The following is a 55,822-nucleotide window of genomic DNA, read 5'->3' as shown; positions in this document are numbered from 1 at the left end:
TTTGCATATACACATAATCATTATGCATCTCAAAATAGCGAACTGCTTCTTTAAGTGATTGAATCAACTTCAGTTTATCTGGGACTTGATAACAATTATTATAAATTTCAAAGTGGTGATCAAACTCCTCTAATCCAGTGCGGTCACCTTTTATTTCGTACCCTTTAGCTAACCAGTTTAGTATTTCTTCTATATTGTTATAATTTGAATATCCTTCAATTAACGAGACGACACTATATAACTTACTCTTTACTTCTACCTTATAATCAAAGCTTTGCATAAAGTACTCAAGAGCTGTTTCTTGATCGCCTAAAGAAGAATAGATCTCACCCATATTATTGTAAAGCATCCCGTAATAATTGTTCAGACTCGTCGCACTAATGACCTTTACCGCTCTGTGATAATGTGCCAAAGCTTCCGTAAAGCGCCTTCGGCGTTTAAAAGCTAACCCAATAATGATATGACATTCAACAATTCTCTCTAGGAAAAAATGCTCTTGAAAATAGTCGAGCGCAAATTTCACATTCTCGACTGCTTGAAGATAATCTGTAAATTTGTAATACATTCCACCCATGATATATCTCATATCTGCCATTTCCCACATAGGTAGATTTGAATTCGGAAGTTGTTCAGTCAACTCTTCAAGTAAATCTAATGATTTCTCCTTCTCATTTTGGTTAATTAACCGAATGCTTTTTATCAAAGTGTATCTCAGTTTGTCTTCTCGACTTAATTGGTCTTCAATCCAACCGATTTCAGTAAAGTATTCCCCTTTGCCATCCGGCATTATCTCAAACCTTGCTAACGCCATTAGTAAGGTGATATAAAGTTCCTTTGATTGATTAACCACCGGGTTGTTCAAATATTTATTAATCTCAATTCGCTTATCCTGATCTTTTCTTGTTAACACTGCATCTTTTAAGATTCCTTTGATTTCGGCCCGTACTTTCTCAACTTGTTCGCTAAAGTCATAATAGAGAGGTACTTCAATTCCAAGCCTCTTAAAAATCATCTCTAGTACTTCTTCACTAGCAGACGTTTGATTATTCTCGATTTTACTCAAATAAGATATTGAACAAATACCTCTAGCTAAGACCGACTGCTTCATATTCCTACGCATTCTCTCAATTTTTATAAGGTTTCCGTAGTTGTATTCCATCCTAAGCAATAGCCCCTTCGCCCTAATTATTAGCGTTTTTTGAAATAAATATAATCTAAAAACACACATAGAAGGAAATTCTTCTCCAAAAACCGAAATTTTTGTTGTTTTCTTGCTATCATTTTCCCAACCTATAGCAGTCCGTTAGACTATTCAATCATGATAAAATTTAACCAGTAAATAAAAATATTTATGTTTCTTTAGGTAAAATGATTCACTTGAAACCTAATAAAGGATTCATATTTTCGGAGGTGACTACATCAGATGGGAAAATTAAATTTTTTACTCGCGGAAGATTACATTAAACCTAAAATTTATTTCCAATCTAAGCAAGCCCCACTGTTTGATGTGTCTTATTCTTATGCTGATCGCAAACAGTTCGAAGGGCTAGAGCATCTGACCCGATTATTGCGTTCTCCTAAAGGCTTTATACTCAACGCTTTTCAGATTGACTACTATCAAACTTTGCCACAATTGATTACAAGAACACTTAAAGAAAATCGGTCATATAAAAAACTATACATTCTCGGACCTGAACTGTCTCTCTCTATTCTAAAACGCAGTTCAAAAACCGTCTATGAGAAACACTTCCAAGAATTTGGTTATATAAATGTAGAACTTGATTTCCAAGGAGTCCTTCGGCAATGTCTAGCTTTATTACAGGAAGGACATATTCTGTACATCCTTCCTGAAGCTTCTATTTGTTGGCGCCCAGAGCATTTGCAATCTTTAGAGCACACACTTAGCCCACTATGTAGTACATTGCTTAGCCAAGAAGCTAACGTCCCAATTTTATCGTCTTCTACTAAAGAAGGGTCTGATAAAGTCATCTTGCATGAACCGAATATGCCACAGCAATATATTGGCGATTTAGAATCTCGTATTTACCAACAATCAGAATCGGTATATAATTTACTAGAATCTCCAGTTTCTGACTACTAAGTACCATTACACTAGGGATTGCAGCTTTCAATACAACACTACATCGATGGAGGGATTCGCAATGAAGAAGATTACAGGACTATTATTCATCGCAGCAGCAGTATTACTATTGGGTAGCTCAATTAAACCGATGGGAGAAGACTTACCACGTCTGACGAAATTTGATGCCCCAATTCAAACGTTTGGTGAAGATCTCCCGCGTTTGACAAAGTTTGAGCCAATAATTAAACCACTCGGTGAAGATCTCCCCCGTTTGACAAAAATCGAGTCCACAATCAAGCCACTAGGTGAAGATTTACCACGCCTTACTTGATTATTAAAAAGAGACGCCTTTCGCGCGTCTCTTTTTTACTATATAAAACTTTGAAAAGATCCACGTTGAAATAAAGTCAAACAATTTACATATTAACCTCCATTTTTTTCTTGTTTCCTTATATAATAACGAAGACATGATCATCATTTCATTTCACATTACCCATTAAAGGAGCGGATCTTGATTGAACCTATCGAAACCGTCTTGGAATCTTAAACTGCTACTTAGCTCGTCTCTCGTTTTAGGGGGAATGGTTGTCGCTCCATCTGATTTGACATCAAAATATTTCGACACAAGTCAAGTTGAAGCTGCCTCTACTTATACAACTACTGCCAATTTGAACTTACGTAAGAGTGCATCCACATCTGCCACAGTGCTCGTGACCATCCCTAGTGGTAAAGCCATCACTTATCTCGGCACATATGGATCTTGGTTCAAAGTCAGTTACGGCGGCAAGACTGGATATGTTTCATCTCAATACGTAAAAGTTTCAACGACTAGCACCGTAACTACGACTTCTTCAAAAAAATACACTACGACTGTTAATTTGAATCTACGTAAGAGCGCGTCTACATCCGCTACCGTGCTCGTGACCATCCCAAGCGGTAAAGCCGTCACGTATCTCGGTACGTATGGCTCTTGGTACAAAGTTAGCTATGGTGGCAAGACTGGCTATGTTTCGTCTCAATACATAAAAGTTTCGACGACAAGCACTACGACAACAAGTCCTACAAAAACTTACATGACTACGGCCAACTTGAACTTACGTAAGAGCGCCTCCACATCCGCTACCGTGCTCGTGACCATCCCAAGTGGCAAGGCTGTGACTTATTTGGGCGCTTACGGTACATGGTTCAAGGTCAGCTATGGTGGCAAGACTGGATATGTTTCTGCCCAGTATGTAAAGGTCTCAACGACGACAACACCGACGACGTCCACGGGCACGGGCCGAACGATTGTGATTGATCCCGGACACGGTGGAAATGATCCTGGGGCCGTCTACGGCTCATCTTACGAAAAAGTAATTGCATTCGATATTGCCGCACGACTCGCGAGCACGCTTTCGAGTACATACGGTTATAACGCCCGGATGACACGAACGAACGATGTCTACTTGTCGCTCGCACAACGCGTCGAATTGACAAAGTCCTATAAAGGCAGCGCCTTTGTCAGCATCCATGCCAATTCCTCTACAAATACGTCTTATCACGGTCATGAGGTACTCGTACCGACCGGAGAAAGCTATACGACGAACCCATACATCTCGGCTAGCCGAAGTTTAGGTACGGCCATCAACCGTGAACTCGGTGTTCGCATCCCGACGATCCGTAACCGTGGCGTGAAATATCAAAACGTTTACGTTGTCGGAAAGAACAGCGTCCCTGCGACACTCGTCGAATATGGCTTCATCAGCAACTCGAACGACCGCTCGCATTTGACGAGCACGACATACCGGCAACGGATGGCAGACGCCACCGCTTCTGGGATTCATCAATTCATGAGCACTTATAAATAAGTGAGAGACCTGACCGCATTTGCGATCAGGTCTCTTTTTCCGTGGCCGTGCAGCGCCAGATTTTATGTGGTGCGCCCGGGCCCCAATAATGCTCAATCGTCATCAAAGGCGGTCCAAGTCGCTTTTCCCAATAGGTTTGAGACGTCGGAAAGCCGGCATCTAAGTAAAACGCTGTCTGTCCGTTCGCTGACAATTGTCGTTTCACCTGTTCAATTAGAAAGTGACCGACCCCTTGACGCTGGTACGTAGGTGACACATACATGCAACCGACTTCTGGCGTGTTCGGTTCGACGTCCACGTGGGCGGTGATAATATCGTTTGGAGGTAAAATCGCCGCTGTCCCCACGATGACGCCGTCTTGTACGACAACGAAAATTTGAACGGTCTCGTCCTCGAAACTATCTTGAACGGTCGTGTTCAATCGCTCAACTTCTTCATCCAACAGGTCGGCGTCCTCGAACTGTTCTCGGCGAATCAAATCACTCAGACTCTCCATAAACAACCGTTGGAGCGGTTGGACGTCTTCGCGTGCAAGCGGGCGAAAATTCAAAGTCTCCACTTCCTTTTAGTCCTGTATTGTACGTTCTAGTCTTTACCCGCGTCCCGGTTGGGTGTAACGTTCGCTTGATGTGACCCTTCGACCGCTTCGAGTTGCTCAAGATGATCATAACCGAGATGGCCGTGCGTCTGCCAGATGAGGATGATCGTAGTCGTGACGAGCAACAGCGTCAAGTGCAGAAAACCGATTGGAAACGCATCCGGCTCACTCAACGGAATGAGCGTGAACGAAACGTTGAATATCGTATGGAGCAGAAATACGGCCCATAAGTTCATTGTCGTGACGTTATACAGCCACGAAATGATGAATGTGAATGCGAGAAGTGCCGTGCCATACGCCCAAAATGGGATCAATGCTTGCCCTGTCCCTACCATGAAAAAGAGCGGAATATGCCAAACCGCCCAAATGACGCCGACAGCTAGACTTGCTTTGACCGGTGTCACCTTCAGTTGAAACGCATCGAGCAAATAGCCGCGCCACCCATACTCTTGTTGAATCGTCCCACCGAGGAACAGCATATAGATGAACGTCGGGACAACGAGCCATGGACGTGTGAACAACGATGCCCCATCGGCTTCGGACCACCAATAGGCAATCAAAAAGAGGAATGGAAGGAACAAGAGCCCGAAGGCATAGTATCTTCCAGCCATCCGCCACTCGAATCCGCGCTTCCATAACGTCATAACTCCTGACCACCCGTTCTCCCGGAGCGCCATGTAACTACCGGCCAGACTCGGACCGAACGCGCCAATCACTACGATTGACTGGATTGGTAACCGAGTCCACATATACAGTCCCCACCACGTCAGCCACGAAAATCCGAACGCGATGAGAAGAAATAAGATGATTTCTTTTTTTGTCGGAATCAACGGTTCCCCCTCCTTCTACACGTAGTTTACCCGCTTTTGGAATGACTTCCCTATTTCACCCGAAAAATATTTTCAACACGTGAAGCAAAATGATAGGTGGGCTTTTGTTTTGCGGGGTATAATTAGAATTACTATAAAATATGATTGTTAGCGAGGTACATATGGAATCAGTAGTCGAACACTCGATGAGTCATAATATTTTTCTCGTGATTCTGTCTTATATCATCGCCACGGTGTCCGCGTACGCCGCCATCGAACTGGCACGGCGTGTCAATTCAGCGAACCGAGCTGTCCAAAACGTGTGGATTTTGGCCGGAGGGGCGACGCTCGGTCTTGGAATCTGGTCGATGCATTTCATCGCCATGCTCGCGCATGAGGTGTTGCGTCCTGCCTCGTATTCGGTCTCGCTCGTCTTGTTGTCCGTCATCATCGCCATGGCCGGGTGCATAATCGGCTTCTTGATTGTCTCGCGTCGTACGACCCGTCCCGCTTTGATCGGCGCAGGGGTGATCATGGGCGGTAGTATCGCGAGCATGCATTATGTCGGTATGGCTGCCTTGCAAGGCGTGGTTACTTCGTATAACCCGTGGCTAGCGGCACTATCGATTCTGATTGCGGTTGCCGCTTCGCTCGTCGCCCTATGGATCGGCTTCTTCTCGAAGTATGCCAAACAAAACATCGATCTTGAATTGAAAGTATTCTTCTCGTTGTTGATGGGCGTCGCTATCTTTGGCATGCACTTCGTCGGGATGCTGGCCGCATCATTCACATTCATCGAGACAGACGGAACTTTCGCCAATGCGATTGAACCATCTTTACTCGCATGGCTCGTCACGGCAATCACGGTTCTCTTATTCGCAATCTTCTTTCTGTCGCTCACGCTCGATCGTCATCTTCGAAAACAAGAATTCATTCAAGCGACGATCCTCGATTCGACAACGGATGCTGTCGTCACGACGACAAAAGATGGAATGATCCAATATGCGAACACGGCGTTTTATCGCTTGTTCGATGAAGTCGAGGAACACGCCTTCTTCCAAGACTATCATCCGTCGCTCACGATCAATCAACCGTTTTACGAACCACGACGCGTGGACATCGAAGACCGGACGATCGAAGTGACGAGCTATCCGCTCAAAGGCGAAACGATGGACCAAATGCTTTGGTTCTTGCGTGATGTCTCGGAGGCGATCGCCTCACAGCGTCTCGTCGAACATATGGCGTATCATGACACGCTCACCGACTTGCCGAACCGTCACAAACTCGAACGTATTCTCGCCGAACATATTCAAATCGAAGACCCGGTCGCTTGTCTGTATATCGACGTCGATCGTTGGCGTTTCTTGAGCGATATGCTCGGACATCACGGCTCGGATGAACTGACGATGCAAATCGCCGAGCGTCTACGAATAACGATTCACCCGGACGACATCTTAACACGCGTCGGTTCATCTGAATTCATCATCTTGTTGTTCGATAAGCGGAGCACGCTCGCCAAACAAAAAGCCGAGAAGTGCATCAAAGCGATCTCGCAACCGTTCGATATCGACGGCACGACCATCGAACTGACGATGAGTGCCGGAATCAGCCATTATCCGAAAGACACGACGTCGGCCGAGGAGCTCGTTCAGTACGCCCGTCTCGCCGTCCACGAGTCGAAACAGACCGGAAAGAATCAGATTAAAGAGTTCGAAGATGAGTCGAAACATCAAATCCTTCGTACCGTTGAAATCGAAAAGGCGCTCACGCACGCGCTCGACCGGAATGAGTTTTCACTCGTCTACCAACCGAAAGTGTCATTGACACAAAACCGGCTCGAAGGCGTCGAGGCGCTCTTGCGTTGGAACAACCGTGAACTCGGTCACGTGCCGCCGAACGACTTCATTCACATCGCCGAAAACACTGGGTTAATCCATCCGATTGGGAACTGGGTCATGCGCGAGTCGTGCCGGGCATGGGTACGCTGGAAAAAATCTGGCGTGAAACCGTTCATGCTCTCGGTCAACGTCTCACCGCTCCAGTTCGCCCGTGAAGACTTCGTCGAGTCGCTCCAGGCCATCTTGGAGGAGACCGGGATGGACCCGATGTTCCTTGAACTTGAAGTGACGGAGTCGTCGATGTTGTCCTATGAAGCATCGACAAGAGAGAAATTCACCCAGCTCCAGCAGTTCGGGATTTTAATCTCACTCGATGACTTCGGGACCGGCTACTCGTCGTTCCGTCAATTACGGGAGCTTCCCGTCCAAGTGCTAAAGATCGACCAGTCGTTTATCGTCAACTTGTTCACGGACCGGAACCAGGAAGCGATTGTCCGCTCGATGATCCAACTCGGCCACAACTTGAATATGAAAGTGCTCATGGAAGGTGTCGAGACGTCAGATCAGCTCGAATGGTTGCTCAATGAACAGTGCGACTACGTCCAAGGTTATTATTTCAGCCATCCGCTTCGCGAGAAGGACGTCGTGAAGCATATCAAATCCGTCACGACGTATATCGAATTCGGAAAGACACGTGCTTGATGAGACTGCAACCCTGCGTTGCAGTCTTTTTTATATACCAAAAATCTCCCATGCCGCTCGGGCACAGGAGATTCGATTTACGAGACTTGTGCTTTTTCTTGTTCGCGAATCAGGTGGTATTGTTCGAGGATCAACTTCGTCAGCGTATCGTCCTCATGCAATTGCAAGTACTTTTCCACCGTCGACACGATGCCATCTTCTTCGATAGACACATAAAGTTCAGAAGATTCCGAATCCTCAGGGTTGTAATAGGTCAAGGCAGCCGCGATTCCGTAGGCGAGTTCATTCGGTTCGATGCCGTTATCGATGAGCTCACGGGCCGGTTTGACGAGCCGGTCACTCGGTCCAAGTTTACGGATTGGTGAGCGGGCGACGCGTGAGACCTCATCTTTCAACTTTGGATTTTCGAACCGCTTGATGATCTTTTGAATGTATTGGCTATGTTCTTTCGCCTCGAACCCGTACTTTTCAAGAAGGAGCCACCCCGTCTCATACAAAGCACCTTGCACGACTTGACGGACACGACGGTCTTTCAGCGCCTCGTCAATCGTTTCTTTCCCGAACAAGGAACCGATGTAAGAGGCAATGGCGTGACCGGTGTTGACCGTGAACAATTTCCGTTCGATGTATGGCCCAATCTCGTCGACCCACGTCACACCTTGAAGCGGGGGCCGCTCGGCCAATCCTTTCGTCTCGATGACCCATTCGTAGAACGTTTCGACTTCGACGAACAACGGGTCGGCATGTTGCTGTAACGGGACGATCCGATCGACGGCCGCGTTCGGGAACGAGACGTTCGCTGTCCCGACGCCACCTAACGACTCGATTGCTTGGTGGAGCGATGCGCTACCGCCAATCATATTTTCGCAAGCGATCACATAAACCGGGGCCTCCGTTTCACGATCACGTAGCCCTGCACTGATGAGTGGTGCGACTTTCGGCAGCAGTGTCGGTCCGACCGCAGTCGTAACGAGATCAGCCTCCGCGATGAGGGCGATGACACGCTCCGGGTCGGTCAAGCTGTTGACGCCGCGGACCCGGTCGACGACGATATTGCCGACGCCTTCTTCGGCGAATCCGACTTCATAGAACCGTTTGTCTTCTAGTGCCTGGATGACAGTATCGTTAATATCGACGAACGTGACCTCGTAGCCACTCTGGTTGAGCAACAACCCGATAAACCCACGTCCGATATTCCCTGCCCCAAAATGTACGGCTTTCATGACGCCACCTCTTCCATGAATAGCGACAAAATCTCTTCTTTCGTCTTCGCCTGGACAAGGCGCTCGACGTTATCCTCATCTGAGCAGATGACCGCGATTTGGGACAGGAGTTCCAAATGTTCGTCATCCACCCCAGCAATCCCGATGACGAGTTTCGCCGTCTGGCCACCGAAGTCGACGCCTTCCGGCACTTGGAGGATAGAAATCCCCGTCTTTTGAACGGCGGATTTCGCTTCCTCGGTCCCGTGCGGAATCGCGACGTGGTTCCCGATATAAACACTCGATAGCGCTTGACGTTCGTGCATCGCTTGGACGTAAGCCGGTGAGACGCAACCGGCTGTTTCTAACACCTCACCGGCTGCATCGATCGCTTCGGCCGACGTGTGGAATGATTGGTTGAGTCGAATCATCTCTGTCTGAATGAATGGCATTTTAGTTCCTCCTATACCTAAAACCTTGTCTCTGTCTGCTGTGTTATGAGATTTTGCTGCGCTCTGCTTTAATTTCTTCGATCAATTGATCGTAATAGTCTGCGTTCAAGAAGTTCGTGACCGAACGATGAATCGCATCCGGCACTTGTGCTTCGGCCCGGTCCGTCAAATCCTCATGGGTGATGACGAATTGGGCGTCTTTCGGCAATTGGCTGATTGACGTGTTCGTCACTTTGATTGGCAAATTCGCCTTGTTCACTTTATTGCGAAGTACCGAGGCGCCCATCGCGCTCGAACCCATACCGGCGTCACAAGCAAAGATGATGTGATCGACTTTGTCGAGACGGTCGTGAACGAGAGCTGACGCATACGACTGTTTGCCTTTCATCGCGCTAACGTTTTGCGTCGCTTCTTCAAGTGATACTTCTTCTGCCGCACTTGATTTCAAGATGACGCTCGCCACGGCGAACGTGACCGCTGCCGACAAGAGGATTCCTGTCACAAGTCCGAGGTACGAACCGCGTGACGCCATCGCGAGAATCGCGAAGATACTACCTGGTGACGCTGGTGCGACGAGGCCGACATCGAACAAGACGAATGTGAAGACGCCTGTTGCGCCCCCTGCGATCATCGCCAAAATCAAAACTGGTTTCATCAAGACGTATGGGAAGTAAATTTCGTGAATCCCACCGAGGAAGTGGATGATGGCCGCCCCTGGTGCCGTCCGTTTGGCCGCACCTTTCGCGAACACCATGTAAGCGAGCAGTAAACCAAGACCTGGTCCCGGGTTTGCTTCAAGTAAGAACAAGACCGATTTTCCGGCGTCCGCCACTTGGTCGACACCGAGCGGGCTTAAAATCCCGTGGTTGATAGCGTTGTTCAAGAACAAGATTTTTGCAGGCTCGATGAACAAACTTGCGATCGGCAACAATTTTGCGCCGACAATCCAGTCGACACCGGCTGCCATGACTTTATCGAGGCCGCTCATGATTGGACCGAACACCTCGAAGCCACCGATCATGAGAAGACCACCGATGATACCGACCGAGAAGTTGTTGACGAGCATTTCGAATCCAGCTTTGACTTTGCCTTCGATGAGACGGTCAAACTGTTTAATGACATATCCACCGAGCGGACCCATGATCATCGCGCCGAGGAACATCGGAATGTCCGTCCCGACGATGACACCCATCGTGGCGAGTACCCCGACGACTCCGCCTCGTACGTCATGAATCAACTTACCGCCGGTGAACCCGATCAAAAGCGGTAACAGATACGTGATCGTCGGACCGACGAGTTCTGCTAATTTTTCATTCGGCCACCAGCCTGTTGGAATGAAGAGGGCGGTGATAATCCCCCAAGCAATAAAGGCGCCGATGTTTGGCATGACCATTCCGCTCAGGAAACTCCCGAACCGTTGTACTTTGACTCGAACCCCGCCCGAGCCAGCTTGCGCATTCGCCATGTATAAAACCTCCAGTCGATTATTGTGAAAGGTAGATTGTTGTCGTGTAGCTAACCGGTTTGTGCTCTACACTCGTATTGTAGTCTCAGCGTAAGCGCTTTCTCAATTCAATTCAGTTCACACTTTGGCAACATTTTATGCCAAATAAAAAAATGACCACGGCGGGTCATTTCTCGTGCAACGTATCTTGAATCATTTTCTTCATACATTCATGAAGCAAGAGGCGTAGTTCTTTCTTTGAACCGTTACTGTATAAGTTCATATGGCGCTCACTCTCGATGAGCGAACCGCTGACCGCGCTCAAAAACTGGAGTTCGACGTCCTCCGCCTCTTCCGACGCGAGCAGGACGAGCAGACGCGACACCGGTTCGGTCGACTGATCCATCATGAGGAGCGGGATCGAACGGTTCAAATCGAAGGCGAACACGCTCGCCCGTTCGATTGACGTGTGACGTCCATGGAACAAGGCCAGTTTCGTTCCCGGAATCCCAAGCCCAGCTACTTCGTGACGCCGGAGCAATTGAGCTGACAATTGAATGCCGCTTTCGACGAGTCCACGTTCTTCAAGATGCGTCCCGATATCGAGCAAGATGTCTTCAAGCCGGTCGCTATTATCAAGCGTGACGAGATCGAACTGGCGATCCATTCGTTCGAACGTCTCGACGAGGGCACCGAGTTCGTTGAAGTCGAGCATCGTCGAGTGGCTCTTCTCTTTCGTCTGGAACGACTGTGGGAGCGATAACAGCAAATGGCGGACGCGTTGCACTTCCTCATTCGTCAACAGGGGGTTGACGATAAGTGTCGGCACCGACAACGGCGGCAACGGCACGGTCGACAAGATGACGTCATAGTCGTCGAGTCGATGTTGTTCGAGACCGAACAACGACGAGTTGACGACGTCCTGCATCTCCGGGAACTCTTGTTTGACCCGGTTGACGAGCATCTTCGAGGAGCCGAGACCGGCCGAGCAGACGACGAGGGCCCGATATTCCCTGCGCCGGACCGGTTTGACGAGTGCGGCGGCGAAATGCATCGCCCAAAACACCGTCTCTTCTTCTGTGAACGTGTTCGTCCCGAAGACGATATCGGCCGCCTGTTGAATGGCAGACCGTAAGTTTGGATAATCGCGGTCGATGTGCGGACGGACCGTGTCCGTATCGGGGAGCGCTTGGGTGTTCATACTCGACAAGATATGGGCGAGGAGCCCTTTCTCGAGCGCTGCGTCATCGGTGAAGGCGAACCCATGGATGAGCGAGACGTGATGAATGAGTTTATGGACTCGAATCTGCATGACCCAGCGCTCTTCCTCATCTTCTTTCATCTGTTCCTTCAACGACCGGAGCCGGTTCGCTTCCTCGGCGAACCAGACCCGCTCCGCCATCGAGAACGGCGTCCCGAGTGCCGTCTCCATATCGAGCGCGACTTTCAAGTAGTCGTCCGAACGCCCTTTCGTATACATCTCTAAGAAGAAGCCAGCGTCTAGTCGAGCTTGTTGTACACCATAAGCGAACGTCACCCGCATGATCGTCCGGTCGTCCATCCGCTCATACGGATGTTCCTTTAAATAATCGTAACCGTCACGAAGCGCTTCAAGCATGGTGTCACAAGGGACGGTCTTTAAAAAGGCTGGGATATAGTCATCCTCCCCACGCACGAAACGATAGAACGCGAGCGTGTCCCAATGAGCGAGCAGCGCATTGATCATCAGCTTCCGCTTCTCGGCTTCCAAGCCGAGCACCCGGGCCCCGACCCCTTTCTTCCGCTCGACTTCAAGGTGATACTCGTCGAACCAACGATCGAGTTTCTCAAGGTCTTGTGTGAGCGTGCTCGGTGAGACGTGCATCTGTTTCGCGACCGCCTGCAGTTTGAGCGTGTCTTTTTCAAATAAAAGCCGCCACGCGAGCTCGAAGATGCGATCCTCGGCTGTCGGGATCGCCTCGGCCGACAAAATCAAGTCTTCGCGCAACTGTTGTTTCGCATCGGAACGACCGATGAGACTGAGACCGTGCCCGCGTTGCCAAGCGAGTTCTAATTCGAACTCGCGCAAGATGCCCTCGAGCAGTTGACGCTCCCGTTGAATCGTCCGCTCAGACAAATTGACCGCTTGCGCAATCTCCGCGAGCGGTGTCGATGTCTCCGTTGCCAATAGATGTAGTAAAATCGAGCGCTCCCGGGCGCTCCACTCATGTTTCATATCCATTCACCCATTCCTCGACGAGTTGTCGATATTCCGTGAGCGATAACATGTGTCTGACCGAGCGAACGTGCGCGGTCGGATGATCAATCGTCTCTGTCCCGGCTTGATAGATAATCCAATCCACCTCTTCCGGGATGTCCTGATATGTGCCGTGTTGAATCACGCACGACACTTTTCCCGAACATGCTTCGGCAAACAGCTTCGCCGCCATCGCGCTCGTGACGAACCCGCATGGACAGGCAATATATACGTTCATGTCAGACCTTCTTTCATCGCTTATCTCTATATAACCATACGATGCAACCGCTTACGTCACCTACTATTTTGCTTGTTGGCAAAGATATCGGCAAGCAGTAAAAAGCATCTTTCCTCAATCGGAAAGATGCTTTGTCTAAAGTTAGGCGGTCTTCAGGCGATTCCGTGTATGAATCGACTTCATGACAGCGCGAGCAATCGGTTGAGCGAACAACAGCTCGACCCAGAATGCGATACCGAAGTTACGGAACCACGTCGGGAAGAAGTGTTGCAACGTATCAAAGTTGATTTCCCCCATCCCGATCCACGGCCCGATGATCGTCATGAAAAACGAGATCAGCGAGACGTTCAACACGATGTTCAGCAAGATGCGGGCGTTAAAGCCGTCCGCTTCTCCGGCAAATCGCTTGAACAGGAACCCGGCTGCAGGTTTGACGATGAAGCGAATCAAAATCATAAGCGCAATCCAGGCGAACGGGATGATTTTGAGCGTGTCGATATAATGGGCGACACTAAAGCCGCGTTCCATCCCGACGATGATTGGTGCGATCGTGTTTACGGACAAGATGGAAATAATCAGCATGAACAAGACGCCTTCTTTAGGATTTTGAGGTAATCGATTTTCTTTGTACATGGTAAATCCTCCACACTACATATAATTTCAGCTGGCAGACGTATCTTGCGACATATATTTTTGGTCTATGACCAATATCTCTACAAACTGATTGTCATAGTGTAGCAAGTTGGAGGCTTGCTTCGTAAGCATTATTTTTGGAAATTATTCAACCGTTACCGATTTCGCCAAGTTACGAGGTTTGTCGACGTCGCAGCCACGAGCGAGCGCGGCGTAATACGCCATGAGTTGGACCGGTAATACCGTGATGAGCGGAGCGAGAATCGGTTCAACGTGCGGCAAGATGAACTCGTCGTTCTCATGCTCGACGCCTTGCATCGAGATGATACACGCATTGGCACCACGGGCGACGACTTCTTTGACGTTGCCGCGGATGTTCAAGTTCGTCTTCGGTTGCGAGATGAGTGCGATGACCGGTGTGCCGTCTTCAATCAAGGCGATCGAACCGTGTTTGAGCTCCCCGCCCGGGTAGCCTTCTGCTTGGATATACGAGATCTCTTTTACTTTGAGCGCGCCTTCGAGACAGACCGACGCATCGAGGCCACGTCCGATGAAGAACGTGTTCGGCGTCGTCTTCAAGTAGCGGTCCGACAAATCTTCAAACAGTTCTTTTTGAGACATGATCGAGTCCATGATCGTCGCGACGCGCGCGAGTTCCGGCATCAACTCGAACGGCAACTCTTTCCCGTTCGCCCGGGCGATGTCGTAGGCGAGAATGGCGAGCACGGCGATTTGGGCCGTGTACGCTTTCGTCGACGCGACCGCGATCTCCGGGCCAGCATGGAGGAGCATCGTCTCGTTGGCCTCACGCGAGAGTGTCGACCCTGGCACGTTCGTCATCGTGAGCGCCTTGTAGCCGCGCTTCTTCACTTCGACGAGGACGGCCCGGCTGTCAGCCGTCTCTCCAGACTGTGACAAGAAGACGAAGAGCGGACGTGAACTTAAGAGCGGCATATTGTAGCCGAATTCCGATGAGACATGGACCTCGGTCGGGATACCGGCAATCCGCTCAAGGATGTCTTTTCCAACGAGCCCAGCGTTATAGCTCGTGCCACAGGCGACGATATAGATGCGGTCGGCTTCCGAGACGAGCGAGCGCACGCCTTCTGTGAGCTCGATGTCACCGGCTTCGTTCTGGTAGTGTTGGATGATGTTACGGATGACGGCCGGTTGCTCGTCCATCTCCTTCAACATGTAGTGCGCGTACGTGCCCTTCTCGATGTCTGACGCATCGATCTCGGCCGTGTACGGGGCACGTTCGAGGATCTCGCCGTCGAGCGTCTTGATCGTCGCCGATTCGCGCGTCAAGATGACGATCTCGCCGTCGTGGAGCTCGAGGTACTGGTCCGTCACTTGGAGCATCGCCATCGCGTCAGACGCCACGACATTGAACGTGCCGTCGCCGAGTCCGACGAGGAGCGGTGACTTGTTCTTGCCGATATAGAGGCGTTCTTTGTCCTCCGAGTCGATCATCGCGATAGCGTACGAGCCGTGAAGCTCAGACAACGTCTTACGGAACGCCGCCTCGACGTCATGTAGCGCGACAAAATTCTTCTCCATCAACTGGACGATGACTTCCGTGTCCGTCTCCGAGAGGAACGGGACGTCTAGCGTCGCCTTGATCTGCTCGTCGTTCTCGATGACACCGTTGTGGACGAGCGTGAAGCGGCCCGTCGTGCTCTGGTGCGGATGCGCGTTCGGGACGCTCGGCACGCCGTGTGTCGCCCAACGTGTGTGGCCGATGCCGATGGCGCCTTCCGCTTCGACCGGTACGATGTCACGAAGTGCGGCGATGCGACCGACTTCTTTGAACACATGCACATCGTCACCGACGAGCGCGATTCCGGCTGAGTCATAGCCTCGATACTCGAGCTTTTCCAACCCTTTCAATAAAATCTCTTTCGCTCCGACTTGACCAATCATCCCTACAATTCCACACATAACAATTCTCCTCATCGATTCAATTTCTCGAAAAAGGAAACGGGCTTTTTAGAGTGCTGTCAACGTGTTCCTCGTTGTCCGTCCGGTCACCCGAACGTTTTAGAAGACCACTTGTAGTCGTGACAGGCGACTAGAGGGCATCCGCCGAAACATCGATTACCCCCACCTCGTCAACTCCGTAGAGTTCTGGCGCTTTTCCTTCATAGCTGGCCGTTTCTCCAGATACCCTTTCATGCTAGCCGGTCTCGATCGAATCCGAAAGTGTTTATGTCACAACAGAATCCGATACTTTTTTACTGTTCATGCAAAAGTCACCACTTTCACTAAAAAGCTACTTTTTTAACAGGGTTGTCCCGTCGAGCTCGTTCGGGCATGATGGAAGTATATATAGATGAAGTGGAGGAATGGCTATGAATATCGTCTTTCTCGTCATCGGCATCATCTTATCAACAGCATCGAAATGGCTACAGATTGAAGGACAAAGTGAGATTGGAGATTTTCTCGTGTTTCCGGCCGCCTTCTTCTTGGCGCTCGCGCTCATGTTCAGCTTTCCGTTCTTTAAAGAATGGTGGGACGACCCGTCGCTCCGTCCGAAAGCATATCGCTTTGCCGGACTTGCTGCCGGCGGCGTCTTGTCATTCCAGCTCTTCGCCTGGCTCCTGTTCGGGCAAGGCGAGTGGATCGGAAGTATGTTCTTGATTCCGTTCTTCATCTGTCTCTACTTCGTCATCCGCACGTTCAAATGAAAAAGGGGAGCGCCTAGGCGTTCCTCTTTTTTAAGAGATGTCGAAGTCGAGTAGGACTCCATAGTGATCACTCGGCAGTACGTCGGTGTTCGGGTCGGGCGTCTTCCCAAACACGTCCACGTTCGAAATGGAGGGGACGCTCCTTGCATCGTGACGCAATAACACCCAATCATAGCGCTCTGGTCGTTTCAGTAAAGCATCCTGCTTCAAATACGGATTATGTACATAGTCTAACGTCGGCTCATCCCCACCACAGTCACATGTGGCGACATCGATCCAGCGATGTTCACTCAAGTAGCGATGAATCTCCGACTGCGGATCGTCATTGAAGTCCCCACACAAAATCTCGTAGCGTTCTCCCGCACCGATCCACTCGCGGACCGCTCGCACTTGCGCTTCCCGAATGTCCGGCGACCTCCAATTTAGATGGACGTTCGTCAATCCGAACGCGTGACCTCCGGCTTGAAACGTCACCCGCATCGCACAGTAGTTCACTTCTTCTACATCGTGGTGCCAAATCGCATCTTCTGTATCGAGCGGAACTTTACTTAAGATAGCGAGCCCTTCATCGGGTGAGTCCGGATAGGCGAGAAACACGCAACACGGATAGCCCGTTTCGTTGGCGATCTGTTCGGCTACACGGATGCCTTGCTCCCCTTCCACATACGTTTTGACTTCTTGAAGCGCCAGTAGATCGGCATCAATCTTCTGCACTGTGGCACAGATAGATTCGATTCGTTCGGACCAGGATGTCGGATTGTTCCAGATGTTGAACGTCGCAATCCTCATATGCCGGCCCCGCTTTGGTACGTATCTGCCAGCACAAATCGCTCGCTTTCTTGAATCTGTTGAATCGTTTGGCTCAACTCACCGACCGTGTTGTCGAAGTAGTAACGGTCTGGTGCGCCCGAGCTTCGAAACTCGTTCCGTAATAGGATCACCCGCTCCCCCATCTGCGCATCGATTGGTCTGTGCTGATCGCGTCGGACGTGAACGTCTTGATTCGCCCATAAGATGACGTAGCGCACTTCGATTCCTTGCGCGATCCAGTGCGCCGTGTAACGCTTCACGTCGTGCCAAAACGCGACCCAGTCCACAACGACTTCATAGCCTGCTTCAAAAAAGTTGTCAGTTAAGGCGACAATGTTTTTCCAAACCAGGTCGTTCGCCCGCTCCGATTCCCAAGGTCTTTCACGACCAGAGACTACCATATGACTAATGTCATCTCCCGAGACGTATGCACTTTTCTTCATATTTTGAACGAGTCGTTTCGCCGTCGTCGATTTCCCTACGCCGGCCGGTCCCGATACAATCCACAGTCTTTTCTTCATCAGTTCTTCCCCCTCAACCATCAAGAGGAAGCGCTCAAGCGCTCCCCCATTTTTGTTCTTCTCTCAATTCGGCTTCCGTGACGTAGTGATCATCGAGTTGAGCCATATGCCGTTCATACAGACGATGCTCGAAAATGGCAAGCATGTATCCCCCTAGACCAATCAAGGCGAACGTTTGGAGTGAAATGAGATCCGTGAGCAATGCGTAAACCCACAATAAGAAGAAGGGTAACGTCACGAGCCCAAAGATCGAGTTGAGGTGAATGAGCCGCTTTGCTGCATCCGACTGCAAAAATTGCTTTTTGATGTTCTCTCGTTGCCACATCTTGCGAAAATCAGGCAGGCCCGCTGCGATGCTGAGAAATATGACTGTCATTGGTGATAGCCAATTATATTCCATTGAGAAAAATAGAAGCACGGCCAACACCGCTGACAAGAACACGTGTGTGGAATGCTTTCTCTGATCGAACGCCGTCAATTCACGCATTTGGCTGCGCTTATCCATGCTCTCGTTCCTGCTCAATCTCACGGGCTTCTCGAATCAATTTTAAGTCCTCTCCCGTCAAATAATGACCGTCATGCTTTTGGATGATGCGGTCGAGCCATCTCCCTAAAAAGGCAGCTCCCCAGAAAAAGGCTTGCGACAACAAGAATGCCTGGAACGTTTGTGGTTGTGTCGTCTCATAAAATACGACAATCCCGTAGTATCCAATCGCGCTAAACCCAATCAAATAAACCGTATATCGCAGCGTGAGCAGCTTCCGTGCTTTTTCGTTTTTCACGAACCGGAGCCACATGAAGAATCGAGCGGTTTCGATACTAAACAGAAGAACGAAAATCGCTACTAAGAATACGAGGAAAAATGAATCTGGCATGTCCCAGTACGATGCGTAAACGAGCATTCCAACGATTGCAGAAACAGCCAGGATGCCAAAACCCCAACCGGTCCACTTTTCAAATCGAAGAACCGTATCAATCTGTTGTTTGGATTGCGGTGATAGTTCCATTCAACTCATCCTTTCAATCAATTCTTCACAACACTTCGACTTTTTAAAAATGTATTGTTATTTTTGGTGATCGTCCCATGCGTCATCCTCTTGTTCCAAGATTTCTGAATAGGTTAACAACTGCGGTTGATGCAGATTGATTCGTTGTTTCCATTTTTTCTCCCGATAAGATCCTGTTAAATTCCAAAGGGCGACTACACCGCCAGTTAAAATAAAGGCACCCTCGTTTACGTACAGCGGAATGAACAGCGCAAATAATGAAGCGGCCTTAATCCAGCAGTCAACGAGTCGGTAACGTAACACCTGCACGACGGCCTGATGGTCGGCAAAATGACGCACGACTCGATATTCCATGTATCCTTTATAGGCCTTTCCCATAGATACGATCAACATGACTGGGATGACCCACGTCGCCTGTGTCCATAACATAACGATTAACGAAATCAAGAAAATGAATAGGATCGGCCAGCTAAAGACCCGTTCGAATTGTTTGGCACGTTCTAACGAGATATCAAATTGACGATCCATTCGGGACCCTCCCTTCAATCACTTCCTCATACGTCGGCAGCTCTGGCCCAACTTGTTTAAGTTTTTTGACAAACCACTTCCGCCGAATCGGACTCAACACTCCCCATATCCCAAAAAAGAGACCAATCAAAAGACCGAGATCTTCCGCTGTCAGCAGCGTCACCATGAGTGTCGTCAACAAAAGTGCGTCCAGCAGTTCAAAAACGAATTGGAGCATGAGGATCCGATGCGCCTTAGGATGCTCCGTCACCCTCCACATGATGCGCATTTCTTTATAGCCTGTCACAACGATGATGAAAGAGACCGAGCCCATGATGGGAATGAGCCACATTTTCTCCAACAACAAGGCGACGATGAAAGCTGTGACATACAGAATGAGGACGGGTGCCCCATAACGTCGCATCCGTTGAACCCATCTCACGTCCCGCTCCATCTTAAATCGCCTCCTTGTTTAACTGTTTATACTTTATATCATGACGTTTCGTTTGCGTTTCAACGTTCCACGTCCATAGGAAGGCGCCTCCGATGAAGATCATCACGTATACGTACGCCACGTTTGATGTGAACAAAATCCCATGATTCAATCCAAGAAAAAATGCGACACTGTTTATGCCATCTCGAGCAAGTTGGCGACGATACAACCCCTTCAATTCTGGGTGGAATGTTAGGCGCATACGATAGCGTTTCATATATAAAAGATTAAGTGGAATGAGTGTACAAGCGATGTACAGGGCGCCCCACTTGAGTTCAACCGTCCAGAAACTGATTGGTAACATCAGGACAAAAAATGTTCCAAAAAGACCAAAAATCCATTGATCGAAAAGTCGGGCCCATGCCTTCTCTTGTATCATCCGCTCATTCATCTCTTCAATCGTTCCTTCCCTGATTCCTCTAACAGTGGGATACGTTCACTCATCTGCTTCTGGAATGATCGGCCGAACACTACCCATAGGAGCAGTACAATGAATAGCGTCAAACTGTCATATTTCAAGAGGAGGAGCGTTACAGTTATTGAAATGAGAATCGTTGAGCTCACCAAATCATATACGAGATCCCACTTAAGTAATCGTACTAAATCACGTTCGCTTATATGTGTACGCCGCATTCGATACTTTTTCACATCCAACACAATCATGGCGATTCCAATCACGACAAGCGGAATGGTCAACCATAAGTAACTTCCGAAATAGGATATAGCGAGCGCCATTGATGCGAACGCAAGGGAAGCATAGCTTATACGAAGAGGTGACTTCCCCCATGTATCCTCCTCCATATACCAACGTGTCTCTTTCACTTAAGGCACACCCTTTCATTACAATGCTTACCTTACTCATACGTGCCCTATCACCTAATTGTTTCATATTTTCCAAATATTCTCGCAATGAATCGTTCGACGTTTTTCAACAATTGCCGAAGGATTGTCCGCCACCCCGATTCAATTTCTGATATACTGTTAGCGTATTCATACCTACAAATTTTTTATATGAAAGGTGCAGACCCTGATGGCTCCAAAGTATAAACAAGTCGCTGAACAGATTGAGACGGACATTATGAATCACGTCTATCAACATACGAACAAGCTCCTCACCGAGGACGAATACGCCACAAAATATGGCGTCAGCCGCAATACAATTCGAAAAGCAATTGAGATTCTCGTCAACAAAGGTTATGTCTATCAAGTCCAAGGGAGCGGCGTCTTCGTCCGTGACCATTACATGAGCGATTACGTGAACCTCGAGAAGTTACAAGGTCTCACAAGCGACTTCAGTGGACGGAAAGTCGAGACGCGAGTACTTGATTTTGAATTGACGACAGCGAACGATGAAGTCTCCGAACGGATGAAGTGTAACGTCGGGACACCCGTCTACTACGTCAAACGTCTCCGGCTCGTCGATGACCACCCGTTCTCGGTCGAGGACTCCTATTTCCGAAAAGACCTCGTCGTCTATCTCGACCGGAACATCACCGAGAAGTCGATCTACAACTACTTCCGCAACGACCAAAAGCTCGCCATCGGCTTTGCCGACCGTGTCATTTACGCCGACTTCTTAAACAAGGAAGACGCGGAGTTGCTAGGATTGCACGAAAACGACCCGGCCCTCCTCGTCGACAACACCGTCTATTTGACGAACGGTCAAATCTTCGACGTATCGCGCTCGACACATCATTTCCGCCATGTGAAGATGCTCAAAGTCTCTAACATCAAGTCCTAAACGCACTCGAGAGATTGTTCTCGCGTGCGTTTTCTTATGTTCACATTTTGGACGAAAAGAAAGGGTTTACATGTAAGCGGTATCGTGCTACTATCAACTTGTAGAATTTGTACCTATGAATTTTGGTTATCCATACAAAAAGGAGAGATACTATGGTTTCTGAAACAATCGAAATTACTCCCGAAGATATCTTCGGTTTAATCGCCCTTTCAGGCGACGCCAAAGCGAGCTACCATCACGCGATGCTCTTGATGCAAGAAGGCAAAGCGGAGGAAGCGGCGGAAGCAGTGAAAGCCGGCGACGCGACTTTGAAAGAAGCACACGCCATCCAGACGAAATTCGTCACGCTCGAGGCACAAGGGAAAACGGCCACGGTCGGCGTCCTCATGGTGCACGCGCAAGATCACTTGATGAACACGATTCTCGTAAAAGAGATGCTCGGTTATATGATGAACATGCAAAACGAAATCAACCAATTGAAAGGAATGGATCAAAAATGATGAAAATCGGACTCTTCTGCGCAGCAGGTATGTCAACAAGTATGTTAGTAGAAAAAATGAAAGCGGTTGCCGCTGAACGAGGCATTGATGCTGAAATCGCAGCTTACCCAGAATCAGAAATGGAAACGTATGTCGACCACCTCGACGTCGCGCTTCTCGGACCACAAGTGAAATACTTGCTCTCGAAAGGCAAACAGATCTGTGAGCCTAAAGGCGTTCCAATCGACGTCATCAACACAGTCGACTACGGCATGATGAACGGAACGAAAGTATTAGACCACGCATTGAAACTCGTAAATAAATAAACTGAGGTGACCACTTTGAAAATGCCAAACAATTTCTTGTTCGGCGCCGCTTCGGCTTCTTACCAAGTCGAAGGCGCATGGAACGAGGACGGGAAAGGACTCTCAAACTGGGACGTCTTCTCGAAAATTCCTGGAAAAACATTTGAAGATACGAACGGCGACGTCGCAGTCGACCATTACCACCGTTATAAAGAAGACATCGCGCTCATGGCAGAGATGGGACTCGAATCATATCGCTTCTCGATCTCATGGCCGCGCATCTTCCCGAACGGTACAGGCGAGGTAAACGAAAAAGGACTTGAGTTTTATAACAACTTGATCGATGAGTGCTTGAAGCACAACATCGTCCCATTCGTGACACTCTACCACTGGGACCTTCCGCAAGCGCTTGAAGAGACAGGCGGCTGGAAAAATCCGGCCACGGTTGACGCATTCGTCCGTTTCGCCGATACTTGTTTCCAATCGTTCGGCGACCGGGTCCGTCACTGGATCACGTTCAACGAAGCAGTCATCTTCTGCTCGCTCGGCTACTTGACTGGGGCACACCCACCAGGCATCGAAGGCGACGTCAAAGGATACTTCCAAACGACGCACCACGTCTTCGTCGCTCACGCTCGTGCCGTCGAGTTGTTCAAACAAAACGGATATGAGGGCGAAATCGGGATTACACACGTATTCAACCCAGCCTTCAGCATCGATGACGCAGAAGAGAACAAGTTCGCGGAAATGCATGCGAACGCCTACTCGACACACTGGTTCTATGACCCGATTTTGAAAGGCGAATACCCAGAATACGTCGTGAAAGGGCTTGAAGAGCAAGGCCTTCTCCCTGAGATGACAGATGAAGAACTCGACCTCTTGAAGCGCACAGCTTCGATGAACGACTTCATCGGCCTCAACTACTACAGCCCGCAACGTGTCATGAAAAATGACTCGGCACTCGTCATGGCCGGTGGCCGTGAGAACTCGACAGGCCGCCCGGGTAACCCTTCATTCGACGGTGTCTATAAAACTGTCATGATGGATGATAAGGTTTACACGAAATGGGCTTGGGAAATCTCACCGGAAGCGTTCCTTGACGGCATGCACATGCTTAAAGATCGTTACGGCGACGTGAAAATCTACATCACAGAGAACGGTCTCGGTGATGTCGACCCAATCGTTGACGGAGAAATCCTCGACGACCCACGCATCGAATATATCGAAGGTCACTTACGCGCCGTGAAACATGCGGTCGAACAAGGCATCAACGTCGCAGGCTACTACGCTTGGTCGGCCATCGATCTTCTCAGCTGGCTCAACGGATATAAGAAGCAATATGGCTTCATCTACGTTGACCATGCGAACGGGCTTGCTCGTAAGAAGAAAAAATCGTTCTACTGGTACAAAGACATTATCGCTACTCGCGCTGAAAACCTATAAGGAGGTTCCCCATGAGCCGCTTAGAAACCGTATTTGAAAAATTCACGCCAGGGTTCGTTCGTTTTGCGAACGCCAAGCCCGTCCTTGCTATTAAGGACGGGTTCATCCTGACGATGCCGATGACGATCATCGGGTCATTGTTCTTGCTCATCCTCGCGCTCCCAATTCCAGGCTGGGCCGAATTCATGTCAGGTCTGTTCGGAGCCGATTGGACGCTCCCGCTCACGCAAGTCGTCGGTGCGACGTTTGACATCCTTGCTTTAATCGGCGTTTTTGGAATCGCTTACTCGTACGTTAAAAATGAGAAGATCGAAGGCGTACCAGCTGGTATCCTCGGAATCATCTCGTTCTTGATCATCACACAAGCGTCTGTCCTCTCTGAAGGTGGAGAAACAGTTGGCGGAGTCATCCCGAAAGTATGGACAGGCGGACAAGGTGTCCTCGCTGCCATCGTCGTCGGATTGGTTGTCGGATTCATTTATTCGCAGTTCATCAAACGCGGCATCAGCATTAAAATGCCTGACGGTGTTCCACCGGGCGTATCGAACTCATTCTCAGCACTCGTCCCTGGTCTTGCCATCATTACTCTTGCGGTTGCGACGTTCGCAACGTTCCAAGCGGTTGCAGATCGTACGTTCACAGAAGTCGTCTATGACGTGCTTCAAGCACCACTTCAAAACTTGACGGACACACTCGCTGGAGCCGTCATCATCATGGTGCTCATGTCAGTCATGTGGTGGTGTGGAATTCACGGAGCTGCGATCATCATGGGTATCATGGGACCACTCCTTACAGCAAACGCGCTTCAAAACCAAGCGATCCTCGATTCGGGTGAAACACTCGTTGCCGGTGAGAACGCAAAAATCGTTACAATCCAGTTCCTCGATGTCTTCACGAAGCTCGGTGGATCAGGAATTACAATCGGTTTCATTATCGCAACACTCATCGTCGCTCGTTCGGCTCATTTGAAGCAACTCGGTAAGCTCTCGCTTGCACCAAGTTTGTTCAACATCAACGAGCCGGTCATCTTCGGGATGCCAATCGTGTTCAACCCGATCATGTTCGTACCGTTCGTCATCGTACCTGCGATTGCATCGTTCATGGTGTACTTCTCAATCCTTTGGGGCTGGGTCGACCCGTTCAACGCACTTCAAGTGCCGTGGACGACACCACCCGTCATCTCTGGTTTCTTGATTGGCGGATGGCGTGCAGCGCTCTTACAGATTCTCACAATCGCTATGGCCGTAGCTGTCTATCTCCCATTCGTCCGCATGCAAGACCGTGTGTCGTACGGTGAAGAGTTGAAAGCACAAGAAGACGCAGACAAAGCGTCAGCCTAAGCAAAAAACGACAGCCCTTCTCATCATTGAGAAGGGCTGTTATATTTAGGGAAACAAGTAATAATGTGGATGGTTATCAAACATTGTCTGCTCAGTCGACACTAGTAAAGAATTAGAAAGGAAACCTCTATGACGAGAAAGAACCTGCAATGGATTGCGTTTGCTATCGCTATTTTGCCTTCGTCCGGTTTTTTAGTAATTGCGATGATCAGCGGAATGCATGTATCAAGAGACGCAATGAAAGATTTCTCGCTTATCTTTTATGCAATCTCGATTGTCATAATCTTGATTTCTCTTTTCTTACCTAAGAAAGTTGATAAACAATGAAACTGAACAACACTTCGCTCTTTTGTTTCTTATCCAGCATATCTGGCTTTGTTGCTCTTGCGATCCAATCTGTCTATCCGTTGTTTTTAAGCATGGCATTCCTTTTACTCGCCGGCTATCAGTTTGGAAAACAACGTCAACCCACAAACCCTAGTAAAGGAGACATTTGATTTGAAAAACTATACCCCTAGCTTCATGATCTTATCGAGCGCAGCACTGGCCTTCGGACTTGGGTTCAAATCCATCATTCCGTATGCGATGTTGATTGGTATCGGTTTACATATGATTTTCATCGGATGCGCTGCCTATTCGCTCGGTAAGTATCGGGCCCACGCCTCTCAACTCGACGTGTGACACCATGACCTTTTACGGTCACGGTGTTTTTTTGTGCCGATTTTCCTGTTTCAGATCGCTCTCCAATTCCCGGACCGGAAATTCAATCGCGATATCCCTTAAGCCTTCAAGGAAGCGTTTCACGTTCGCTACAGAGGTTTCAAATTTAATATCAAGCGCTTCCGCCTCGTTCCCAAGTGGATGCTCGAGATACCCATTTACTATGACCTCATCCCCATCCAGATCTCTTCTCACCAACACTAAGCTGACGAACGGTTCTGTCGGCGCGAACACGACTTCAGACACGACCCCGGCAACAAACGACTCGAACACAGATATGTAGCGCGCCACGATCAAACTGTCGAGCATAATGTCGTCGAACGTGATGCGATGGTCAGGCGTATGGAGTCCTACCCAATTCCGATGCCACGACGCGTCATGCATGTTGTCGGCGTCTGGATAGGCGTACGCGTAACTCTCGATCGTCACATCCATCGTCTCGTCACGCGACATCAATTTCGCAATCGGCATCGTTATCCGTCCTTTCGCAGTGAATAGCCGTCAATCTCCTGTAGACGCATCCGTTTCTGATCGACGGCCGCATGCACGATGACCGTCACCCCCGGATTGAGCTCCATCATCTTCTTGATTTTCGTCAAGTCGTCGCCCTTAATCTCGACCGGTAAGACGAACTCGCCTTCCTTCAAGTGAATGAACTTGATTTTCCCTTTATCGTCGTAACCTGTCACTTCGTATGTCGCATACTCGCGTTTCATTAGTAACAACCTCCTTTAAACGTCTTGTGTACTTAATAAATCACTTCCCTATCCCGTAATATTCTTTGACTTGATTCAAAGTAACTTGGATCCCGACTTTTTCTAATCTTGGATTCACTAGTTCATAGAGTTCTTTAATCATGTCTACACGATCTTCATCTACTCCGTAATGAATTTTGCGATGGCAGTTGGCGCATAAGCAGATAATATTCGCAGCACGATCTAAATCAACATCTGGAAAATCATCATATCGAGATATTCCCACGAAATGGTGCGCTTCACAATATGGATGTCTCGAAGATTTAGAAATAAAGGTTGCGTGCTCAGATCCTACCTCACATTGGTGCCCTGCTCTGGTCAATGCTGCAGCCGCCTCTCGAACATCTCTTGGGTATTTTTGACGACCACCTTCATCAATGACTAGCTGTTTACGTGGTCTTGGCACTTCATGTAAAGATGGATCTTCTTCTTTGACGATACCAGAATATCGATCAATAGCTTGTTGATACTCGATTTCATTATTTTCAAGATATTCATTATCATCTTTTAAAAGGATATACCTGTTGAATTCTTCAGCACTTCGGTCGTTAAGTAGTGTCTTTAATTTTTGATAGCTTTCTAACAGCAAACTAAAGTCATGTATGAGAACCGAGTTATCTGGTATCGCGTTCATATCATAATAGATACCCATAATATGACCATTTTCATATCCAATTGCTAAATCCTTTTGTGATGCTAAATCAATTTTTTTCAGATTAAACTTTGAAGGTACATTGATTTTACTGCGCATAATGCTAGCAGCTGTTCTAGCTTTCTCTTTTCCCAATTTCGCTCCGTATTCTTTACTGAAATATGTATATCCCTGATTCAAACTAAGATAAAATCCAGACATGTCGCTTTTAAAAAGATACACCAGATAGTACCCTCTGGTTGCTGAAGAAGTAATTGCTCGATCAAAACAACCGATCCAAGGAACTGTCGCCCAATTCCCCTTCCCTACTGAACCAGTGATTGTATATTTTTTCTGATCTAAGTTTAACTGCTCATACATTAAATTCGGAATTTCTTTTCTAACTTCACGACTGAGTTCGTTTTTTTTAAATGGGGATTGCTTTTCAGTCAAATAATTATTTAATACGTATCGGAACGTACTTTCAAGATTTTTGTTATTCATATTCCCACCTCATTTATCAATTAAATTACTATATTACCTATACTTTACCAAAATGGTTCTTATAATATTACTTTTCCCAGTAACTTTATTTATCCACACAAAAAATCCATCCCTGTAGCGGCAGGGAGGGATTCGTCTTACGCCTCGACGCTATCCGCGTGTTTGGCTTTATGGTCCGCGATGACGCCTGCGTACCATTTCGCGCTGTCTTTCCAGACGCGCTCTTGTGTGTCGAAGTCGATGTAGAGAATGCCGAAGCGCTTCTCGTAACCGAAGCTCCATTCGAAGTTGTCCATCAAGGACCAGAGATAGTAGCCAGCGATGTTCATGCCTTCATCGTTCAAATCAGATACGGCTGTGAGGTGCTTTTGGACGTAGTCGATCCGTTTATCGTCATGGACTTCGCCGTTCTCAAGCACGTCGTCATACGCGGCGCCGTTCTCGGTGATGATGATAGGAAGATCAGTGTACTCGTTACGTAAGCGACGGATCAGGTCTTTGAATTCGTTCGGGGCGATATCCCAGCCCATGCCCGTCTTGTCGTAATCGGAGTAAGCACCGACCGTCATGAAGTCGTTGGCTGCGCTGAACTCAACGAGTCCGCGGCTGTAGAAGTTGATGCCGAAGAAGTCGCACTCTGTCGAGATCGTCTCCATGTCACCTAGTTTGATGAAGTCGTACGTATGAACATATTTCGCAAACAAGTTCATCATGTCGACCGGATACTGACCTTTGAAAACCGGGTCGAGGAACCAGCGATTCGAGTAACCGTCCGAGTTGTTTTGGGCGAGTCGGTCATTTACCGAGTCCGTCTTGGCGTAAACCGGTGACAGGTTGAGCGTGATCCCGATCGGCGTCGTCGACTTCAACTCTTGCTTCAACAGTTCGACTGCTTTCCCGTGCGAGAGGAGCATATGGTGCACGGCGCGGACCGCTTCGTTCATGTCGCGATGCCCCGGTGCGTGGACACCGAGATGGTAGCCGAGGAAGCCGGCACACCATGGCTCATTGTGCGTGATCCATGAGTCGACGATGCCGTCAAGCTCATCGAAGCATACTTTGGCGTAGTCAAGGAACCAGTCGACCGAGTCGCGGTTCACCCAGCCGCCTTCTTCATGTGCCCACATCGGGAGATCCCAGTGGTAGAGCGTGACGGCCGGCTTGATACCTTCCTCACGGAGGCGTGTCGCGAGCGTCTTATAGAACGCCATCCCAGCCGGGTTGAACTCCCCCTTCGCCGGAAAGATGCGCGGCCACGCGATCGAGAAGCGATACGTGTCGACACCGAGCTGTTTGATGTGCTGGATGTCTTCTTCGAAGCGATGGTAGTGGTCGCACGCGACGTCACCGTTATGCTTCTCGAACACGCGTCCGTCGATGTCACAGAACATGTCCCAAATCGACGGCGTACGCCCGTCTTCGTTATGCGCGCCTTCAATCTGATACGACGAGGTCGCGGTGCCGAAGACAAAGTCTTTGTTAAACTGCATAGTCCATTCCTCTTTTCTCTCTAGTTATTCTTTGACCGCACCAGCCGAGATACTGCTGACGATATACTTCGACATGAACAAGAAGGCGATCATGATCGGCACGACCGAGATGGCGATACCGAGGTAAAGGGCACCGAGGTTCTCGGCGACTTGTGAGCCTTTCAGGAAGCCCATGAGGACCGGTAACGTGTACTTCTCTGGTGAGAACAAGAGCACGAGCGGCATTAGGTAGTTGTTCCATGAGCCGATGAACGTGAAGATCGACATCGTGGCGACAGCCGGCATCATCATCGGAAGCGCGATCGTATGGAAGATGCGAAGCTCGCTCGCCCCATCGATTCGGGCCGCTTCGATCATACTGACATGAAGCGTGGCCTGCGTGTACTGCCGGATGAAGAAGACGACGAACGGACTCGCGATTGACGGAATGATGAGCGGGATGAACGAATCGAGAATCCCGAGCGTCTTCGAAATCTCGTAGAACCCGATGAGTCCGAGTTGGCCTGGGACCATCATCATGACGAGCATGAAGATGAACATCACATTTTTCCCTTTGAAGTCGTAGAACGCAAAACCGAATGCGGTCATCGCCGAGAAGTAACCAGATAACAGTGTGACGAGAACGGCGATAATCAAGCTGTTCTTGAAGCCGTTCCAGATGTTGATGTAGTCACTCAAAATCGCATAGTTCTCGATGAGTGCCGTCCCCGGGAGAAGAGAGAAACCAGACATGATTTCTCCGTTCGTCCGTGTCGCGTTGACGAGCATCATGAGGAACGGGATGAAGCAAACGATCGTCAAGACGATCAAGCCCGTATAGATGACACCCCGGCTGAACAGTTTTTTCTTTTGCTTTTGTTGCGGCGGATCGACTTGACGCGGTGTCTCTTTGCGTGGCGGCTGCACTTCGCTGTCGGCGAGCATACGCCGTGATTCTGCATTTTGTTCCATTGCTTATGCTCCCTTCTGCGCAGCGCGTTCTTTACGGAACATGCCTTTGAAGACAATCGCCGAGAAGACGAGTGTGATCAAGAACAAGCCGTAAGCGACCGCTGCCGCATAGCCGTAGTTGTTATACTTGAATGCCTGGTTGTACAAGTAAAGTACCATCGTGTTCAATGAGCCATCTGGTGCGCCGATTCCATCCGTTAAGAGGAGCGGAAGGTCGAACAGTTGAAGTCCACCGATGAGCGATGTGATCATGATGTACAAGAGAATCGGTTTAAGTAGTGGCAGTGTGACGAACGTAAACATTTGCCAACGGTTCGCGCCATCGATATGGGCAGCTTCGAAGAAATCTTTTGAAATCCCCGACACGCCGGCCATGACGATGATGAACGAGTGACCGAACCACATCCATGTCAAAATGAGCGAGACGGACAGTTGTGCCGTCACCGGTTGCGATAACCAGTTGATCGGGTCCGAGATGATTCCTAGTTTCAAGAGGATCATGTTGAGTGAACCGTGCTGCCAGTCAAGCAAGATACCGAACAAGAGCGCGACCGAACTGATCGTGATCAAGTTAGGCAAGTAGAAAAATGAACGGAAGAACGCGAGGCCCTTCAATTTTAGACGAAGATCTGAGAACAGGAGTGCGAGAGCCAGTGCAAGACCGATCTGTAAGGCAAAGTTTACTCCCCAAATCTTGATCGTATTGACGAACGCCTCGATGAAGTACGTATCCGTCAAGAGTCGCGTGTAGTTGGCGAATCCGACGACCTCTTCTCCCGGGCTGCCGGTATAGTTAGTAAAACTGTAGTACAGGGTCAAGAAGACCGGATAAATACTGAATGTCAAAAAGACGACCCAAAACGGGGCAATAAAGGCATAGCCATAGCGGTCTAATTTTTTCACGTCGTGTTACTCCTTCCCTAGCAACCCTCAAAGGGGGGAAATCCCCCCACGGGTTAGCTGGCCTCAGTCAACTGTAATGTCTGGGTAAGCGTTTTTCGCTTGTTTCTTGAACTCTTCGATCGCTTCTTCTTTCGACTTCTTGCCTTCTACGTACTGGAGGACTGAAGCGCCGTAGAGCGTGTCGAGCTGTTGGTCGTATTTCGTGACGATTCCCGGTGTGATTTCATCCGCTTGGTCGAGGAAGAACTCGTAGTTGTTCTGTCCGCCGAGGAACTCATCGCTGAAGTCGTCTTTGATTTTGTCGGTAACTGGTTTGTAAGCGAGGACGTCACCTGTCTCTTCAGCCCAGCCAGTCAAGAACTCTTCGTCTTGTGTCATGAGCTTCACGAAGTCGTAAGCAGCTTCTTTGTTTTTCGATCCTTCGTAAACACCGAGCCATGTGCCGCCCCAGAAGTACGGGCTTGGACCGTTCGTGACTGCCCAGTCACCGGCTGTATCTTTCGCGCTGTCTTTCAAGACGCTGTGAAGGCCCCATGTCGGAAGGACGTAAGAGAAGACTTCTGTTTCCGTTTCTTTGCCGCCTTCTTTCACTTTGATTGGCTTCGACATCCCTTCGAACCAAGATGGTGACCATTCTGGAGCGAGTGCCGTGTATTGTTTCTCACGAAGTTCTTTCGCATAGTCCATGTAGTTGATCTTGTCTTCTGTCAACACGAGTTCGTTCTTGTCGTTTACCCATGCTTCTGGGTTCGCGCCTTGTGAGAACCAACGGATCGCGCCTTCGTCTGGGAACATTTTGTAGCCTTTTTGCTTCATCTTCTCAGCAACTTCGAAGACGCCGTCCATCGAGCTCATCATGTTGCCGATTTCAGTCGGATCGTCTGTGCCGAGGACTTCTTTTGCTAAGCTACGTTTGTAGTAGACGCCACCTGGTGTCGTTTGCCATGAGAGGGCGCGCACGTTGCCGTCTTGGTCTTTCCCGAGGTCGAAGACGTACGGGATATAGTCGCCAGAGATTTCGTTGACGTTGTACGGCTCATCTGAAAGGTTTTCCCAATAGCCTGCGTCAACCCATTGCTTGAGGAACGCGATCTCGCCTGTGAAGACGTCCGGTGCCCCCACGCCGCTTTCAAGTGCTGGCTTGAGTTTTGTCGGATAGTCGGCGATTGGAACGATTGTCAATTCGACTTTGACGCCGTTCTTCTCTTCGTATGTTTTGATTGGTTCTTTGAGCTCATCCGTGAACGACCAAACTTTGAGAACGTCGTCTTTAGAACCTGACCCAGAACCTGAAGTCTCTTCGTCGTTTGAGCAAGCGCCCAAGACGCCGACTGATAGTGCTCCGATTGAGAGTAAGCTGACTAATTTTTTACGCATGTGTGAACCCATCCTTTTAAGTGTTTTAGAAAGCGTTTACAAGAAGAGGTAATAATTTTTCGAAAGCGCTTTCGGAAATACTGAAATAAAATATCGAAAGCGGTTTCGATTTAGGGTAAATGATTTTCGAAATCGCTCTCTTTTCTCCAGTCCGCTGAAGCGAACAGAGCGACTTCGAAAGATCATCGTGACTTGTTTACTTTTTGACCGGTGCGCAGGACGCCCGTTCAATTAACCGAACTGGGATGACGCGACGTTCAGTTCGACGTTCTTTGGCTGTCATCTGCTCGATGAGTAGCTCGGCCGCCGCTTCTCCGATTTCGTCGGTATCTTGACGAATCGTCGTCAGTTTCGGTGTGATGTACTTGATCATCTCGATGTCGTCATAGCCGATAATCGAGATGTCTTCCGGGACCCGGAGACCGTGTTCATGGACGGCTTCGATTGCCCCGATGGCCATTTGGTCGCCTGCGACGAAGACGGCTGTCGGCGGTGACTCCAGTTGTAACAACTTTTCCATCGCCTGCTTGCCTTCTTCGACGGAGAAGAATCCGGCGTTGACCAAGTGATTAGGTTGAATCGGTAAGTCGAGTGCATGCATCGCAAGCTCATACCCTTTCACCCGGGCCGCACCAGCGTCAATCGACGAATCTCCGGCGATATGCGCGATGTGGCGATGTCCTAACTCGTACAAGTAGTTTACAGCCATGCGGGCACCTTCCGTGTTGTCCGAATAGACGACGCTACAGTTGGCGCTATCCATATCGACCACGACGATCGGGATGTCACTTTGCATGAGCTCTTGTACTTGCTCGTCCATCCGGTCCGAACAAATCACGACGATGCCATCGACTGCTCGATGTTTGAAGTGTTCGAGATAACTCATGTCCCGGTTCCGGAGGTTTCGCGAGGCGAAAATCAAATCATAGCCGTGCTCCTCGGTCGCGTGACGGAAACTTTCAATGATGCCGTTGAAGAATGGATGCTTCATTCCGACTTCGTTCGCTTCTGAGAACATGACCCCGATCGCCCACGATTTCTTCGTCGATAACGACTGTGCGTGTGCGTTTGGCAGATAGTCCATCTCAGCCGCAGCTTGTAATATTTTGGCTCTCGTCTTTTCGCTGACGTCCTTATAGTTGTTCAACGCTTTAGAGACGGTCGTAATCGAAAAGCCGGTTTTTTTAGCTAAATCATAAATCGTACCCATGTCATTCTCCTCTTCCCGAAAGCGCTTTCGGTAATTTGATTGTAGCGCATGAATTTGTAGGAATCAATTCTTTTTCGTGGAATATTTTGAGATTTATTTTCGTACCGTGTTTCTTCTATATTAACGGATAAAGTCACTTTTTGTCGTTAGTGTGTCCGTGTATACAGCCAAACGAGGTTCGTGAACTTTTGTACTTCTGTCTCTCCCGTCACCCCTTTGAACAAACGTTGGAACGGCTTGAGCAACTGTTCGAGGACGATTTTCCGAAGCCGGTCTTGATGGAGCTCGTATGTGATTGCTTCAAACAAATCCGCTTGCTCCTCGGTCATTTTCACGTGCTCATGGATGCGCGCTGCCATCTCGATTAGCTCCTCTTTCGTGACGAGATTCTTATCCGTCGTCCCGCGCATTTGGTCGACCGTGACCGGGTTCAGGATATGTTCTCCGGTATCGACCATCCGAGCCGCCATCAGTTCGACGTAGGCGTACAAATTACGAATCAATCGCTGAATCGAGTAGGCCGTGTTCGTGATCCGGAGTGTGAACAGGATATGTTGCAACATCCCGTTGAAGAGCACCGTCAACTCGACCGAATACGGACGAATCGCTTCCCCGATAATCTCCGTCAAGCGCATGGCGAGCCACTCGATTTCATAGACGCGGTGTTGGAGGACGAGCTTTTTCAATTCGGGCTCATTCGCTGACATAATCGACTCGAACAAGGCGTGGAGGTTCCGTTCTTCGTTCAATTGAATGAGGATGGAAATCTGCTCGATAAAGACGTCCTTGTCGCGCTTATCACGTCCCATCTGCATCTCAATCCGTCGTTGGCCGGCGTCGTAGCGCAAATTTTCGAGAATGTTGGCGACACAGTCCGTCTTCGAGGCGAAGTAATTGTAGAACGTGCCTTTGGAGATGTTGGCCCGTTCGATGATTTCTTGGACCGACGTCTGCTGCACTCCGTTCTCAATGAACAAAGCCATGGCCACGTCAGCAACTTTTCGTTTCTTATCCTTCATATACTGATTGCTCCGTTCTGTTTGAATTCTAGCTTAAGTATACCATTTTGAACCCTTAGTACAAAATGGTTGATTTATTTATACGACGGGTATAAAATCATGACATCGACACTTACTAGTATATAACTATTTAGAAAATAAAGGAGCAACTCGTATGAAACCAGAATTCCAAAAGAAACCGCCGTATCTCATGCTCGCGGTCCTCTTTGTTGGGGCGTTCATCGCCTTCCTCAACAACTCTTTATTGAACGTCGCGCTCCCATCGATCATGGTCGATTTGGAGATTGCTGACTACTCGACAGTGCAGTGGCTCGCGACCGGCTTCATGCTCGTGACGGGCGTACTTGTCCCGGCATCGGCCTACTTGATCACCCGGTTCTCAAACCGGAGCCTCTTCATCACTTCGATGGCGATTTTCGCCCTCGGGACGGCTATCGCTGCCTTCTCTCCAACCTTCGGCGTCTTACTCGCCGGTCGGATGATTCAAGCGGTCGGTGCTTCGACGATGGGCCCTCTCCTCATGAACGTCATGCTCGTCAGTTTCCCGCGTGAAAAACGCGGAACGGCGATGGGGATTTTCGGTCTTGTCATGATCTCAGCACCAGCCATCGGTCCGACACTCTCGGGTTATATTGTCGAGTACTATGACTGGCGCGTCTTGTTCGAGATGATTCTCCCGCTCGCCATCATCGGGCTCGGTCTTGCCATTTGGAAAGCCGAGAACGTCATGGTCCAAAACAAAGAGCAATCGCTCGACTATCTCTCGCTCGTCTTGTCGACACTCGGTTTTGGTGGCGTCTTGTACGGTGTCAGCTCGGCGAGTTCGGACGGTTGGGACAACCCGATCGTCTTGACGACGATGATCGTCGGGTTCGTCGCATTAATCGCCTTCGTCATCCGTCAGCTCAATATGGAGAAACCGCTCCTCGATCTTCGTGCGTATAAGTATCCGATGTTCGCACTCGCTTCAATCATTGCGATCGTCAACGCCGTCGCCATGTTCTCAGGGATGATTTTGACACCGGCCTATGTGCAAAGCGTCCGCGGCATCTCGCCGCTCGACTCTGGGCTCATGCTATTGCCGGGTGCCATCATCATGGGGATCATGTCGCCGATCACAGGGAAACTGTTCGATAAGTTCGGACCGAAGTTGCTCTCGATCACAGGTCTCACGATTACGGCCATCTCGACGTACATGCTCGCCAACGTCCAACTCGATTCGACGTACACGTACATCGTGACGACGTATACGCTTCGCATGTTCGGGATGTCGATGGTCATGATGCCCATCATGACTAATGGTCTCAACCAGTTGCCAACGAGCCTCAACCCGCACGGAACGGCCATCAATAACACGGCCCAACAAGTGTCGGGTGCGATTGGGACGGCCGTCCTTGTCACCATCATGAACTCGGTGACGAAGACTGAAGCCGAATCACTCATGACCGGCGTCGACCCAGCGACACTCACCGAGAGTGCGATGGGCGCGTTGACGCAGCAAGCGTTACTGTCAGGGATTCAAGTTTCATTCTATGTCGCTCTCGGTATGAACATTTTGGCGCTCGTGCTTGCGTTCTTCGTGAAACGAGTCGACGTGAAAAAACTTGATTTTAAAGAAGAGACAGCAGAACTCAAAAAAGCGAATTGAATTAATGAAACAAGCCGTCCTGAACAGGGCGGCTTGTTTGCTGTCTATCCTTTTGTAAAACTCAAATCGTGCCGATTCGGATGTTCCGGGTCATGTTGCCGAATTTTACGTTCGTAATACATCGTCGTCATCGTTTGAGTAGCAAATGCACACAATACAATGGTCATCCATAAGAAAAAATTAGACTGTAGCCCGGCCTTGAATAAAACATAGAACCCCATCGCGCCGAGCAACGAGATGGCGTTTCGCCCCATATAGGAACGACGAATGAGTGTTTGAACGTGCGGTTCATCTGTCAAACGCTGCATAAACCGGCTTTCACGCCATTCTAAATAACTTAACACGACGAGTCCCACTAAAAACGCGACCCCATAACCCGTTTGAAACTCGTTCATGACCAATAACGCAAATGAGATCCCGACCGCGATGACGACCGATACGTGCAAAGGCATCCATCTTTTTTGATACAGTTGAATCGTTCGAATTCGTGCTTGTTTCTCCATTTCTCATCACCTCACTTCTATCTTACGTAAGGAAACTGGTTTTTGTTTCCTTTTTTAACGATTTAGATTATTCTGATTAGAGGATGATCTTGAATATAGGGGTGAAGGATAGTGACTTGCAACCAAATACGACTGTTTAGCGGACTCGCACTTCTCGTGACGGGCGTCGCTTTACTACTTAAACGTTAACAAGCATTCGGGCATCTGCTCGGATGCTTTTTTCATGTAAACTGAAAGAACAAACTTGAGGACGTGTACGCGCTACGTCCATTAAGGAGGAACAGAGCATGTCGACTTGGGATAAACGATTCAATACGGATGAGTATGTGTACGGAGAAAACCCGAACGCCTTTGTGAAGCAACAGGCACACCTGTTCAAACAAGGGATGCGTGTACTCGCAATCGCGGAAGGGGAAGGACGAAATGCGGTTTGGCTCGCGGAACAAGGAGTCGACGTGGACATGTGGGACTACTCGCAAGTCGGTCTCGACAAAGCAAACCGGTTAGCGAAACGTAGCGGGGTCACTCTTCACACCCATCTCGTCGATTTGGTCGATGCCGATTGGCCGGAAGACGCCTATGACGCCATCATCTGTATTTACGGACATTTTCCCAATCATGTGAAAAAGTCCGTCGTTGCTGGGGTCAACCGAGCCCTAAAGCCAGGCGGTTATTTTGTGACGGAAGTCTACAGCGAGGCACAACTCGCTTATGGGACGGGCGGCCCGAAGCAAAAAGAACTGCTCTATACGCCAGCCGATTTCGCCTCACTCATGGATTCATTCAAAACGATTCACTTTTTCGACGGTACTGTGGAGCGACACGAAGGCGCACTCCACAACGGTGAATCGGCGGTCTTGCAATATATCGGACAAAAACATCACTGAATCGAAGAATTGGTTTCTCGTTCGATTCGAAAACAGGCTTCGAAACAAATCCGATTCGCCTCTAAAGCATATGCCGTCAACGTGCCTTCATGCAGGAGCATGATTTGCCGGGCAATCGACAGGCCAAGACCATCGCCGGGCGTCTCGCCTCGTGATGCGTCCACCCGATACGTCCGGTCAAACAAATGGTCGATGGACGCAATCGTCTGGGGTGTCGTCTCATTACACAGTTGCCATAAGACATACTCGTCTCGTTCAACAAGCGTCAATTCGATCGGTCCACCTGGTGTCGCGTATTTCAATGCGTTCGACATCAAGTTCTGAAAGACGCGAATCAGTTGGTCTTGATCGGCTTCGATGTAGAGATCGGGTTGCACATTGACCGACACGCGAGATCCAGCCTCTTCAAACAACGGGCCCATCTCGTGGACGAGCTGTGTCGTCAACAGACTGATGTTCATTCGATGTTTCGAGAGCGTCACTTGAGACGAATACAACCGGTTCACGTCCATCAACTGATCGAGCAATTGTTCGAGCTGAGCCGTTTTCTCGTTCAACACGTTGAAATGACTCCGTTCTATGTCCGTCATCACACGTTCGCTTTCGAGCAATTGTAGGTAGCCACGAATGCTCGTCAACGGTGTCCGTAAGTCGTGGGACAGGTTCGAGAACAGTTGATTCCGTTCTTCTTCGTGGGCCCGTTCCCGTTCAAACAGTTCTTTTAATTGAACGGACATTTGTGTGACATTTTTCGCAAGTGACGCGAGTTCATCCTGGCCCTTCAGGTCAACGGTTCGATCGAGGTCCCCGTTCGCAATCTGTTTAATCTCATCTGACAAATACGTGATTTTTCGTAATGTTTTTCGCATCATCAACGAGAAACCGATGATGAAAATGAAAATCGTAATGAACGTCACGGTCAAAAAGGCAAGATTGGACGTCAACGGCTCAGGCGTGTTCCCGCTCCGAATGTAATACATGCTAATCGAGTAGCCCATAATTAAAAAGGCAATCGTGGCGATGAGAGCATTGACTAAAATAATCCCAATCAGCTTGACGAGTAATCGGTCCCATTGTCGCTGCTTCATAACCGATACCCTACGCCCCAAACCGTCTTGATAAACGATGGTTTCCGTGGTGTCTCTTCAATCTTTTCGCGAATTTTAGTGATGTGCACCATCACGGTATTATCGACCTCAAACGCATCCTCTCCCCACACGGCCTCATAAATCTGTTCGACCGTCAGCACTTGATTCGGATGTCGCATGAAATAGGAAAGAATATCAAACTCTTTTGGGGTGAGGCGAATCAGCGCCTCACCTTTTTGACATTGCCTCGTCTGCACATCAAGCGTCAATTCTTGAAACATGAGTTTTCCAGACTGGGTCGCTTGATGTGCCCCATAGTCACGATAGCGTCGGAGCAATGACTTGACCCGTAACGTCACTTCGAGCGGATTGAACGGCTTTTTCATATAGTCATCTGCTCCGACAGAAATCCCTTGCATCAAATCCAAGTCACTCGTTTTAGCTGTTAGCATCAAGATTGGCATGAACTGTGTCTTCCGAATCTCGATACAGGCGGAGATGCCGTCCATGACGGGCATCATCCAGTCTAAAATGAGTAAATCAATCGGTTCATGCGCGACGATGTCGAGCACCTCTTGGCCTGTTTTCGCAAACCGAAGCGCATATCCTTCGTTCTTCAAATAAATCGCGAGCAGCTCGCGAATTGCCTCATCGTCATCGGCAATCAAAATGGTCGGTTGTGACCGCATGTTCTTCCTCCTTACTTGAATACATGTTAAACGTACGATTTATGGACGACCTTAGCAGTCGTCTCGATTGAACCTAGCGTAGCATCTTTTTTCCGCTTCTGTTCCATCCTACGCGTCAACTCGTCTGATTATCTTAAGGATACCGAGCGGATCGCAACGATTTCTGTGGTACTTCTTAAGATTTCTTAAGATGGCGCTAAAAACTCCTTACGTTTGTCGGGGGATACTAGACAAAAATAAGGAGTGATCGAATATGGAATTATTGACGCAATACGTGATGCTCGCCATCGGGATCATGTTTACCCCATTATCAGACGACGTGCTGATGATTACCCATTTGACTGTCGCGCCCCCAGGTTGGGCGCTCTTCGTCACGACGTGGGTCGTCTTCACGCTCGCGTTCAGTTGGTTTTATCTTGTCGGTCGCGGACTCCATCGCGTGATTCCGACTTCCAAGCGCAATTCCCGGTACTTGAATCGGGCGAAGGCACTCTATGAGAAGTACGGGTCACGGATTGTCCTCATCTCTTATTTCATTCCCGGCCTGCGCCATCCGCTTCATTACGTTGCTGGTTTCACATCGCTCAAGTTTCGGACGTATGCGCTCTACAATGCCATCTCGGCCTTGCTTTATACAGGAGCCTGGTTCATCGTGATTCGCTTAGCCGGTCAAGTCCCGGCATTTCAACAGTTACAAGATTGGGTCCTCGCTTTATGACTCAATGCCCCCGATACTTCCCGAGCGCTCGCATGTTGAGCAAGTAGAGCACCCCGGCATAGACGACCAAGCCGAGCACATAACCCGAGATTCCAGAAAAACCGCTGCCGTACACCATCACTTCTTTGATGGCCGTCGCCCCGTAAAAGATTGGCATGACGTAGCTCAAATTGCCGAGCCCGTACGGAATCAAGTCGAGTGGAATCAAGCCAGAGAAGAACACTTGCGGAATAATCGTGAATGGAATCATCTGGACGACTTGAAGCTCCGAACGGGCGAACACCGAAATCGTCGCCCCGAACAAGACGGCCGTCCCGGCCATGAGCAGCATGACCAACATAACCCAACCGATATTCCCGAGCGAGGTCAGGCCGAGCACGTAAATCGTATACAGCACGATGAGCACGGACTGGACGACCGCGAACACGCCGTAGCCGAGCGTATATCCTAGAATGACCTGTCCGCGTTTAATCGGTGTCATCAGAAGACGTTCGAGCGTGCCACCGCTCCGCTCTTTGACGAGCGCCATCGCCGACAGGATGAAGACGAAGAAGAACGAGAACAGCGACAAGAACACGTAGCCGAACGAGTCGAACGTCGATTGCCCTTCTTCCCCATATACATAGTTCATCTCGATATCAGCCGCCGGATTCAATGCCGACAACGCCGCTTGAATCTCCCGTACCGCCTTCGACGATTTCGTCGACGGTTCTCGGAGCGTGATCGTCGTCCCTTCCTGCGTCGCTTCAAAGATCGCATCGACGTCCTTATTGTCCTCTAAATATCCGAACGGATTGTCGACCGTGTCCAAGCGGACGTCGAGCGTCTCGGCTTCGAGCGCTTCGACGAGTTGTGTTTGTGCATCCTCATCGAGCACGACGACCGGCACGTAATCCGAGTCGCCGAGGAGAAAGTAGACGAGCGTCAAGATGAGGAGCGGGGCAATCAAAATCAACGCGACACTTCGTTTATCGTTGAGCGTCTGAAAGATGACGCGTTTCGCCAAGTTACGCATGACCCGTCCCTCCTTCTCGTCCAGCGATGAGGAACAGTTCCTCGACGCGACCGTTCTCCGTCTGGTCCAATAGATGCGGCACCGTGTCATAGGCAATCAAGCGGCCGTTATAGATGAGCGCGGCCCGGTCACATTCGAGTACTTCGTCCATGACGTGCGTCGAGACGATAATGGTCGTCCCGTTCGCGCGGATCGCTTGAAACTGGTCCCAAATCTGGCGGCGCAGAATCGGATCGATGCCGACCGTCGGCTCATCTAGAAACAAGACGTCCGGTTGATGGAGAATGGCGATGGCGAGCGACAGTCGTTTCTTCATTCCTCCTGAGAAGTTCCGAACGAGCTTTTTCCGATCGGCCGTCAAATCGACGAGGGCGAGCACGTCGGTGATGCGTTGCTGCAGCTTCGCCTTGCCGAGCTTATAAATCGACCCGAAAAATTCAAGGTTTGCCTCGGCCGACAAGTCTTCGTACAATCCATCGTTTTGAGGCATGAAGCCAATGTTGTGGAGCATATCCATGCTCGGCATCGTCGTCTCGCCGACCCGGATGGAACCCTTGTCTGCGGCCAAGGCACCAATCATCAGCCGGATGAGCGTCGTCTTACCTGAGCCGGATGGGCCGAGCAAGCAACAAATGTCGCCTGAGTTGATGGTAAAGCCAACATGATCGATGGCCAATTGGTCACCGAACGATTTGCTGATGTCGTTCAGTTGAATATCCATATTCATTCTCCTTTTCGATGCCATGTTCGAGTAAACTAAATTAATAGACACCGTGTTGGTTTATAGGTTCAGTATAGACCTCGGCAGACAACCCAACAATCGGCAATATCGGCCATCGTGTCGGTTATCAGACAGTTTCTACTCAAGTGTTGGATAAAGGAGAAAAATTAGATGGGACATGAAGATTTACGTATCATACGAACGAAACAATTGATCAAGACAGCCTTTTTAGACTTGATGGACGAGCAAGGATTCGAAGCGGTCACCGTGAAAGCGATCACCGAACGGGCCGGTATCAATCGGGGCACGTTTTATAGTCACTATGTGGATAAGTTCGATTTGATGGAGAAGTCGATTGAAGCCATCTTTCATGAAGCCGAACATAAACTCGTGAAAAACCTCCCCCATGTTTTCGGGGAAGAGCGCAGCGAATCTTCCTATCAACTGCTCGTCCCGTTCATCCGTTTCATCGAAGCGAACAAAGTCTTGATGAAACCACTCCTCAGACCGAATGGGGACCCACAGTTCCAAGCACGGCTCCGGTCGTATATGCACGCGGCGCTGTTCCAACGTTCCCCGACGGTGTTGTTCGACGAGACGAACTCCCTCGTACCAGCCGACTACTTAGTGTCTTACATCTCCTCGGCGCATATGGGTGTCATCTACGAATGGTTGTATAACGACCGGCCTGAAACGGCCGAAGAGATCGCCCGCATCATTTATACAATCACATTCGAAGGGCCGCTCACGGCAGGTGGTTTGAAGCCATAAAAAGAGACAGGTCATCATAACCTGTCTCTTCGAAGCGGCAGCGTGACGGTCACCGTCGTTCCGACCTGCACCTCACTATTCACCTGAATCTGTCCACCATGCAACGTGACAATCTTTTGAACGATCGCCATGCCGAGTCCCGAGCCACCTTGATGTCTCGAACTATCGGCCTGGTAAAACCGTTCGTATATGCGATCCACTTGATCCGGGGTCATCCCTTCCCCCTCGTCCTCAATCTCAAATACGATTGCTTCGGACGTCTGCATCAAGCGGACTTGCACCTTCCCGTCCTCGTAGGCATGGGTCATCGCATTCTGAAGCAAGTTCATCCACACTTGTTGCAGTAACCCGGCATCCCCGACCATATCGACTTCATCCAAATCAACGACCCACTTCAGCCGTTTCCGGGTCGATTCGCGCTCGAATGATAAGATACTCTCCCGAATCTGTTCGGTGAGCGAGAAACTGGCCAGGTCTAAGCCGACGACCGTGTGATCGAGTTTGGCCAGACGAAGTAAATCGCGAGACAATCGCGACAGCCGCTTCCCTTCCTGTTCAATCATCGTCGCATAATCGATTCGTTTCTCGGACGAGACGTCGTTTCGTTTCAACATCGTCGCATACCCGAGAATCGAGGCGACGGGCGTCTTGAACTCGTGAGCCATGATCGACGTCAATTCCTCATTCTTCGACTCATTCGTTGCGAGCGTCTCGGTCATTTGATTGAATTGGCTGGCCAACTTGCCAATCTCATCATTCCCACCGTCTTGGACCCGCACCGTTAAATCACCTGAGGCGACCCGGCTCGCCGCTTCCGTCACCCGGTCGATTCGACGCGTCATGAGACGAACCGCGAGTAACACGAACCCGCTCGAGACGAGCGCCGTGAGCAGCAGCGTCTGAAGTGACAAGTCACGGAAAATCGAAATCGGGTTGTCCTCCGCATTCGGCGTCAACGTCACAATCGTCTCGTCAATCAACAATGCGACTGCAGGCAACCGTTCATCGCGAACGGTCAACACGTCTCCCCGTTCCAGGCGAGCACGTTCGGATACGGACCAAGCATCGGTCTCGTATCGTTTCGTCGCCATGACGAGCGTCTGTTCCGAAAACAGTTCGACGACCTCATCGGCCCCGAGCTCATAGCGTTCGGATGCCGTCCGCATGCTGTCGGCCCGTTCGACGAGCATCGTCTCGACTTGCGTCGTCAACGAGTTGAATTGGAACGTCAAAAAGAGCGTCAATGTCAACAGAATCGGGATGAGCAACAGGCCGAAGAAGATGATGAGGAAACGGCCATAGATTGAACTGAGGAATCGCTTCATGACTTCAACTCCAACCGGTAACCAAGACCCCAAGCCGTACTGATTTGGAACGCCTCGACATGTTTCAGGCGACTGCGCAAACGATTGATATGGACATCGATTGTTCGCACGTCACTCTCCGTCTCATAGCCCCAAATCCGATCGAGCAACTGTTGTCTTGTGAACACTTGGTTCAAGTGCGTCGCCAGATAGAACAGCAACTCGAACTCTTTCTTCGCCACTTCAATCGTCTCGGACGGCGTGACCACGGTGAGTGAACTCTCATCCAACACGCAGTCGTTCAATTGAATCTGATGCTCCCGGTAGATGTTGGCCCGCCGGAGCATCGCCTCGATGCGAAGTTCGAGTTCTTCCAAATCGACCGGTTTGACGAGATAATCGTCAGCCCCGGCCCGGAACCCTTTCTTCTTATCCGGCAACGTTTCGAGCGCAGTCAACATTAAAATCGGGAACGTGTATCCGGCATCGCGCAATTGCTCCGTCAATTCGCGGCCATCGAGCCGAGGCATCATGACGTCGGTCACCATCAGATCGATCGGTTCCCGTTCGAGCACGTCCAATGCCTCTTCCCCGTCCACTGCCAAATGGACGCGGTAACCCGACGTCGTCAAATATTCGTGTAATAGACCCCCGAGCGCCGGATCATCTTCGACCAGTAGAATGGTGACCATCGTGAACCCCTGCTTTCCTTAAGCGTTTCGTAATGCTTCAATCGGTTGTAAATTCGACGCCTTCCGAGCTGGAATATAGCCGAAGACGACGCCAATCAGAATCGAGAACCCGAGTGCAAGCCCGATTGTCGAACTGGCGAGTGTGAACGGTACGCCCATGACGAGCGTCAATCCAAATGCGAGCAGTCCGCCCACGACCACGCCGATGAATCCACCAAGCAGCGACAATAGGACTGATTCGAACAAGAACTGTTGGCGAATCTTCCCCGGTGTCGCCCCTAGCGCTTTTCGTAAGCCAATTTCGCTCGTTCGTTCCGTCACGGAAACGAGCATCATGTTCATGATCCCAATCCCACCGACGAGGAGTGAGATGGAGGCGATGCCGACGAGTAGCATACTGAGCAAGGCATTGATTTGATCAATCGAGGCGAGCGCGTCCTCAAAGCTCGTAACGGTAAACGTGTCACGACCATTGAAGGCGGTCGTCAATTGTTGCGTCACTGCTTCGTTCACCGTCTCCGATTGTCCGGCTTCGGTGTAAATATCGAATGAGGCGATTGTGTTTTGATGGAACTGTTGGAGTGCGGTCGTCACCGGGATGACGATCGCCTCATCGGTCGACATCGAAAATTCAGATGACGGGGCGAGTGTTCCGACGACGGTATAACGAATGCCACCTACGACAATCGTCTCTCCGAGCGGTGAAGTCGTCGGGAATGCTTCTTTGGCCAGCGTGTCCCCAAGCAAGGCGACGTGCGTCTGTTGCTCGAGGTCGACCGGTGTGAGACCACGACCGGTCGCGACGGTCGAATCATCGAAATAGGTATCACTCTTGCCGACTACCGACTGCGTCGATGTCTGTGCTGTCACATAGACGTCTGTCTGTTGTGTCGTCGTCGGCGATACAGAGCGGACCCCGTCGATGGCTTCGAGCCGCTCGAGTTCAGCGACACTGACACCGCTCTTGCTCGCGTCTTCGATTTGAACGGTCATCCGGTCCGCCCCGAACGTCGCCACTTCTTCATTGATGGAATCGGTCACCCCTGAGATGATCGTCATCAAAGCGATGATGGACGCCGTCCCAATAACGATTCCGAGAATCGTCAAGAAGGAACGCATCTTATGACTGATGACCGTCAACCAGGCCATGCGTATATTTTCTCGAATCATCGTACCCGTTCCTCCTTTTCAATCTTCCCGTCCCGTACATGGACGATGCGTGTCGCTTCTCTCGCGATATCGATGTCGTGCGTGATCATGATAATTGTCTTCCCTTCGGCGTGCAGGTCATGGAACAGCTCCATGATTTGACGCCCGTTCGCTTGATCGAGCGCACCGGTCGGCTCATCGGCCAACAGTAATGACGGATTCGTCACTAACGCACGCGCGATGGCAACCCGCTGTTGTTGCCCGCCGGACAGTTGGTTCGGGAAAGCGTCGATCTTATCGCCGAGTCCGACGCGCGTGAGCATCTGCTTCGTGCGCACTTGGCGGTCTGCCTTCGAGCTGCGCTGATAAATCAAGGGCAGTTCGACGTTCGAGTAGGCGGATAGACGGGGCAGCAAATTGAACTGTTGAAAGATGAAGCCGATTTGTTTGTTGCGAAACAACGATAGCTCGGTCTCGGATAGTCCCGTCACGTCCTTGTCACCGAATCGGTATCGCCCGCTCGTATAGCCATCCAAACAACCGAGAATGTTCATGAGCGTCGACTTGCCGGACCCAGACGGCCCAAGGATGGCGACAAACTCTCCTTCTTGAATCTCGAGGTCGATTCCACGTAAGACGGTCTGCGCATTGTCGCCCAATCCATACGTTTTCGTGAGCGCCTCTACTTCAATGAAAGTCATTGGGCACCTCCGATTCGTGGCGGCATCAATCCGCCGCTCGTCGCTTCATCAAGCAATAAGACACGGTCTGCGTCCAATCCATCCTTGATTTCGACACGGCTACCGTCCGTGATGCCGAGCTCGACTTGTCGTTTGATCGGACCGTCGTCTCCTTCGACGTACACGTATGCGTCCTCCTCTTCGAACGTGATGCTGTCGAGTGAGAGTGTGTCCGCTTCTTCGGCACGGGCAGCGACGACGGAGCCTTCAAGCGTCATCCCGTTGCGCATACCATCCATCTCTGGTAGTTCGACGTCCATCGCATACCGTGCCGATGCACCCGGTGTCGTCATCCGCTCCGCCTCGTCTGCAATCGATTCAATCGTTCCATCTACCTCGCGATCGAGCGCACTCACATAAATCGTCAGTGGATCTCCTTCCTCGACTTTACCGACATCTCGTTCATCGACGAACAGCGTACCCATTCTCTCTTCGACGCTCGTCACTTGTCCCGCGAACGTATATACATTCTCAATCGTCTCGACCGATACGGCCTCTGTCTTATATTCGACCGACTGTGGCATCAACGCGACGCCTGCCCCTAATGCAATCGCCAATACCCCGATCCCGAGGCCCCATTTCCATTTCTGTTTCATCTGTGTATTCCTCCTTTTGGTTGTACCTAAAGGATAATCAGAAGATGTAAACAAAGTATAAACAGGCTTCGACGAATGAAGGTCGAGTTGTTTTTGTACATTCACGCGCGATATGCGTGTTCATACATCACGAAGCAGGGAATAAGAGACGTGATGGCAAACTGTTAGAGTAGACCATTACGCTTTCATACTTAAGATTAAAAAATACATGATGGAAGAAGGGCGAGACACATATGCAAAACGTGAACAAATCGGTGATTGTGATCGGTGGAGGGCTTGGGGGGATTTCGGCGGCCATCTCACTCGCACAAAAAGGGTACGACGTCTCCTTATACGAAAAGAACGACCATATCGGCGGGAAAGTGAATCGGCTCGAACAAGACGGCTTCGGCTTTGACCTCGGTCCGTCGATTTTAACGATGCCACAGATTTTTGAGAAGTTGTTCAAAGGCAGCGGCAAGCGGATGGAAGACTACGTGCCAATCAAACGGCTCGACCTTGAGTGGCGCTCGTTCTTCCCGGATGGCACCGTGCTCGATCTCTATCATGACTTGGACGTGATGGAGCGCGCCAACCCGACACTGTCACGTAAAGACATGTACGAGTATCGCGAGCTGTTGAAGTATGCTGAACGTATCTACCACACGACGGAGAAGGCGTACTTAAAAGAAGGGTTCGAATCGCCTCGTGAAGCAGTCGCACAGACGGGCCTCTTCTCGACGTTGTTCGGATTTGATTTGACGTCAACGATGTATGATGGGATTGCGAAACGGATCAATAACCCGCATTTACGGACGATGCTGTCATATTACGTGAAATACGTCGGCTCATCCCCGTACAGTGCACCGGCCGTTCTCAACATGATGATCTATATGCAGCACGCCCAAGGCTGCTGGTACGTCGAAGGTGGCACGCATAAGCTGGCGGAAGGATTGACGAAACTCGCGGAAGAGATTGGTGTAAAGCTCCATACCGGTCAAGGCGTCATCCGGGCGCATACGTTGAACGGACAACTCACGGCCATCGAACTCGAGGATGGACGACTCCGCTCAGCCGATTATTTCGTCTCCAACATGGAAGTCATCCCGTTCTATCAAAAGATGGTCGAAGCGGACGAGCAATATGTCGACAAGCTCGTTGAAAAGTACGAACCGGCCAGTTCCGGTTTCGTGCTCCACCTCGGCGTGAACAAAGAGTATCCGGCGCTCGGCCATCACAACTTCTTCTTCTCGGAGAACTTGCATGAACAGATGGACAAAATCTTTGAGCAGCACGAGTTGCCGGACGACCCGACGATTTACTTGGTGAACGTCAATAAGACCGACCCGACACAAGCACCGCCCGGGCACGAGAACATCAAGATTTTGCCGCATATCCCGTATATCCAAGACAACCCGTTCACACCTGAACAGTACGCCGCGTTTGAAGAGCGCGTCCTCGACAAGCTCGAGCGGATGGGATTGGACGGACTGCGAGAACATACGGTGACGCGCGACGTTTGGACGCCACATGACATCGAGCGCATGTACGGCTCTGACCGGGGCGCGATTTATGGGACCGTCGCCGATAAAAAACGGAACGGCGGCTTCAAGCACAAGAAGCAGAGCGATCTGTACGACAATCTCTACTTCGTCGGCGGCACGGTCAATCCCGGCGGCGGCATGCCAATGGTGACACTGAGCGGCCAGCAAGTGAGTGATAAGATTGCGAAACGTGACGGGGTTGCCACGAACTGAATACTTGAAGAGCTCTCATTCATACGACTGAATGAGAGCTCTTTTTTCATTCGCCTCAAACTTGAAACTTTTTACAATTTTCTTCCGTATACTACATAAAGCTTTAGAATACTGACTACATATCGGGAGGAAGCCATGCATCAAATCACAAGTTATTTCTTTATGTACGCCAAAGTCGTTGTCACCGATAAGATTCCATTCATCTGGACACTCGGAATCCCACTCATTATCGCCTTGACGCAGTCGTTTTCAGATATCCGCCAAGCGACGACAGTGGAATACTACCCAGGGCTCTCTTATTTCTGGGTGTATATTATTCTTGCTACATATGTGAACGGTGTCGGTATAGAACTCGCTCGCATGCGCGAATATGGACTGATGAAAACGTACGTGATGATTTCCGGGAACAAACTGACGTATGTCATCGCCGTCATCTTAGCACAGCTGTTATTCGCCTCCATCAGTCTGCTTTTATTCACAACAGTCGTCACATTCGTACACGGGTTCTTCTCGTTCAAGTTGATTGCAACGTCTCTACTCGTATTGATTGGGAGTATCCCTTTCGCGGTTGCTAGTGTCGCCATCACGGCACTTCCAGTGAAAGTATCGAGTCTCGGGACGTTCGCGAACATTCTGATGTTTCCGCTCTTTTTATTGGCAATCAACTCACCTGATCAATGGTTCAGCTTCCTCAATCCGTTCTACACGCTCCATGAATTCGCGCTCGGATTGCTGCACCTGACGACTCAAGTCGAACTCTCGTTTGGAGTATGGGCGACATTCCTTTCCGTACTCGGTTACTTCATCATCGGCGCGATTGCGTTGAAACGCTTCAGTCTCGTCTCACTCATCACACGCTAGGAGGTTCTTATGCACGTACACCAACTTACTTATCACTATCCGAAAGCGACGCGTCCTGTGCTCGACGGTGTTTCGTTCACACTGCAACCGAATAAGCTGAACGTCTTGATCGGACAAAACGGTGCCGGGAAGACAACACTGTTCGATTGCATGACCGGCACACTCTCAGTTGATCATGCGTCGTTGTCGCTCGTCCCCTCGACAGACATGCTCTATTTGACGCAAAATATTCTATACTACAATGAACTGACCGGCAAAGACCTCACCTACTTTATCGGACGGTTGTCCAAACGTCCCGATTTCAAGAAACTCGAGTCATATGTGAACGGCCTCTCGACCGCTCGGGAGCAAGAACTATTCGAACACTTATGGAAGATGAAACTCGGGAAGATGTCGGTCGGGGAGCGGAAATGGTTATTCGTGACGTTACTTGCCTCGGTCAAGCGCTCCCTCTATCTGTTCGACGAACCGACGAGCGGGGTCGACCCGGCATCCCGGATCCACATCATGCGGCGGTTACACCGTCTCGTCCAAGACGGACGGACGTGCCTCATCTCGACCCATCAGCTACATGACCTCTCACAATTTGATGCACATGTCATCTTCCTCCACGCGGGACGTGTGTTATATGAAGGCGACTTCCAAGACTGGTTGCGCGCCTCCGGGACGACCGATCCGGACGAGGCGTTCGTCACGATGGTCGAAGGAACAATGAACGATGTGGCGGTGACACGATGACCGACTCGTTTTGGGAACGCCACCGCTTCAAGTTCTATACGATTGGTATGGTCATCTGCGGTATATTGGTAGGTATGTTTTCATAAGAAAAAGCATCTGACACGACGTCAGATGCTTCTTTTAGTCGCCTGAACTCGATTTTCCGATAATCAGCTTCAGTACCACAATGATTCCGCCTAACATGACAGCAAAGGTACCAAGCGACCAGAGCATGTCCAACACTCGCATGTCCATCGTCTTCCTCCTTATTTGAACTGGCGTTTCGCTTCATCGCGATGCGCCGTCCGCAGCTCATGATTCGTCACGTGCTCCGGGTCAATCAACTCGATTTTTCGGTTCACCCATACTGACAAGAAGATGAATGGGATGAACAGAGCGAGCAACATGATTGCGAAGAGGACGAGTGACCCTTCAATCGCCCAAGCGATGGCGATAAAGATCCCAAGCAAGATGACGTTCGCGAGCACGATGCCGAACTCGAGCCGTACAAACTTTTGATAGCGCGCCTCACCATTAAACGTAAGCAGTAAGTTCATGCGATGCCACGCCCGGTAGAGGCTCGGCAATTGCGTCGCCATGATGATCACAGCGAACGTCGCGACCGTGATGTCTTGAGTAAAGATGAAGTAAAAGGCGATCCCTAAAATTGCGAACGTGAGCAAGAGCGCCGTCCGGTTCACCTTTCGGTCGTTCTCGACCATTTGTTTCAGTCGTTCATTTTTATTAACCATAGTTAGGTACTCCCATCATGATGTCTTTCGTTTATCGCGCTCGAGTTGCGCCTTGCCAAGCTCCGTCGCGGTCACGTGCTCCGGGTCAATCGTTTTCAACTCACGGTCGATGCGAATCCCAAGCGCTAGGAACGTGATCAGACCGACGATAACGACGATGACGAGCGTGAGTAGCGTGATCCACCCGAGCATCGAGCTCGCGATCAACAGCAAAAGAAACACGATGTTCCCTACTGCCAAACCGAACTCGGACCGCACTTTCTGTTGGTAGCGAGCATCGTCGTTGAAGGTGAGCAGCAACTTCATCCGATGCCACCCTTTATACAGTACGGGCAGCTGTCCAACCAAGATGATCGGCAACAGTAAGAGGACGTCCGTCGCCCAAAAATAGATGATGAACAGTGCGATGATCCCTATCGTCGGGTACAACATTTGTTTTTGTCGCTTTCGATCGTTCTCCATCATGCGTTCAAGTCTTGTGTTATGGTCAACCATCCAATCCCCCTAATCAAATCTCGTTACCTTCTTTTACGAAAGGAAACGGCAAATCGTTTCACTCAACTCGAATATCGTTATCGAGAATGTACATCGTCTCTTCGTAGCGTTGTTTACTATAGACGTCGTCTTGCCTGTGGAGCGTCTCAAAAAATGCTTCGAACAGTTGTTGATCTAAAGGCTTCCGTCGAATAATGACTTCTTGAATGACGCTTGTCGCCGTCTCTCGTAACGTCTCGTCATCCATCCAGGTCAACAGCTCACGAACGAGTTCGTTCGCCTCAAGTGAATCTAATCCATTGAACCAAATAACCGCACCAATCCTTTTGTCTTCTAGATGATCGCTATAGAGTAGGTGTCGCGCATCGTTCAGGAGCGCCTCCCCTTGTTTCATTTCAGTACCTGGTTCTGGAATCATTTCTTCATATACTGCCATATCCACCGTCGTGAGCGCTTCCGTGAATTGACGGAATGAGTCGAACAAGACATCAATCTCTTCCGTATCCGTATCGATATAGGCAATCTTCGGCGTCGCGCCTGCACGGTAGTCGAATGCGAGGAAAAAGTGCCCGTCACCAGCGAAGGCGATTAATCGGTCATCCTCGACACCCCATTCCGTCAATAAAGCTTTCGATTCGATCAGCCCTTTATTTAAACCAACTCCAGCAATTGAATCAACGAGAGCGATGTCATCTTGCCCATTCCATATAATCGGCAAGTCGCGCTGTTCGACATATCCCCCGTTCTGGATACGAATCGCCTCGAGATAATCAATCGGCAGTTTCACTCCGAGTCGCGTCTCCACTTCAGTCAACACGTCATCCGTTAATGCGGTCAACCGGTTCGGGTCGTCCGGTATATCGTTCCAAATGATCATTGTTCCCCTGCTTTCTTCAAACGTCTATATTGGCGAATGTCTTGATTCGTCACATGTTCTGGATCAATCTTTTTGAGTCGCTCATTCACCCACCATTCAAAATAAAGACAAGGCAAGACGATTAGCATACCAAGCAATGAATACGTGACGTGTTGAAAATTTTGAATGACTGTACCCCAAATAAATACCGCGAGCCCGATGACCGTCATGAAGATGAATAAAAAGTTGATTCGAACATATCGGCGATACAGCTCAGCCGAACTAAAGCGAAGCAATAGCTTCATCCGTAACCAGCCCCATAAAATCAGTGATGCGTAAATGACTAAAAAGGCTGCGAACACCTGCATGTTCGTTAAAGTGTAACGACTATGGAGATAAAACGAGGTCAAGATGATGATGGCGACTAGTAGACCAAATAAACGAATCGAGACTTGTTCAAACCGCATCAATTGAAGCAAGCGGTTTTTATGCTCGACCATCATTTGTCCTCCCATTTTCGCTTCAAGCGCTCACGTTTTGTCAATCCGATCAGACTATCGACGACGTGCTCATCATCGATTTGAAGAAGGCGTCGATCAATCACCATTTCGATGAGTAGAAATGCAATCGCCAAGCTCACTACCGTCCCGGTGAACAATGACAACAGGACCAACCCTGATGTAAAGAGCGACATCATCCCCATCATCCCGATCAATAAGACGATATTTAGAAACCCTTTCAAGCGAATCCAGCGACGATAGCGTTTATCCTCATTGAATGTCAAAAGCGTTCTTGTCTTACGCCAAGCTACGAAGCTGAGCGGCAGCGCGACAACGAAAAAGAAGACGAACGCAGCCACCTGCTCATAGGTGCCACCTGTAAAAAACCACAGTCCCCCCGCCAATCCAATTAAAAATGTTCCGATTAACATGACAATCCCAGTCTTATTTCGTTTATACAACTGCTCGATTCGTTCTTCTAGTGTCACCATAAATGTATTCCTCCTTGACACCAATTCGGATCGTTTACCGTATATACAAGTAGCATACCAATAATTAGGAGGTATTTCGATGGATATTCTGATTTTAGCTATTCTACTCGGCATCGTCGGCTTCATCGTGACCCGCTCTTATACCATCTATCCGTCATCGTTCGGAGACCGTTCCCCCGTCCAACCCCGCGCCTCGCTCACGACAACATGCCCGCATTGCCAAGCCGTCGTTAGACGGCAGGAACACGGGCAAACTTGTTCAACTTGTCGAAAATCCTTTTAGACAGCTTGCTTTTCTTTTTGGTGGACCGTCTCTTTTTTCCCACTCAACTGGAACAACAGCACCCCACCAACGATTAGCACGATGCCAAGCGCTGTCTTCCATGTGAACGGGATGGCTTCGAGCCCGAACCAGCCGAGCGTATCCCAGAGGAGTGCGAATAGGATTTGTGACACCATGACGATCGAGATGGCGTGGCTCGGCCCGAGCTGTTGGACGCCTTGCGTCACACTCATGACGACGCCGACTCCGATGATGCCGCTGAACCAATACCACGTCTCCATCCCCGTGACGGCGAACAGACCCATTCCTTCACTAATCAATCCGACGAGTAGCGATGCCAGGAAACCGAGGGCGAGCACGAGCGTCGTCGTCGCCCACGCCCCGACCTGTTCTTTCACTTTGGCGTTAAACGTATTCTGCACACATACGAGCATCCCGCCCATCACCGCGAGCATCATCCCAAGTGCCATGATGTATCCTCCTCATTCATAAATACTCTCCCCAGCAACGGCAATCAGCCCAGCGCGATCAATGATTGCAATCGACCGACGATCACGTTCAATCAATCCTTGTTCCACGAACCGTTTGAGCGTTCGGTTGACGTGGCGATAGCTCGTCCCAATCAAATCGGCGATGTCCGTCAACTCATCCACGGTCGACCCGAGCGTCGTCTCTTGCGGTGTCATCGACAACAGATAGCTCGCGAGCCGCACATTGACCGGATAAAACAAGTTAAAACTCATCGACTGCGACTTCATCTCGAACTTCTTCGTGATCCCTTCCAGCAAATAGTGGAGCCACGTGACGTCCTCCTTGGCATGACGCGCGAGGTCGTCGAAGCGGACGACGATCATCTCGACCGGCGTGACCGCCTCGACTGTGTTCAAGAACGGCGTACGTCGAACGTATTCGATGTCGCCAATCAAGTCGAGCGGATATTTGAACGACAAGACGAGCCGCTTCCCGGCCACTGACGTGTGGGCCACCCGAATCTTTCCACTGACGAGAAAGTGGAGCTGCTCGGCCTTAGCGCCTTGGGTGCAAATCGCCTCCCCCGTCGCGTAACGGACGAGCTTAAGTTGAGGTCGGACGGCTGATGGCAGCACCACATCCAACCCATACCGCTTCATATAATGGTCAATCTGTTCCATCACGTGTCATCCTTTCAATACGAGAATCCCGACGATCATCATAATGACACCTAGCAGTTGCGTCCGATTCAAGTCCCGGCGCAACATCCCGAACCAGCCGCGCCAGTCGATGACGAGCGCGAGGGCGAGTTGGGCGATGAGAAACAATGAAATCGTGAGTGTGACGCCGAGCTCATGCACGGCCGTCATATTGCTGAACAAGATGAACGCAGCGAATGCGCCCCCTGACAAATAGAGCGGCTCGACGCGACGCATGTGAACGTACGAACGGTCGCGAACGAGGAGCATGATGACAAGTGCGACGAGAAAACCCGTCAGTTGCGTCAACGTCGCTGCCTGCCACGTCCCGATACTCGAACTGATGCGAGCGTTGGCGACGCTCTGTAGCGTCAAAAAGAAGCCGCCGCTGATGGCGAACAGTACTCCGCGCATGTTGTCTTCCTCCTTTACGATAAACGAATCAGCATGATCCCGATGACCATGA

The 55,822-nt window shown here is 49.8% G+C and carries 62 protein-coding genes and 1 pseudogene (2 of these 63 running past the window's edge); 19 read left to right on the top strand and 44 right to left on the bottom strand.

Translation table 11 applies throughout. The features are described from left to right. Positions 1-1,159, bottom strand: partial view of a helix-turn-helix domain-containing protein gene (locus EVJ34_RS14165; protein WP_131486046.1) — the 5' portion only. It extends 104 nt beyond the left edge of the window; the window shows 1,159 of its 1,263 coding nt (coding positions 1-1,159); its start codon is at positions 1,157-1,159; its stop codon lies off the left edge, out of view. 264 nt (positions 1,160-1,423) lie between these two features. On the opposite strand from EVJ34_RS14165, the gene EVJ34_RS14160 reads away from it, so the two are divergent. The 4 genes and pseudogenes from EVJ34_RS14160 to EVJ34_RS15915 all read left to right on the top strand — a co-directional run bounded on the left by EVJ34_RS14160 (position 1,424) and on the right by EVJ34_RS15915 (position 3,930). After that, on the top strand, positions 1,424-2,101 hold the full coding sequence (locus tag EVJ34_RS14160) for a hypothetical protein (RefSeq protein WP_131486045.1): 678 nt from the start codon (positions 1,424-1,426) through the stop codon (positions 2,099-2,101). 61 nt (positions 2,102-2,162) lie between these two features. After that, a complete protein-coding gene (locus tag EVJ34_RS14155; protein ID WP_131486044.1) occupies positions 2,163-2,414 on the top strand; it encodes a hypothetical protein in 252 nt (83 codons plus the stop codon). Positions 2,415-2,664: 250 nt separating this feature from the next. Next, a pseudogene (locus EVJ34_RS15920) lies at positions 2,665-3,099 on the top strand (SH3 domain-containing protein); the annotation flags it as partial. Between the two features lie 72 nt (positions 3,100-3,171). Further along, a complete protein-coding gene (locus EVJ34_RS15915) occupies positions 3,172-3,930 on the top strand; it encodes an N-acetylmuramoyl-L-alanine amidase (RefSeq protein ID WP_236636722.1) in 759 nt (252 codons plus the stop codon). A 25-nt stretch (positions 3,931-3,955) separates the two neighbouring features. Here EVJ34_RS15915 and EVJ34_RS14145 read toward each other — a convergent pair whose 3' ends face one another. Both EVJ34_RS14145 and EVJ34_RS14140 read right to left on the bottom strand, forming a co-directional pair. Further along, positions 3,956-4,480 (bottom strand): GNAT family N-acetyltransferase, encoded by a 525-nt coding sequence (locus tag EVJ34_RS14145; protein WP_131436947.1) that lies wholly within the window; start codon positions 4,478-4,480, stop codon positions 3,956-3,958. Between the two features lie 35 nt (positions 4,481-4,515). Further along, on the bottom strand, positions 4,516-5,358 hold the full coding sequence (locus EVJ34_RS14140; protein ID WP_131486042.1) for a CPBP family intramembrane glutamic endopeptidase: 843 nt from the start codon (positions 5,356-5,358) through the stop codon (positions 4,516-4,518). Between the two features lie 161 nt (positions 5,359-5,519). On the opposite strand from EVJ34_RS14140, the gene EVJ34_RS14135 reads away from it, so the two are divergent. Beyond that, positions 5,520-7,877, top strand: a complete 2,358-nt coding sequence (locus EVJ34_RS14135) for a bifunctional diguanylate cyclase/phosphodiesterase (protein ID WP_236636720.1) — start codon at positions 5,520-5,522, stop codon at positions 7,875-7,877. 77 nt (positions 7,878-7,954) lie between these two features. Here the strand turns inward: EVJ34_RS14135 and EVJ34_RS14130 are convergent, their stop codons facing one another. The 7 genes from EVJ34_RS14130 to glmS form a co-directional block, all read right to left on the bottom strand. After that, complete coding sequence (locus EVJ34_RS14130) at positions 7,955-9,100, bottom strand: mannitol-1-phosphate 5-dehydrogenase (protein ID WP_131486041.1); 1,146 nt, start codon at positions 9,098-9,100, stop codon at positions 7,955-7,957. Continuing rightward, positions 9,097-9,531, bottom strand: a complete 435-nt coding sequence (locus EVJ34_RS14125; protein ID WP_131486040.1) for a PTS mannitol transporter subunit IIA — start codon at positions 9,529-9,531, stop codon at positions 9,097-9,099. The genes EVJ34_RS14130 and EVJ34_RS14125 overlap by 4 nt, the downstream gene beginning before the upstream one ends. Positions 9,532-9,574: 43 nt before the next feature. Further along, positions 9,575-10,996, bottom strand: a complete 1,422-nt coding sequence (locus EVJ34_RS14120; protein ID WP_131486039.1) for a PTS mannitol transporter subunit IIBC — start codon at positions 10,994-10,996, stop codon at positions 9,575-9,577. Positions 10,997-11,162: 166 nt separating this feature from the next. Further along, positions 11,163-13,190, bottom strand: coding sequence for a BglG family transcription antiterminator (locus EVJ34_RS14115; protein WP_161568924.1), 2,028 nt, complete (start codon positions 13,188-13,190; stop codon positions 11,163-11,165). After that, a complete protein-coding gene (locus EVJ34_RS14110; RefSeq protein ID WP_131486037.1) occupies positions 13,180-13,449 on the bottom strand; it encodes a PTS sugar transporter subunit IIB in 270 nt (89 codons plus the stop codon). Before EVJ34_RS14110 ends, EVJ34_RS14115 begins: the two co-directional genes overlap by 11 nt. Before the next feature lie 141 nt (positions 13,450-13,590). Continuing rightward, positions 13,591-14,082 carry a DUF2798 domain-containing protein gene (locus EVJ34_RS14105; RefSeq protein WP_131486036.1) on the bottom strand — a complete coding sequence of 164 codons (492 nt, stop codon included), beginning with the start codon at positions 14,080-14,082 and terminating at the stop codon, positions 13,591-13,593. A gap of 144 nt (positions 14,083-14,226) precedes the next feature. Then, entirely contained in the window at positions 14,227-16,023 is a 1,797-nt protein-coding gene (gene glmS, locus EVJ34_RS14100) for a glutamine--fructose-6-phosphate transaminase (isomerizing) (RefSeq protein ID WP_131486035.1), read from the bottom strand. A gap of 410 nt (positions 16,024-16,433) precedes the next feature. On the opposite strand from glmS, the gene EVJ34_RS14095 reads away from it, so the two are divergent. Further along, the gene (locus EVJ34_RS14095; protein ID WP_131486034.1) at positions 16,434-16,769 is read left to right on the top strand and encodes a hypothetical protein; all 336 of its coding nucleotides are present in this window, start codon (positions 16,434-16,436) and stop codon (positions 16,767-16,769) included. Between the two features lie 30 nt (positions 16,770-16,799). Here EVJ34_RS14095 and EVJ34_RS14090 read toward each other — a convergent pair whose 3' ends face one another. The 6 genes from EVJ34_RS14090 to EVJ34_RS14065 are packed head-to-tail and all read right to left on the bottom strand — an operon-like array spanning position 16,800 to position 20,068. Next, the gene (locus tag EVJ34_RS14090; protein ID WP_131486033.1) at positions 16,800-17,558 is read right to left on the bottom strand and encodes an endonuclease/exonuclease/phosphatase family protein; all 759 of its coding nucleotides are present in this window, start codon (positions 17,556-17,558) and stop codon (positions 16,800-16,802) included. Further along, positions 17,555-18,100, bottom strand: coding sequence for an AAA family ATPase (locus EVJ34_RS14085; protein ID WP_161568923.1), 546 nt, complete (start codon positions 18,098-18,100; stop codon positions 17,555-17,557). The genes EVJ34_RS14090 and EVJ34_RS14085 overlap by 4 nt, the downstream gene beginning before the upstream one ends. A 34-nt stretch (positions 18,101-18,134) precedes the next feature. After that, positions 18,135-18,605, bottom strand: a complete 471-nt coding sequence (locus EVJ34_RS14080) for a hypothetical protein (protein WP_131486031.1) — start codon at positions 18,603-18,605, stop codon at positions 18,135-18,137. Beyond that, positions 18,598-19,107, bottom strand: coding sequence for a hypothetical protein (locus tag EVJ34_RS14075; RefSeq protein WP_131486030.1), 510 nt, complete (start codon positions 19,105-19,107; stop codon positions 18,598-18,600). The genes EVJ34_RS14080 and EVJ34_RS14075 overlap by 8 nt, the downstream gene beginning before the upstream one ends. A gap of 57 nt (positions 19,108-19,164) precedes the next feature. Then, positions 19,165-19,635, bottom strand: a complete 471-nt coding sequence (locus EVJ34_RS14070; protein WP_131486029.1) for a hypothetical protein — start codon at positions 19,633-19,635, stop codon at positions 19,165-19,167. Further along, on the bottom strand, positions 19,619-20,068 hold the full coding sequence (locus EVJ34_RS14065) for a hypothetical protein (protein WP_131436918.1): 450 nt from the start codon (positions 20,066-20,068) through the stop codon (positions 19,619-19,621). Before EVJ34_RS14065 ends, EVJ34_RS14070 begins: the two co-directional genes overlap by 17 nt. A 1,069-nt stretch (positions 20,069-21,137) precedes the next feature. On the opposite strand from EVJ34_RS14065, the gene EVJ34_RS14060 reads away from it, so the two are divergent. The 6 genes from EVJ34_RS14060 to EVJ34_RS15760 all read left to right on the top strand — a co-directional run bounded on the left by EVJ34_RS14060 (position 21,138) and on the right by EVJ34_RS15760 (position 26,096). Further along, positions 21,138-21,848 carry a GntR family transcriptional regulator gene (locus EVJ34_RS14060; protein WP_131486028.1) on the top strand — a complete coding sequence of 237 codons (711 nt, stop codon included), beginning with the start codon at positions 21,138-21,140 and terminating at the stop codon, positions 21,846-21,848. 152 nt (positions 21,849-22,000) lie between these two features. Continuing rightward, positions 22,001-22,348 (top strand): PTS lactose/cellobiose transporter subunit IIA, encoded by a 348-nt coding sequence (locus EVJ34_RS14055; RefSeq protein WP_021065301.1) that lies wholly within the window; start codon positions 22,001-22,003, stop codon positions 22,346-22,348. Next, positions 22,345-22,653: a PTS sugar transporter subunit IIB gene (locus tag EVJ34_RS14050; RefSeq protein ID WP_131486027.1), complete on the top strand. Its 309-nt coding sequence runs from the start codon at positions 22,345-22,347 to the stop codon at positions 22,651-22,653. The genes EVJ34_RS14055 and EVJ34_RS14050 overlap by 4 nt, the downstream gene beginning before the upstream one ends. 15 nt (positions 22,654-22,668) lie before the next feature. Next, on the top strand, positions 22,669-24,075 hold the full coding sequence (locus EVJ34_RS14045; protein WP_131486026.1) for a GH1 family beta-glucosidase: 1,407 nt from the start codon (positions 22,669-22,671) through the stop codon (positions 24,073-24,075). Between the two features lie 11 nt (positions 24,076-24,086). Further along, positions 24,087-25,415: a PTS sugar transporter subunit IIC gene (locus tag EVJ34_RS14040; RefSeq protein ID WP_131486025.1), complete on the top strand. Its 1,329-nt coding sequence runs from the start codon at positions 24,087-24,089 to the stop codon at positions 25,413-25,415. A 498-nt stretch (positions 25,416-25,913) separates the two neighbouring features. Next, a complete protein-coding gene (locus EVJ34_RS15760) occupies positions 25,914-26,096 on the top strand; it encodes a hypothetical protein (RefSeq protein WP_131486024.1) in 183 nt (60 codons plus the stop codon). An 18-nt stretch (positions 26,097-26,114) separates the two neighbouring features. Here EVJ34_RS15760 and EVJ34_RS14030 read toward each other — a convergent pair whose 3' ends face one another. From EVJ34_RS14030 to EVJ34_RS13990, 9 genes are all read right to left on the bottom strand, one after another. Further along, positions 26,115-26,606: a WapI family immunity protein gene (locus tag EVJ34_RS14030; RefSeq protein WP_131486023.1), complete on the bottom strand. Its 492-nt coding sequence runs from the start codon at positions 26,604-26,606 to the stop codon at positions 26,115-26,117. 2 nt (positions 26,607-26,608) lie between these two features. Further along, positions 26,609-26,851 carry a hypothetical protein gene (locus EVJ34_RS14025; protein WP_131441496.1) on the bottom strand — a complete coding sequence of 81 codons (243 nt, stop codon included), beginning with the start codon at positions 26,849-26,851 and terminating at the stop codon, positions 26,609-26,611. 40 nt (positions 26,852-26,891) lie between these two features. Beyond that, positions 26,892-28,025: an MrcB family domain-containing protein gene (locus tag EVJ34_RS14020; RefSeq protein ID WP_131486022.1), complete on the bottom strand. Its 1,134-nt coding sequence runs from the start codon at positions 28,023-28,025 to the stop codon at positions 26,892-26,894. 137 nt (positions 28,026-28,162) lie between these two features. Next, on the bottom strand, positions 28,163-29,515 hold the full coding sequence (locus tag EVJ34_RS14015) for a GH1 family beta-glucosidase (protein ID WP_131486021.1): 1,353 nt from the start codon (positions 29,513-29,515) through the stop codon (positions 28,163-28,165). Between the two features lie 24 nt (positions 29,516-29,539). Then, entirely contained in the window at positions 29,540-30,466 is a 927-nt protein-coding gene (locus EVJ34_RS14010; RefSeq protein WP_201739695.1) for a carbohydrate ABC transporter permease, read from the bottom strand. Between the two features lie 3 nt (positions 30,467-30,469). Continuing rightward, positions 30,470-31,369, bottom strand: coding sequence for a carbohydrate ABC transporter permease (locus EVJ34_RS14005; protein WP_131436900.1), 900 nt, complete (start codon positions 31,367-31,369; stop codon positions 30,470-30,472). Positions 31,370-31,432: 63 nt separating this feature from the next. Further along, the gene (locus tag EVJ34_RS14000) at positions 31,433-32,746 is read right to left on the bottom strand and encodes an ABC transporter substrate-binding protein (protein WP_236636719.1); all 1,314 of its coding nucleotides are present in this window, start codon (positions 32,744-32,746) and stop codon (positions 31,433-31,435) included. Between the two features lie 196 nt (positions 32,747-32,942). Continuing rightward, complete coding sequence (locus EVJ34_RS13995) at positions 32,943-33,956, bottom strand: LacI family DNA-binding transcriptional regulator (RefSeq protein ID WP_131436896.1); 1,014 nt, start codon at positions 33,954-33,956, stop codon at positions 32,943-32,945. Positions 33,957-34,102: 146 nt separating this feature from the next. Beyond that, positions 34,103-34,975 carry a TetR/AcrR family transcriptional regulator gene (locus EVJ34_RS13990; RefSeq protein ID WP_131486019.1) on the bottom strand — a complete coding sequence of 291 codons (873 nt, stop codon included), beginning with the start codon at positions 34,973-34,975 and terminating at the stop codon, positions 34,103-34,105. A gap of 154 nt (positions 34,976-35,129) precedes the next feature. Between EVJ34_RS13990 and EVJ34_RS13985 the strand changes: the two genes are divergently transcribed. Further along, on the top strand, positions 35,130-36,623 hold the full coding sequence (locus EVJ34_RS13985; RefSeq protein ID WP_131486018.1) for an MDR family MFS transporter: 1,494 nt from the start codon (positions 35,130-35,132) through the stop codon (positions 36,621-36,623). 44 nt (positions 36,624-36,667) lie between these two features. Here EVJ34_RS13985 and EVJ34_RS13980 read toward each other — a convergent pair whose 3' ends face one another. After that, complete coding sequence (locus tag EVJ34_RS13980; protein WP_131486017.1) at positions 36,668-37,126, bottom strand: hypothetical protein; 459 nt, start codon at positions 37,124-37,126, stop codon at positions 36,668-36,670. A gap of 287 nt (positions 37,127-37,413) precedes the next feature. Between EVJ34_RS13980 and EVJ34_RS13975 the strand changes: the two genes are divergently transcribed. Next, the gene (locus tag EVJ34_RS13975) at positions 37,414-38,013 is read left to right on the top strand and encodes a class I SAM-dependent methyltransferase (protein ID WP_131486016.1); all 600 of its coding nucleotides are present in this window, start codon (positions 37,414-37,416) and stop codon (positions 38,011-38,013) included. Here EVJ34_RS13975 and EVJ34_RS13970 read toward each other — a convergent pair. Together EVJ34_RS13970 and EVJ34_RS13965 are read right to left on the bottom strand one after the other, a co-directional pair. Continuing rightward, entirely contained in the window at positions 38,007-39,101 is a 1,095-nt protein-coding gene (locus tag EVJ34_RS13970; RefSeq protein WP_131486015.1) for a HAMP domain-containing sensor histidine kinase, read from the bottom strand. The genes EVJ34_RS13975 and EVJ34_RS13970 overlap by 7 nt on opposite strands. After that, positions 39,098-39,790, bottom strand: coding sequence for a response regulator transcription factor (locus tag EVJ34_RS13965; RefSeq protein WP_131486014.1), 693 nt, complete (start codon positions 39,788-39,790; stop codon positions 39,098-39,100). The genes EVJ34_RS13970 and EVJ34_RS13965 overlap by 4 nt, the downstream gene beginning before the upstream one ends. Before the next feature lie 253 nt (positions 39,791-40,043). Between EVJ34_RS13965 and EVJ34_RS13960 the strand changes: the two genes are divergently transcribed. Continuing rightward, the gene (locus EVJ34_RS13960; RefSeq protein ID WP_131486013.1) at positions 40,044-40,508 is read left to right on the top strand and encodes a DedA family protein; all 465 of its coding nucleotides are present in this window, start codon (positions 40,044-40,046) and stop codon (positions 40,506-40,508) included. A 1-nt stretch (position 40,509) separates the two neighbouring features. Here the strand turns inward: EVJ34_RS13960 and EVJ34_RS13955 are convergent, their stop codons facing one another. Both EVJ34_RS13955 and EVJ34_RS13950 read right to left on the bottom strand, forming a co-directional pair. Next, the gene (locus EVJ34_RS13955; protein ID WP_131486012.1) at positions 40,510-41,523 is read right to left on the bottom strand and encodes an ABC transporter permease; all 1,014 of its coding nucleotides are present in this window, start codon (positions 41,521-41,523) and stop codon (positions 40,510-40,512) included. Continuing rightward, positions 41,516-42,244 (bottom strand): ABC transporter ATP-binding protein, encoded by a 729-nt coding sequence (locus EVJ34_RS13950; RefSeq protein ID WP_131486011.1) that lies wholly within the window; start codon positions 42,242-42,244, stop codon positions 41,516-41,518. Before EVJ34_RS13950 ends, EVJ34_RS13955 begins: the two co-directional genes overlap by 8 nt. 171 nt (positions 42,245-42,415) lie before the next feature. Here EVJ34_RS13950 and EVJ34_RS13945 point away from each other — a divergent pair, with 171 nt between their 5' ends. Further along, the gene (locus tag EVJ34_RS13945; protein WP_131486010.1) at positions 42,416-43,015 is read left to right on the top strand and encodes a TetR/AcrR family transcriptional regulator; all 600 of its coding nucleotides are present in this window, start codon (positions 42,416-42,418) and stop codon (positions 43,013-43,015) included. A 14-nt stretch (positions 43,016-43,029) separates the two neighbouring features. Here the strand turns inward: EVJ34_RS13945 and EVJ34_RS13940 are convergent, their stop codons facing one another. From EVJ34_RS13940 to EVJ34_RS13920, 5 genes are read right to left on the bottom strand one after another with little or no spacing between them, the layout of a single operon-like run. Next, the gene (locus EVJ34_RS13940; RefSeq protein WP_131486009.1) at positions 43,030-44,340 is read right to left on the bottom strand and encodes a HAMP domain-containing sensor histidine kinase; all 1,311 of its coding nucleotides are present in this window, start codon (positions 44,338-44,340) and stop codon (positions 43,030-43,032) included. After that, positions 44,337-45,011: a response regulator transcription factor gene (locus EVJ34_RS13935; protein ID WP_131486008.1), complete on the bottom strand. Its 675-nt coding sequence runs from the start codon at positions 45,009-45,011 to the stop codon at positions 44,337-44,339. The genes EVJ34_RS13940 and EVJ34_RS13935 overlap by 4 nt, the downstream gene beginning before the upstream one ends. A gap of 18 nt (positions 45,012-45,029) precedes the next feature. Further along, positions 45,030-46,181 carry an ABC transporter permease gene (locus tag EVJ34_RS13930; protein ID WP_131486007.1) on the bottom strand — a complete coding sequence of 384 codons (1,152 nt, stop codon included), beginning with the start codon at positions 46,179-46,181 and terminating at the stop codon, positions 45,030-45,032. After that, the gene (locus EVJ34_RS13925) at positions 46,178-46,861 is read right to left on the bottom strand and encodes an ABC transporter ATP-binding protein (RefSeq protein WP_131486006.1); all 684 of its coding nucleotides are present in this window, start codon (positions 46,859-46,861) and stop codon (positions 46,178-46,180) included. The genes EVJ34_RS13930 and EVJ34_RS13925 overlap by 4 nt, the downstream gene beginning before the upstream one ends. Further along, complete coding sequence (locus EVJ34_RS13920) at positions 46,858-47,496, bottom strand: efflux RND transporter periplasmic adaptor subunit (RefSeq protein ID WP_131486005.1); 639 nt, start codon at positions 47,494-47,496, stop codon at positions 46,858-46,860. The genes EVJ34_RS13925 and EVJ34_RS13920 overlap by 4 nt, the downstream gene beginning before the upstream one ends. Before the next feature lie 233 nt (positions 47,497-47,729). Between EVJ34_RS13920 and EVJ34_RS13915 the strand changes: the two genes are divergently transcribed. The 3 genes from EVJ34_RS13915 to EVJ34_RS13905 all read left to right on the top strand — a co-directional run bounded on the left by EVJ34_RS13915 (position 47,730) and on the right by EVJ34_RS13905 (position 50,831). Next, the gene (locus EVJ34_RS13915; RefSeq protein ID WP_131486004.1) at positions 47,730-49,232 is read left to right on the top strand and encodes a phytoene desaturase family protein; all 1,503 of its coding nucleotides are present in this window, start codon (positions 47,730-47,732) and stop codon (positions 49,230-49,232) included. Positions 49,233-49,367: 135 nt separating this feature from the next. Further along, positions 49,368-50,093 (top strand): hypothetical protein, encoded by a 726-nt coding sequence (locus tag EVJ34_RS13910; protein WP_131486003.1) that lies wholly within the window; start codon positions 49,368-49,370, stop codon positions 50,091-50,093. A gap of 9 nt (positions 50,094-50,102) precedes the next feature. Beyond that, the gene (locus EVJ34_RS13905; protein ID WP_131486002.1) at positions 50,103-50,831 is read left to right on the top strand and encodes an ATP-binding cassette domain-containing protein; all 729 of its coding nucleotides are present in this window, start codon (positions 50,103-50,105) and stop codon (positions 50,829-50,831) included. A gap of 245 nt (positions 50,832-51,076) precedes the next feature. Here the strand turns inward: EVJ34_RS13905 and EVJ34_RS13900 are convergent, their stop codons facing one another. The 9 genes from EVJ34_RS13900 to EVJ34_RS13860 all read right to left on the bottom strand — a co-directional run. Further along, entirely contained in the window at positions 51,077-51,562 is a 486-nt protein-coding gene (locus EVJ34_RS13900; RefSeq protein WP_131486001.1) for a hypothetical protein, read from the bottom strand. 15 nt (positions 51,563-51,577) lie between these two features. After that, positions 51,578-52,057, bottom strand: coding sequence for a hypothetical protein (locus tag EVJ34_RS13895; protein WP_131486000.1), 480 nt, complete (start codon positions 52,055-52,057; stop codon positions 51,578-51,580). A gap of 58 nt (positions 52,058-52,115) precedes the next feature. Then, entirely contained in the window at positions 52,116-52,934 is an 819-nt protein-coding gene (locus EVJ34_RS13890; RefSeq protein ID WP_131485999.1) for an SMI1/KNR4 family protein, read from the bottom strand. Next, positions 52,931-53,413, bottom strand: coding sequence for a hypothetical protein (locus tag EVJ34_RS13885; protein WP_131485998.1), 483 nt, complete (start codon positions 53,411-53,413; stop codon positions 52,931-52,933). Before EVJ34_RS13885 ends, EVJ34_RS13890 begins: the two co-directional genes overlap by 4 nt. Continuing rightward, positions 53,413-53,904 carry a hypothetical protein gene (locus tag EVJ34_RS13880; RefSeq protein ID WP_131485997.1) on the bottom strand — a complete coding sequence of 164 codons (492 nt, stop codon included), beginning with the start codon at positions 53,902-53,904 and terminating at the stop codon, positions 53,413-53,415. Before EVJ34_RS13880 ends, EVJ34_RS13885 begins: the two co-directional genes overlap by 1 nt. Before the next feature lie 279 nt (positions 53,905-54,183). Then, a complete protein-coding gene (locus tag EVJ34_RS13875) occupies positions 54,184-54,657 on the bottom strand; it encodes a DMT family transporter (RefSeq protein ID WP_131485996.1) in 474 nt (157 codons plus the stop codon). A gap of 12 nt (positions 54,658-54,669) precedes the next feature. Continuing rightward, complete coding sequence (locus tag EVJ34_RS13870; RefSeq protein WP_131485995.1) at positions 54,670-55,338, bottom strand: Crp/Fnr family transcriptional regulator; 669 nt, start codon at positions 55,336-55,338, stop codon at positions 54,670-54,672. 6 nt (positions 55,339-55,344) lie between these two features. Further along, positions 55,345-55,770, bottom strand: coding sequence for a DMT family transporter (locus EVJ34_RS13865; RefSeq protein WP_131485994.1), 426 nt, complete (start codon positions 55,768-55,770; stop codon positions 55,345-55,347). A 14-nt stretch (positions 55,771-55,784) separates the two neighbouring features. After that, positions 55,785-55,822: the end of a DMT family transporter gene (locus EVJ34_RS13860; RefSeq protein ID WP_131485993.1), read on the bottom strand. 901 nt of this gene lie beyond the right edge of the window; 38 of the gene's 939 nt are visible here — the last part of the coding sequence; its start codon lies beyond the right edge, outside the window — the gene reads right to left on this strand; it ends in the stop codon at positions 55,785-55,787.

It is taken from the genome of Exiguobacterium sp. SL-9, assembly GCF_004336985.1.
Taxonomy (GTDB): Bacteria; Bacillota; Bacilli; order Exiguobacteriales; family Exiguobacteriaceae; genus Exiguobacterium.
The sequence above is the reverse complement of the archived record's forward strand: the minus strand, read 5'-3'. Positions and strand labels throughout refer to the sequence as shown.

Coding starts and splice junctions, on each gene's coding strand:
- EVJ34_RS14055 (WP_021065301.1), top strand. CDS start 22,001: ATGGTTTCTGAAACAATCGAAATTACTCCCGAAGATATCTTCGGTTTA.
- EVJ34_RS14030 (WP_131486023.1), bottom strand. CDS start 26,606: ATGCCGATTGCGAAATTGATGTCGCGTGACGAGACGATGGATGTGACG.
- EVJ34_RS13980 (WP_131486017.1), bottom strand. CDS start 37,126: ATGGAGAAACAAGCACGAATTCGAACGATTCAACTGTATCAAAAAAGA.
- EVJ34_RS14125 (WP_131486040.1), bottom strand. CDS start 9,531: ATGCCATTCATTCAGACAGAGATGATTCGACTCAACCAATCATTCCAC.
- EVJ34_RS13875 (WP_131485996.1), bottom strand. CDS start 54,657: ATGGCACTTGGGATGATGCTCGCGGTGATGGGCGGGATGCTCGTATGT.
- EVJ34_RS13895 (WP_131486000.1), bottom strand. CDS start 52,057: ATGGTTGACCATAACACAAGACTTGAACGCATGATGGAGAACGATCGA.
- EVJ34_RS13880 (WP_131485997.1), bottom strand. CDS start 53,904: ATGGTGACACTAGAAGAACGAATCGAGCAGTTGTATAAACGAAATAAG.
- glmS (WP_131486035.1), bottom strand. CDS start 16,023: ATGTGTGGAATTGTAGGGATGATTGGTCAAGTCGGAGCGAAAGAGATT.
- EVJ34_RS14010 (WP_201739695.1), bottom strand. CDS start 30,466: ATGGAACAAAATGCAGAATCACGGCGTATGCTCGCCGACAGCGAAGTG.
- EVJ34_RS14155 (WP_131486044.1), top strand. CDS start 2,163: ATGAAGAAGATTACAGGACTATTATTCATCGCAGCAGCAGTATTACTA.
- EVJ34_RS14115 (WP_161568924.1), bottom strand. CDS start 13,190: ATGAAACATGAGTGGAGCGCCCGGGAGCGCTCGATTTTACTACATCTA.
- EVJ34_RS13905 (WP_131486002.1), top strand. CDS start 50,103: ATGCACGTACACCAACTTACTTATCACTATCCGAAAGCGACGCGTCCT.
- EVJ34_RS13920 (WP_131486005.1), bottom strand. CDS start 47,496: ATGAAACAGAAATGGAAATGGGGCCTCGGGATCGGGGTATTGGCGATT.
- EVJ34_RS14095 (WP_131486034.1), top strand. CDS start 16,434: ATGAATATCGTCTTTCTCGTCATCGGCATCATCTTATCAACAGCATCG.
- EVJ34_RS13965 (WP_131486014.1), bottom strand. CDS start 39,790: ATGCGGTCACAACCGACCATTTTGATTGCCGATGACGATGAGGCAATT.
- EVJ34_RS13870 (WP_131485995.1), bottom strand. CDS start 55,338: ATGGAACAGATTGACCATTATATGAAGCGGTATGGGTTGGATGTGGTG.
- EVJ34_RS14110 (WP_131486037.1), bottom strand. CDS start 13,449: ATGAACGTATATATTGCCTGTCCATGCGGGTTCGTCACGAGCGCGATG.
- EVJ34_RS14130 (WP_131486041.1), bottom strand. CDS start 9,100: ATGAAAGCCGTACATTTTGGGGCAGGGAATATCGGACGTGGGTTTATC.
- EVJ34_RS14025 (WP_131441496.1), bottom strand. CDS start 26,851: ATGAAACGCGAGTATGCGACATACGAAGTGACAGGTTACGACGATAAA.
- EVJ34_RS14065 (WP_131436918.1), bottom strand. CDS start 20,068: ATGGAGCGGGACGTGAGATGGGTTCAACGGATGCGACGTTATGGGGCA.
- EVJ34_RS13900 (WP_131486001.1), bottom strand. CDS start 51,562: ATGGTTAATAAAAATGAACGACTGAAACAAATGGTCGAGAACGACCGA.
- EVJ34_RS13975 (WP_131486016.1), top strand. CDS start 37,414: ATGTCGACTTGGGATAAACGATTCAATACGGATGAGTATGTGTACGGA.
- EVJ34_RS14120 (WP_131486039.1), bottom strand. CDS start 10,996: ATGGCGAATGCGCAAGCTGGCTCGGGCGGGGTTCGAGTCAAAGTACAA.
- EVJ34_RS13940 (WP_131486009.1), bottom strand. CDS start 44,340: ATGAAGCGATTCCTCAGTTCAATCTATGGCCGTTTCCTCATCATCTTC.
- EVJ34_RS13960 (WP_131486013.1), top strand. CDS start 40,044: ATGGAATTATTGACGCAATACGTGATGCTCGCCATCGGGATCATGTTT.
- EVJ34_RS13950 (WP_131486011.1), bottom strand. CDS start 42,244: ATGGATATTCAACTGAACGACATCAGCAAATCGTTCGGTGACCAATTG.
- EVJ34_RS14160 (WP_131486045.1), top strand. CDS start 1,424: ATGGGAAAATTAAATTTTTTACTCGCGGAAGATTACATTAAACCTAAA.
- EVJ34_RS13915 (WP_131486004.1), top strand. CDS start 47,730: ATGCAAAACGTGAACAAATCGGTGATTGTGATCGGTGGAGGGCTTGGG.
- EVJ34_RS13970 (WP_131486015.1), bottom strand. CDS start 39,101: ATGAAGCAGCGACAATGGGACCGATTACTCGTCAAGCTGATTGGGATT.
- EVJ34_RS14040 (WP_131486025.1), top strand. CDS start 24,087: ATGAGCCGCTTAGAAACCGTATTTGAAAAATTCACGCCAGGGTTCGTT.
- EVJ34_RS14135 (WP_236636720.1), top strand. CDS start 5,520: ATGGAATCAGTAGTCGAACACTCGATGAGTCATAATATTTTTCTCGTG.
- EVJ34_RS14105 (WP_131486036.1), bottom strand. CDS start 14,082: ATGTACAAAGAAAATCGATTACCTCAAAATCCTAAAGAAGGCGTCTTG.
- EVJ34_RS13985 (WP_131486018.1), top strand. CDS start 35,130: ATGAAACCAGAATTCCAAAAGAAACCGCCGTATCTCATGCTCGCGGTC.
- EVJ34_RS14085 (WP_161568923.1), bottom strand. CDS start 18,100: ATGAAGAAAAGACTGTGGATTGTATCGGGACCGGCCGGCGTAGGGAAA.
- EVJ34_RS13890 (WP_131485999.1), bottom strand. CDS start 52,934: ATGATCATTTGGAACGATATACCGGACGACCCGAACCGGTTGACCGCA.
- EVJ34_RS13865 (WP_131485994.1), bottom strand. CDS start 55,770: ATGCGCGGAGTACTGTTCGCCATCAGCGGCGGCTTCTTTTTGACGCTA.
- EVJ34_RS13930 (WP_131486007.1), bottom strand. CDS start 46,181: ATGATTCGAGAAAATATACGCATGGCCTGGTTGACGGTCATCAGTCAT.
- EVJ34_RS14050 (WP_131486027.1), top strand. CDS start 22,345: ATGATGAAAATCGGACTCTTCTGCGCAGCAGGTATGTCAACAAGTATG.
- EVJ34_RS13885 (WP_131485998.1), bottom strand. CDS start 53,413: ATGGTCGAGCATAAAAACCGCTTGCTTCAATTGATGCGGTTTGAACAA.
- EVJ34_RS14000 (WP_236636719.1), bottom strand. CDS start 32,746: ATGCGTAAAAAATTAGTCAGCTTACTCTCAATCGGAGCACTATCAGTC.
- EVJ34_RS14020 (WP_131486022.1), bottom strand. CDS start 28,025: ATGAATAACAAAAATCTTGAAAGTACGTTCCGATACGTATTAAATAAT.
- EVJ34_RS13995 (WP_131436896.1), bottom strand. CDS start 33,956: ATGGGTACGATTTATGATTTAGCTAAAAAAACCGGCTTTTCGATTACG.
- EVJ34_RS14075 (WP_131486030.1), bottom strand. CDS start 19,107: ATGGAACTATCACCGCAATCCAAACAACAGATTGATACGGTTCTTCGA.
- EVJ34_RS13925 (WP_131486006.1), bottom strand. CDS start 46,861: ATGACTTTCATTGAAGTAGAGGCGCTCACGAAAACGTATGGATTGGGC.
- EVJ34_RS14060 (WP_131486028.1), top strand. CDS start 21,138: ATGGCTCCAAAGTATAAACAAGTCGCTGAACAGATTGAGACGGACATT.
- EVJ34_RS14090 (WP_131486033.1), bottom strand. CDS start 17,558: ATGAGGATTGCGACGTTCAACATCTGGAACAATCCGACATCCTGGTCC.
- EVJ34_RS13990 (WP_131486019.1), bottom strand. CDS start 34,975: ATGAAGGATAAGAAACGAAAAGTTGCTGACGTGGCCATGGCTTTGTTC.
- EVJ34_RS14070 (WP_131486029.1), bottom strand. CDS start 19,635: ATGGATCGTCAATTTGATATCTCGTTAGAACGTGCCAAACAATTCGAA.
- EVJ34_RS14080 (WP_131486031.1), bottom strand. CDS start 18,605: ATGGATAAGCGCAGCCAAATGCGTGAATTGACGGCGTTCGATCAGAGA.
- EVJ34_RS13945 (WP_131486010.1), top strand. CDS start 42,416: ATGGGACATGAAGATTTACGTATCATACGAACGAAACAATTGATCAAG.
- EVJ34_RS13935 (WP_131486008.1), bottom strand. CDS start 45,011: ATGGTCACCATTCTACTGGTCGAAGATGATCCGGCGCTCGGGGGTCTA.
- EVJ34_RS13955 (WP_131486012.1), bottom strand. CDS start 41,523: ATGCGTAACTTGGCGAAACGCGTCATCTTTCAGACGCTCAACGATAAA.
- EVJ34_RS14015 (WP_131486021.1), bottom strand. CDS start 29,515: ATGCAGTTTAACAAAGACTTTGTCTTCGGCACCGCGACCTCGTCGTAT.
- EVJ34_RS13910 (WP_131486003.1), top strand. CDS start 49,368: ATGCATCAAATCACAAGTTATTTCTTTATGTACGCCAAAGTCGTTGTC.